General features: G+C 58.0%; 52 protein-coding genes, 1 tRNA gene and 1 pseudogene (1 of these 54 only partly in view). 21 read left to right on the forward strand and 33 right to left on the reverse strand.

Annotated elements, in window-relative coordinates:
• The coding region (locus MGEO_RS21345; protein WP_158090983.1) for a hypothetical protein at positions 1–250 on the reverse strand (250 nt) is incomplete at its 3' end.
• 98 nt (positions 251–348) lie between these two features.
• Positions 349–1,149, reverse strand: a complete 801-nt coding sequence (locus MGEO_RS07660; RefSeq protein WP_085636144.1) for an endonuclease/exonuclease/phosphatase family protein — start codon at positions 1,147–1,149, stop codon at positions 349–351.
• A gap of 887 nt (positions 1,150–2,036) precedes the next feature.
• Between MGEO_RS07660 and MGEO_RS21350 the strand changes: the two genes are divergently transcribed.
• Positions 2,037–2,699 (forward strand): Crp/Fnr family transcriptional regulator, encoded by a 663-nt coding sequence (locus tag MGEO_RS21350; RefSeq protein WP_158090984.1) that lies wholly within the window; start codon positions 2,037–2,039, stop codon positions 2,697–2,699.
• 20 nt (positions 2,700–2,719) lie between these two features.
• On the opposite strand, the gene MGEO_RS07670 is transcribed toward MGEO_RS21350, so the two are convergent.
• The 3 genes from MGEO_RS07670 to MGEO_RS07680 all read right to left on the reverse strand — a co-directional run bounded on the left by MGEO_RS07670 (position 2,720) and on the right by MGEO_RS07680 (position 7,749).
• A complete protein-coding gene (locus tag MGEO_RS07670) occupies positions 2,720–3,463 on the reverse strand; it encodes a cyclic nucleotide-binding domain-containing protein (protein WP_085636146.1) in 744 nt (247 codons plus the stop codon).
• 54 nt (positions 3,464–3,517) lie between these two features.
• On the reverse strand, positions 3,518–5,578 hold the full coding sequence (amt, locus tag MGEO_RS07675; RefSeq protein WP_085636147.1) for an ammonium transporter: 2,061 nt from the start codon (positions 5,576–5,578) through the stop codon (positions 3,518–3,520).
• A gap of 581 nt (positions 5,579–6,159) precedes the next feature.
• Complete coding sequence (locus tag MGEO_RS07680) at positions 6,160–7,749, reverse strand: GMC family oxidoreductase (RefSeq protein WP_158090987.1); 1,590 nt, start codon at positions 7,747–7,749, stop codon at positions 6,160–6,162.
• A gap of 255 nt (positions 7,750–8,004) precedes the next feature.
• Between MGEO_RS07680 and MGEO_RS07685 the strand changes: the two genes are divergently transcribed.
• Together MGEO_RS07685 and MGEO_RS07690 are read left to right on the forward strand one after the other, a co-directional pair.
• Positions 8,005–9,654: a hypothetical protein gene (locus MGEO_RS07685; protein ID WP_085636149.1), complete on the forward strand. Its 1,650-nt coding sequence runs from the start codon at positions 8,005–8,007 to the stop codon at positions 9,652–9,654.
• 690 nt (positions 9,655–10,344) lie between these two features.
• A protein-coding gene (locus MGEO_RS07690) for an IS3 family transposase (RefSeq protein ID WP_106299173.1) occupies positions 10,345–11,471 on the forward strand; the annotation gives its coding sequence in 2 pieces (ribosomal slippage) (positions 10,345–10,609 and positions 10,609–11,471; 1,128 coding nt in all).
• A 90-nt stretch (positions 11,472–11,561) separates the two neighbouring features.
• Here MGEO_RS07690 and MGEO_RS07695 read toward each other — a convergent pair.
• Positions 11,562–11,921: a hypothetical protein gene (locus MGEO_RS07695; RefSeq protein WP_143746245.1), complete on the reverse strand. Its 360-nt coding sequence runs from the start codon at positions 11,919–11,921 to the stop codon at positions 11,562–11,564.
• 438 nt (positions 11,922–12,359) lie between these two features.
• Here MGEO_RS07695 and MGEO_RS07700 point away from each other — a divergent pair, with 438 nt between their 5' ends.
• The 3 genes from MGEO_RS07700 (at position 12,360) to MGEO_RS07710 (ending at position 13,779) form a co-directional block, all read left to right on the forward strand.
• Positions 12,360–12,632 carry a hypothetical protein gene (locus tag MGEO_RS07700; protein WP_106299172.1) on the forward strand — a complete coding sequence of 91 codons (273 nt, stop codon included), beginning with the start codon at positions 12,360–12,362 and terminating at the stop codon, positions 12,630–12,632.
• Positions 12,633–12,701: 69 nt separating this feature from the next.
• Complete coding sequence (locus MGEO_RS07705) at positions 12,702–13,145, forward strand: hypothetical protein (protein ID WP_106299171.1); 444 nt, start codon at positions 12,702–12,704, stop codon at positions 13,143–13,145.
• 58 nt (positions 13,146–13,203) lie between these two features.
• On the forward strand, positions 13,204–13,779 hold the full coding sequence (locus tag MGEO_RS07710; protein ID WP_085636153.1) for a hypothetical protein: 576 nt from the start codon (positions 13,204–13,206) through the stop codon (positions 13,777–13,779).
• A gap of 10 nt (positions 13,780–13,789) precedes the next feature.
• Here MGEO_RS07710 and MGEO_RS07715 read toward each other — a convergent pair whose 3' ends face one another.
• The 3 genes from MGEO_RS07715 to MGEO_RS21925 all read right to left on the reverse strand — a co-directional run bounded on the left by MGEO_RS07715 (position 13,790) and on the right by MGEO_RS21925 (position 15,133).
• On the reverse strand, positions 13,790–14,296 hold the full coding sequence (locus MGEO_RS07715) for a hypothetical protein (RefSeq protein WP_143746246.1): 507 nt from the start codon (positions 14,294–14,296) through the stop codon (positions 13,790–13,792).
• Positions 14,297–14,339: 43 nt separating this feature from the next.
• Positions 14,340–14,762, reverse strand: a complete 423-nt coding sequence (locus MGEO_RS07720) for a DUF3592 domain-containing protein (protein WP_085636155.1) — start codon at positions 14,760–14,762, stop codon at positions 14,340–14,342.
• A 197-nt stretch (positions 14,763–14,959) separates the two neighbouring features.
• Positions 14,960–15,133 carry a pentapeptide repeat-containing protein gene (locus tag MGEO_RS21925; RefSeq protein ID WP_143746251.1) on the reverse strand — a complete coding sequence of 58 codons (174 nt, stop codon included), beginning with the start codon at positions 15,131–15,133 and terminating at the stop codon, positions 14,960–14,962.
• A 372-nt stretch (positions 15,134–15,505) separates the two neighbouring features.
• On the opposite strand from MGEO_RS21925, the gene MGEO_RS07725 reads away from it, so the two are divergent.
• The 5 genes and pseudogenes from MGEO_RS07725 (at position 15,506) to MGEO_RS07745 (ending at position 20,390) form a co-directional block, all read left to right on the forward strand.
• The gene (locus MGEO_RS07725; protein ID WP_085636156.1) at positions 15,506–16,300 is read left to right on the forward strand and encodes a hypothetical protein; all 795 of its coding nucleotides are present in this window, start codon (positions 15,506–15,508) and stop codon (positions 16,298–16,300) included.
• Between the two features lie 485 nt (positions 16,301–16,785).
• A complete protein-coding gene (locus tag MGEO_RS07730) occupies positions 16,786–17,787 on the forward strand; it encodes an IS481 family transposase (protein ID WP_085636157.1) in 1,002 nt (333 codons plus the stop codon).
• Between the two features lie 136 nt (positions 17,788–17,923).
• Positions 17,924–18,985 (forward strand): PLAT/LH2 domain-containing protein, encoded by a 1,062-nt coding sequence (locus tag MGEO_RS07735; protein ID WP_085636158.1) that lies wholly within the window; start codon positions 17,924–17,926, stop codon positions 18,983–18,985.
• A gap of 321 nt (positions 18,986–19,306) precedes the next feature.
• Positions 19,307–19,554: pseudogene (locus tag MGEO_RS21675) on the forward strand (IS5/IS1182 family transposase); the annotation flags it as partial.
• 263 nt (positions 19,555–19,817) lie between these two features.
• The gene (locus tag MGEO_RS07745) at positions 19,818–20,390 is read left to right on the forward strand and encodes a hypothetical protein (RefSeq protein ID WP_085636159.1); all 573 of its coding nucleotides are present in this window, start codon (positions 19,818–19,820) and stop codon (positions 20,388–20,390) included.
• A gap of 674 nt (positions 20,391–21,064) precedes the next feature.
• Here MGEO_RS07745 and MGEO_RS07750 read toward each other — a convergent pair.
• The 3 genes from MGEO_RS07750 to MGEO_RS07760 form a co-directional block, all read right to left on the reverse strand.
• Entirely contained in the window at positions 21,065–21,907 is an 843-nt protein-coding gene (locus MGEO_RS07750; RefSeq protein ID WP_085636160.1) for a class I SAM-dependent methyltransferase, read from the reverse strand.
• A 218-nt stretch (positions 21,908–22,125) separates the two neighbouring features.
• Positions 22,126–23,028 (reverse strand): LysR substrate-binding domain-containing protein, encoded by a 903-nt coding sequence (locus MGEO_RS07755; protein ID WP_085636161.1) that lies wholly within the window; start codon positions 23,026–23,028, stop codon positions 22,126–22,128.
• A 644-nt stretch (positions 23,029–23,672) separates the two neighbouring features.
• Positions 23,673–24,932 carry an alpha/beta fold hydrolase gene (locus MGEO_RS07760; protein ID WP_085636162.1) on the reverse strand — a complete coding sequence of 420 codons (1,260 nt, stop codon included), beginning with the start codon at positions 24,930–24,932 and terminating at the stop codon, positions 23,673–23,675.
• A 634-nt stretch (positions 24,933–25,566) separates the two neighbouring features.
• Here MGEO_RS07760 and MGEO_RS07765 point away from each other — a divergent pair.
• Positions 25,567–26,361, forward strand: coding sequence for a glycerophosphodiester phosphodiesterase family protein (locus MGEO_RS07765; protein ID WP_158090988.1), 795 nt, complete (start codon positions 25,567–25,569; stop codon positions 26,359–26,361).
• A 309-nt stretch (positions 26,362–26,670) separates the two neighbouring features.
• On the opposite strand, the gene MGEO_RS07770 is transcribed toward MGEO_RS07765, so the two are convergent.
• The 8 genes from MGEO_RS07770 to MGEO_RS07805 all read right to left on the reverse strand — a co-directional run bounded on the left by MGEO_RS07770 (position 26,671) and on the right by MGEO_RS07805 (position 34,410).
• On the reverse strand, positions 26,671–27,732 hold the full coding sequence (locus MGEO_RS07770) for an ornithine cyclodeaminase (RefSeq protein WP_085636164.1): 1,062 nt from the start codon (positions 27,730–27,732) through the stop codon (positions 26,671–26,673).
• Between the two features lie 26 nt (positions 27,733–27,758).
• Entirely contained in the window at positions 27,759–28,550 is a 792-nt protein-coding gene (locus tag MGEO_RS07775) for an amino acid ABC transporter ATP-binding protein (protein ID WP_085636165.1), read from the reverse strand.
• Positions 28,532–29,671 (reverse strand): alanine racemase, encoded by a 1,140-nt coding sequence (locus MGEO_RS07780; RefSeq protein ID WP_158090989.1) that lies wholly within the window; start codon positions 29,669–29,671, stop codon positions 28,532–28,534. Before MGEO_RS07780 ends, MGEO_RS07775 begins: the two co-directional genes overlap by 19 nt.
• Complete coding sequence (locus MGEO_RS07785; protein ID WP_198948092.1) at positions 29,664–31,133, reverse strand: M81 family metallopeptidase; 1,470 nt, start codon at positions 31,131–31,133, stop codon at positions 29,664–29,666. The genes MGEO_RS07780 and MGEO_RS07785 overlap by 8 nt, the downstream gene beginning before the upstream one ends.
• A 21-nt stretch (positions 31,134–31,154) precedes the next feature.
• Positions 31,155–32,114: an agmatinase gene (speB, locus tag MGEO_RS07790; protein WP_050931868.1), complete on the reverse strand. Its 960-nt coding sequence runs from the start codon at positions 32,112–32,114 to the stop codon at positions 31,155–31,157.
• A gap of 3 nt (positions 32,115–32,117) precedes the next feature.
• The gene (locus tag MGEO_RS07795) at positions 32,118–32,804 is read right to left on the reverse strand and encodes an ABC transporter permease (protein ID WP_050931869.1); all 687 of its coding nucleotides are present in this window, start codon (positions 32,802–32,804) and stop codon (positions 32,118–32,120) included.
• Entirely contained in the window at positions 32,805–33,515 is a 711-nt protein-coding gene (locus MGEO_RS07800; RefSeq protein WP_050931870.1) for an ABC transporter permease, read from the reverse strand.
• 106 nt (positions 33,516–33,621) lie between these two features.
• On the reverse strand, positions 33,622–34,410 hold the full coding sequence (locus tag MGEO_RS07805; RefSeq protein WP_050931871.1) for a transporter substrate-binding domain-containing protein: 789 nt from the start codon (positions 34,408–34,410) through the stop codon (positions 33,622–33,624).
• 120 nt (positions 34,411–34,530) lie between these two features.
• On the opposite strand from MGEO_RS07805, the gene MGEO_RS07810 reads away from it, so the two are divergent.
• A complete protein-coding gene (locus tag MGEO_RS07810; RefSeq protein WP_085636168.1) occupies positions 34,531–35,460 on the forward strand; it encodes a LysR family transcriptional regulator in 930 nt (309 codons plus the stop codon).
• A 504-nt stretch (positions 35,461–35,964) separates the two neighbouring features.
• On the opposite strand, the gene terL is transcribed toward MGEO_RS07810, so the two are convergent.
• Genes terL through MGEO_RS07825 form a run of 3 tightly spaced genes read right to left on the reverse strand, consistent with a single transcriptional unit; the run spans position 35,965 to position 39,069 of the window.
• Positions 35,965–37,377 (reverse strand): phage terminase large subunit, encoded by a 1,413-nt coding sequence (gene terL, locus MGEO_RS07815; protein WP_158090990.1) that lies wholly within the window; start codon positions 37,375–37,377, stop codon positions 35,965–35,967.
• Positions 37,364–37,780 carry a DUF5681 domain-containing protein gene (locus MGEO_RS07820; protein WP_085636170.1) on the reverse strand — a complete coding sequence of 139 codons (417 nt, stop codon included), beginning with the start codon at positions 37,778–37,780 and terminating at the stop codon, positions 37,364–37,366. The genes terL and MGEO_RS07820 overlap by 14 nt, the downstream gene beginning before the upstream one ends.
• Entirely contained in the window at positions 37,777–39,069 is a 1,293-nt protein-coding gene (locus MGEO_RS07825; protein ID WP_085636171.1) for a site-specific DNA-methyltransferase, read from the reverse strand. The genes MGEO_RS07820 and MGEO_RS07825 overlap by 4 nt, the downstream gene beginning before the upstream one ends.
• Before the next feature lie 459 nt (positions 39,070–39,528).
• On the opposite strand from MGEO_RS07825, the gene MGEO_RS07835 reads away from it, so the two are divergent.
• From MGEO_RS07835 to MGEO_RS07845, 3 genes are read left to right on the forward strand one after another with little or no spacing between them, the layout of a single operon-like run.
• Positions 39,529–39,774, forward strand: a complete 246-nt coding sequence (locus MGEO_RS07835) for a DUF3489 domain-containing protein (RefSeq protein ID WP_085636173.1) — start codon at positions 39,529–39,531, stop codon at positions 39,772–39,774.
• Entirely contained in the window at positions 39,771–40,175 is a 405-nt protein-coding gene (locus MGEO_RS07840; protein ID WP_085636174.1) for a DUF2924 domain-containing protein, read from the forward strand. Before MGEO_RS07835 ends, MGEO_RS07840 begins: the two co-directional genes overlap by 4 nt.
• 2 nt (positions 40,176–40,177) lie before the next feature.
• A complete protein-coding gene (locus MGEO_RS07845; protein ID WP_085636175.1) occupies positions 40,178–41,872 on the forward strand; it encodes a recombinase family protein in 1,695 nt (564 codons plus the stop codon).
• A gap of 351 nt (positions 41,873–42,223) precedes the next feature.
• Here MGEO_RS07845 and MGEO_RS07850 read toward each other — a convergent pair.
• A tRNA-Ser gene (locus MGEO_RS07850) sits at positions 42,224–42,313 on the reverse strand.
• 114 nt (positions 42,314–42,427) lie between these two features.
• Between MGEO_RS07850 and MGEO_RS07855 the strand changes: the two genes are divergently transcribed.
• A complete protein-coding gene (locus MGEO_RS07855) occupies positions 42,428–43,705 on the forward strand; it encodes an NADH:flavin oxidoreductase/NADH oxidase family protein (RefSeq protein WP_085636176.1) in 1,278 nt (425 codons plus the stop codon).
• A 25-nt stretch (positions 43,706–43,730) separates the two neighbouring features.
• On the opposite strand, the gene MGEO_RS07860 is transcribed toward MGEO_RS07855, so the two are convergent.
• Complete coding sequence (locus tag MGEO_RS07860) at positions 43,731–44,315, reverse strand: GNAT family N-acetyltransferase (RefSeq protein ID WP_158090991.1); 585 nt, start codon at positions 44,313–44,315, stop codon at positions 43,731–43,733.
• 97 nt (positions 44,316–44,412) lie between these two features.
• Between MGEO_RS07860 and MGEO_RS07865 the strand changes: the two genes are divergently transcribed.
• Positions 44,413–45,288, forward strand: a complete 876-nt coding sequence (locus MGEO_RS07865; protein ID WP_158090992.1) for a LysR family transcriptional regulator — start codon at positions 44,413–44,415, stop codon at positions 45,286–45,288.
• Positions 45,289–45,300: 12 nt separating this feature from the next.
• On the opposite strand, the gene ychF is transcribed toward MGEO_RS07865, so the two are convergent.
• From ychF to ppk2, 5 genes are all read right to left on the reverse strand, one after another.
• Positions 45,301–46,398 (reverse strand): redox-regulated ATPase YchF, encoded by a 1,098-nt coding sequence (gene ychF / locus MGEO_RS07870; RefSeq protein ID WP_085636178.1) that lies wholly within the window; start codon positions 46,396–46,398, stop codon positions 45,301–45,303.
• Positions 46,399–46,434: 36 nt separating this feature from the next.
• Positions 46,435–47,817 carry an MATE family efflux transporter gene (locus tag MGEO_RS07875; RefSeq protein WP_233139755.1) on the reverse strand — a complete coding sequence of 461 codons (1,383 nt, stop codon included), beginning with the start codon at positions 47,815–47,817 and terminating at the stop codon, positions 46,435–46,437.
• Positions 47,818–47,865: 48 nt separating this feature from the next.
• Positions 47,866–48,783: a nickel/cobalt transporter gene (locus MGEO_RS07880; RefSeq protein WP_085636179.1), complete on the reverse strand. Its 918-nt coding sequence runs from the start codon at positions 48,781–48,783 to the stop codon at positions 47,866–47,868.
• A complete protein-coding gene (locus tag MGEO_RS07885; RefSeq protein WP_085636180.1) occupies positions 48,762–49,403 on the reverse strand; it encodes a DUF1007 family protein in 642 nt (213 codons plus the stop codon). The genes MGEO_RS07880 and MGEO_RS07885 overlap by 22 nt, the downstream gene beginning before the upstream one ends.
• 75 nt (positions 49,404–49,478) lie before the next feature.
• Positions 49,479–50,429, reverse strand: a complete 951-nt coding sequence (gene ppk2 / locus MGEO_RS07890; RefSeq protein ID WP_085636181.1) for a polyphosphate kinase 2 — start codon at positions 50,427–50,429, stop codon at positions 49,479–49,481.
• 150 nt (positions 50,430–50,579) lie between these two features.
• On the opposite strand from ppk2, the gene trpA reads away from it, so the two are divergent.
• Positions 50,580–51,371: a tryptophan synthase subunit alpha gene (gene trpA / locus MGEO_RS07895; protein WP_085636182.1), complete on the forward strand. Its 792-nt coding sequence runs from the start codon at positions 50,580–50,582 to the stop codon at positions 51,369–51,371.
• A 38-nt stretch (positions 51,372–51,409) separates the two neighbouring features.
• Here the strand turns inward: trpA and MGEO_RS07900 are convergent, their stop codons facing one another.
• Both MGEO_RS07900 and MGEO_RS07905 read right to left on the reverse strand, forming a co-directional pair.
• Positions 51,410–51,871 (reverse strand): MarR family winged helix-turn-helix transcriptional regulator, encoded by a 462-nt coding sequence (locus tag MGEO_RS07900; RefSeq protein ID WP_085636183.1) that lies wholly within the window; start codon positions 51,869–51,871, stop codon positions 51,410–51,412.
• Positions 51,864–52,985, reverse strand: coding sequence for an Acg family FMN-binding oxidoreductase (locus MGEO_RS07905; protein WP_085636184.1), 1,122 nt, complete (start codon positions 52,983–52,985; stop codon positions 51,864–51,866). The genes MGEO_RS07900 and MGEO_RS07905 overlap by 8 nt, the downstream gene beginning before the upstream one ends.
• Before the next feature lie 138 nt (positions 52,986–53,123).
• Between MGEO_RS07905 and MGEO_RS07910 the strand changes: the two genes are divergently transcribed.
• The gene (locus MGEO_RS07910; RefSeq protein ID WP_085636185.1) at positions 53,124–54,290 is read left to right on the forward strand and encodes an alpha-hydroxy acid oxidase; all 1,167 of its coding nucleotides are present in this window, start codon (positions 53,124–53,126) and stop codon (positions 54,288–54,290) included.
• 359 nt (positions 54,291–54,649) lie between these two features.
• On the opposite strand, the gene MGEO_RS07915 is transcribed toward MGEO_RS07910, so the two are convergent.
• On the reverse strand, positions 54,650–55,894 hold the full coding sequence (locus tag MGEO_RS07915) for an MFS transporter (protein WP_233139756.1): 1,245 nt from the start codon (positions 55,892–55,894) through the stop codon (positions 54,650–54,652).
• A gap of 84 nt (positions 55,895–55,978) precedes the next feature.
• Here MGEO_RS07915 and MGEO_RS07920 point away from each other — a divergent pair, with 84 nt between their 5' ends.
• Positions 55,979–56,331, forward strand: the 5' portion of a protein-coding gene (locus MGEO_RS07920) for a 50S ribosomal protein L25/general stress protein Ctc (RefSeq protein WP_085636186.1). The gene runs 295 nt beyond the window's last position; only the first 353 of its 648 coding nucleotides appear in the window; it begins with the start codon at positions 55,979–55,981; its stop codon lies beyond the right edge, outside the window.

A 56,331-nucleotide genomic window follows, 5' to 3' on the forward strand; every position in this document is an offset into this window, starting at 1 on the left:
TGACCGGCAGTAGTGCCTCATGGAGCTTTCCACCCCAGCCATTAAGACACATGATTTCCATTGCCTGCTTCCTTTTCTTGGAGCGGACATTTGCTGCAACGAAGAAAAGATGCAAGTTGGGGCTCATCGCCGCCGTCGGATGCTGCGCAGCATCTGTGCTGTCGAGAGCTCGGCTGGCGACGTGTGCGGCCCAGACCTGCCGTTCAGTCCCTGCCTGATCGCCGCGGTGCAGCTTCACCAGACCGGCCATTCGTCAATCGCGCAGCATCCAAGCAGCGGCTAAGGTCGGGAAAGCGGGACCAAGCTGCCGTTCGAACCGTCAGCTCTAATGGTGGCTGTGGAATCGAGCTACACTTTCAGAACTAGCGGACAGTGATCTGAAACTTCGGGGTCATGGATCACTTCAAAGTTGTTCACCGCATCTTCACGGTCGATCAGCATGTAGTCGGCAAAACGTCCGGGTTTCTTGTATTGCGTGCTGCGTGTGCTGTCGAAACCACGACCTGTCACCAGTTCGGTCAGTCCGGCACTGCAGAGGATCGAAAGCGTTTCGCTGTCCGGCTCGACGTTGAAATCGCCGCAGATTACCGTGAGGTCGTCTGGCTCCGTGAGACTGCGCGACATGTCGAGCAGCTTGTGCGCTTGTCTCGCACGCTCTGGTGTATCCATCTTTCCATTCAAATCGCGCAGACCATGCATATGGGTGATGCTCACTGCTCGGTTGGCGTCATAGTCCCATATCCGAACACCGTGCGCGCTGCGTGAGCGCGGGTGATCGCCATAGCCAACAGGTGAATAGTCCTTGTGAACGAACCCCTGCACCTGTCCGATGATCGGAAAGGAGCGATGCACGAAGGTTGCAAGACCCCATTGCGATGGAATCGAGGTATCATCGTCCCAAAGCACGCCTTGCGCTGCCGGACAGAAGATCGCGACATGCTCCGGGAGAACGGTACTGATATCGCGAAAGAGATTGGCGCGTTGCGGCAGGATGTGATCACCGTCCTGATAAGTCAGCCAATCTTTTTCTGATTTCGGGCTGTGGATGACCTCCTGCAAGCAAAGAATATTTGGAGACGTTCGGGCAAGGTACGGCACCAGTGCCTCATGGAGTTTTCCACCCCAGCCGTTCAGACACATGATCTCCATTGCTTGCTCCCCGTTCTTGGAGCGGACATTCGCTGCAACGAAGAAAAGAAGCAAGTTTGGGCTCAGTGCCGGCCTCGGAGACAGTGCAGCATCAGAAGGATCCGGGGTTTCCTATGATCCAAGGACGGCCCAAACCGGACCTTCATCCCGACACCAAGCGCCCCGCTGCAGCTTCACCGAACCGGACATTCGTCTATCGTGCAGCATTTTCAGAAGTCGAAGGTCGGCAGAGCGGGACAGAGCGGACCATCCCTAGTTTCGGATCAGTCAGGGATGCCTGCAATCGACAGGTGCGTGAAATAATCGTCGTCGAAATGCACGGCGGTCGGTGCCAGACAGTCCCTGGGATAGCGTATTGTGACATGGGGCAATTGGTCGACCAATCGCTCCGTAGCCGACCGGGCCTCAGCGTTCCGCCCCAGCCGCACATTTGCCGCCGCCACCGTGCGCCAGGGCCGCAGCACGCTAGGATGAAGAAAAACGAAGACACTGAAACCGATCCTAGGCTGCATGGCTTCGAATCCGCCAGAGACACCGGCAGGTCGTCTGGCTCTACTTCCGGTTCCCACGGAGATGTCGTGATGTCGAGGACATACTTGTCGAACGAGCACAAAGGCGTGTTAACTATATCTGGCGAAGAGGTTCGACTGGAAATCGGACAGCTTTTTTGGGGTAGATTTCATGACCAAGTACTTGGGCGGGCTATCTCAATTAAGGTCCGAACCTTTCGAACCACTTGGAGTTCAAGAAAGTGCTTACGTTGTCGAGGCCGAGGTCCACACAATGCTGCCCCAGAGCAGTCGCAAGTAACCCTAAGCCCTGTTTACGGTGCTGTTCGATCCTCCGAGGTTCGCAGGCCAAGTATCTATCCACGTGAAGGAGGTCGAATGCCGTTTCTAGAGGTATTTGGGTGGCTGGGGGCGCTGCTGACGCTTGCCGCATATTCCATGCGCAGTATGTTTCCGCTGCGCTGCGTCGCACTGGGCGCAAACGTGGCATTCATTACGTATGGGGCGCTGACGCCAGTATACCCGATGCTCGCACTGCATTTAGGGCTCCTGCCGCTAAATGCTTACCGTCTGGCCGAGATCCTGCTTGGCTTGCGCCGGATGCGAGCTGCCAGCCGGATCGTCAATCCGGTCGACGCCCTAAGACCCTTTCTTCGCCCGACAAGGTTTTCGGATGGTGATGTCGTTTTCCGCCGCGGCGACGTGCCGGACCGTATCTACTATCTCGAACGTGGTACGGTTCTTCTGCCTGAACTGGGCGAACGGCTTTTGGAAGGGGCGATATTCGGCGAGATGGCCTATTTCTCCGATGCTGGGCAGAGAACAGCTTCGGCGATCTGCGAAGGAGATTGCTCGATCCTCTCCATCGACGAGAAAAGCTTCATGATGCTGAATCGGCAGCATCCAGAATTCGGTCATTATCTGATCCGTTTGATCGCTCAACGACTTGTAGACGGGCACCGCAAGCGACCAGAGCTCTATGAAGGTTTCATCGAACAGCCCAGCGCCGGGGCTATGAAGACGGCCGGTTCAGCAACCTGACGCTGAGGAAGGGGCTTGCTCTAGAATTCCGAGGCTGGGGACGACTCCGATGTGGAGCGGTTGTTTGCCTGCAAAAGCCTCATATTGGCATCCAATAGCTTACGGCCCACCGACGCCCTCAGCCACTGCTCCACATGAAGTCGTATCTCATCGTCGTTCTTGCAAAGCGCCATTATGTCAGTGCCGGAAAGCGTGAAAACGCGCACCGTTTCTACCACCTCCACCCGCGCAGAAGCCCGCCCGCCCGATAAGACATTGAGCTCTCCGACAAAACCGCGCCGGATCTCCGCAACGACATGACCTTTTGCGATCACCAGCGCCTCGCCCGTCAGGATGTAATACAATTCCTCGACGGGGACGCCCTCTTCTGTAAGAACCGTTCCGGCCGGAACGTCGGACCACCGCCCCAGGTTCAGCAGGCGTCGCGCCATGGGTAAAGGCATTGCGGGAAAGACATCATCTATCATCTCGCGTTCCTCCGTCGAAAAATCGTTCTTCAGGCTCAGAAAAAAGAGCCGAGCCATCCCGACGAGGCTGATGCCAATCCAGAAAACCTGAATCGTGGCAGCGGCGGGATTGAACGCATTGACGAGGCTGATGAGAACCAACGTTGCCGCAGTCAGGTTTAGCAGTGCATAGGTATAACTCGACCCTCGAATGAACCCTGATTGGAGAGCGGCGTAGGAACCCACGTAGAAGAAGACGCCAAGGTGCCCAATCCAGGCGAAGACCAAGTCTTCAGAGATGCCACCGGTTTCCATCATCGGATCATGGGCTCGGTATGCGTGGGCTGTTCAACCTGCCTTGGCGCGCTGCCACTAGCGCACATCGACTGACCTGTTGCGTTTAAAAAAACGCGACGATTTTTGCTGCATCGTCTGCCGTCGCCCCTCGACGGAATAGAGCACCGTTGGCCCGATGCCCTTAAGCCTGACGCGGCGCTGTTTCTCATAGATGAATTCGGTGCCGATCCTGTCGATCACCGCCTCGCTGACCGAGATCTTACCCGGTTGACCGGCCTCTTCGATGCGAGAGGCGAGGTTCACGGTCATGCCCCACATGTCGTAGACAAAGCGCAATTCGCCAACCACGCCGGCTACCAACGGGCCGCTGTGCACACCGATGCGCACTTGCAGGTCCCGTCCCATTGAAAGACCGTGCTGTCTCGTTTGGAACAGCAATTCCAGAGCTGCATCTATGGCGATTGCGCAATGATCAGCGTCATCATTCATCACGCCGGCGACATACATATAGCTGTCGCCCACAGTCTTGATCTTCTCAAGGTCGTAATGCTGGATCACTGTGTCGAACTTGCCGAAAAGGTCGCGGAGCAGGGCGATCGACTCCTCCGGTGGTACGCTGGCAGAATATTCGGTGAAATCTACGATATCGACGAAAACGACGGTCGCGTCCGTGACCTGATCGACGATCTGCTCGGCGCCACCGTTGATGCGAGCCGCAATTCGCTTGGGCAAAACGCTTTCCAGAAGCTCGTTTTTCTGCACCAACGCAGACTCCAGTTCAGCCTGTTGCTTTTCTGCTCGGTCAAAGGACCTTTCGAGTTCAAACAGCACCGAATTGTAAAACAGACCGATTTGACCGACTTCGGTAAAAGGGGATTGCGGCGCGCGTTCGGTAAGGTCGCGGTTGCGGGCTTGCCGTTGCATGACCTCAAAAAGTTCGTTCAGGTCGGTGTTGGCACCGTGCTCGCCGACGTTGAGCCCGATGGTCTCGACGTGTTGGGTAACCCGAAGCGGGATCACTTGATTGATTGACCAAAGTAAGCCTAGCGGCACCAGTACGGCATGGGCGATCAGCACGACGACCCCCGTCATTTGCGTTGCAAGCTGCTCGGCCACCTCAATGCCCAGCTGATCGGAACCGAAGATGGCGACCGCCGCAAGCCCCCATAGGCCGGACAGGAAATGCACCGGGACCGCTCCGACCACGTCGTCGATGTGTAGCCGTTCCAGCGCCTTGTCGCCGAAAAAGGCGATGCTCCCTCCGACCGCCCCTACGACAATCGCCTCTCGCACCGAGATCAGGTCGCAGCTTGCCGTGATCGCGACGAGCCCGGCAAGACCGCCATTCATGCCGTAGAAGACGCTCGGTTTGCGCTCCATCGCCCAGGAGATGGCGAGGCCCGTCAGAACGCCACCGGCACCGCCGACGATAGTGTTGAGCAGCAATCCCGGCACTTCATCGGTAAATCCCCCGGCGCTGCCGCCGTTGAAGCCGAACCACCCGAACCAGATAAGCAATACGCCCAGCATCGTTAACGGCAGGTTCGATCCGTTGAACCGTCGCGGCTGTCCGCTGTCCAGAAAGCGGCCCTCGCGCGGGCCAATGATAAGGATCGCGGCCAGCGCGACACCACCGCCTACGGCGTGGACCACGCCCGAGCCCGCAAAATCGTGGAAGCCCTGTCTATTGAGCCAACCGACCGGCGCGCCAGCGGCATCCTCGGCCCAAGCCCAATGGCCGAAGATCGGATAGATCAAGGTTACGGTGATCACTGTTATGAGAAGATAGGCGTGAAATGCAGAACGCTCAGCCACGGCACCAGACAGGATTGTTGCCGCCGTCCCGCAGAACATCGCTTGAAAGATGAACTGTACGTAGACGCCGCTGGCGCCCAGCTTTTCAAATGCGAAATCCGATGTGCCGATCAGACCGCCGAAGCTTGTTCCGAACATCAATCCGTAGCCGATTGCCCAGAAGAGCAGCACGGAGATCGACAGATCGCTGATGTTCTTTATCGCAACGCTGATGTTGTTCTTGCTGCGAGTTATACCTGCCTCGAGACACATGAAGCCGGCTTGCATCATGAAAATCAGCGTAGCGCAGAATATAATCCAAACCTGATCGATTTCAGTCATCAATGAAGCTTTAAACTATCTGAGTGCCTCCGCGCTGAATGGCTCGGAGGGCGGATTTCGACTTTCTTAGGTTCAAGCCTCCCGCTGTCGGTTGTCAACGAAAAGAGCATTTCAAATTCATTTTTTCCTCCATTTGAGCCGAGAAACTGCCACGGCGGCGCTGTCACGTTAACTTGCCATGTCTGTTACGGGAAAGTCGGCGACAAGATGAACGGTCCAGCAATTCTCGATCATATCAAAATGATAGAACCACCCTGCCCGGACGACCCAAGAGATCCTTTCTTGAAGCGGGGTTTGCCGAAATCCCTTGCCGATGATGTTTTAGATGGACTGCGCAAAGCAGGATTAGCTGAATGAAGTACTGCTGCGCGTGCAGCCAGGTCCGCTATCGGCTCCGAGCCGTCGTAGAGGCGCTGTTCGGCCGACGACCGCTTCCAATTGCTGAGTGTCTGCGAAACACGTCAACCGCCTGAACCCAAAGAATAACCTGCATCCTACGAACGGCTGCTTCCGAAACGCTCCTCGACCTGGCGATACTGCGCCACCGCAAGGCGGCTGTGAGCCCGAAGCGGAAGTGTTGCTTAGCAGCGAGCCATTATCATGTCCGACGCTTTTTCGGCGATCATGATGACCGGCGCGTTTGGGTGTCCTGTATTCATTCGCGGCATGACCGAGGCGTCTGCTATACTAAGGCCTTCCAGCCCATGTATCCGTAGATCAGGGGCAACCACAGAGTCGTCGTCCTGTCCCATGCGGCAGGTGCCAACCGGATGCCACGAGGTCGAAGAAACTTCTCGGATATCGGCTATGAGGTCATCGTCGCTGATCCGGTCGGGCCCTGGAGAGATTTCGCGTGGTCCGAGTTCTGCGAAGGCAGGCTGAGACACAACTTTCCGCGCCTCGCGGATACAGGCAAGCATCAGGTCCAAATCAGAGGGATCGCTGAGGTAGCCCGGATCGATAAAAGGCCGATCGAGCGGATTGTCGGACATGATCGAGACCCGACCCGTGCTGCGAGGGCGTGTTGGAAACCCCGAAATCGTGAATCCATGCCGGTCCGGCGGGCGCATCTCCGGTGCGCCAAGACTGATGTAATAGGGGATCATCAGAAGCTCGATATCCGGCGCCTCAGAGCCGGGGTTCGAACGGAGAAACGCACCGGACTCGAAGTGGTTCGTGGTCAGCGGCCCTCGGCCCTGTGCGAACTGGCGCTGTGCATCCGCACTCTCTTCGGCAGTTCGGCCGAAAAACGTTAGAGGTTTCTCAATCTCCCAACGGCTGCGGTAGTGCAGATGGTCCTGCAGGTTCTCGCCCACCCCCGGCAGGTCATGCCGAGCCTTTACGCCTACTTCTTCCAGCCGCTCTGCCGAGCCAATCCCTGAGAGCTGGAGAATTTGCGGCGATCCGACTGCCCCTGCCGCAAGGACGGTTTCCTGTGCGGTCACCCGGTGGACCTCTCCGCCGGCGATATAGTCGACCCCAAGGACGCGCTTACCGTCAAGGACGAGCCTGAGGACCGTGGCGCCTGTCGCCACGGTCAGGTTCGCCCGTCCCTGCGCCGCCTTCAGATACGTGCGCGCTGTGCTGCCTCGCGTGTTATTGTGCAAGGTGGCCGGGAAGTAGCCGCAGCCTTCGATGTCCTGCCCGTTCAAATCGTCGTTGAACGGGATACCGGCCTCCTGGCAGGCCGCAATGAAGACATCTGTCAGGGGGGATCGTTCTGCCTGTTCGGTCACCGTCAGGGGACCCGCTTCGCCATGCAGGTCGCGTTCACCCGGCACCTGCCAGTTCTCTGCCTTTCTGAAATAGGGCAGCACGTCATGCCAACCCCACCCAGTCGCACCCAGTTGTTGCCAGCCGTCATAGTCCGAGGGGTGCCCGCGGAGGTAGATCATGTAATTGATGGAGCCGGTCCCTCCGATGCACCGCCCTCGCGGATACGCGATTTGCCTGCGGGATAGGTGGTCCTGCGGCCCAGTCCGAAAACCCCAGTCGAACCGCGTATTCGGCAGGGACCCCATGGCCGCTGGCGTTGACACGCGTGGATCGTCATCGCTGCCGCCAGCCTCGAGCAGCAGCACCTTACGATTGGGATCTTCTGTTAGGCGGTTGGCGAGGACGCATCCCGCGCTCCCCGCTCCGACAATGATCGCGTCAAACGTACCTACCATATCTACCTCCTGAAGTAGCGTCGTTGGTCTCGCAAAGAAACGGTCGCTCCGGGCGAAGCACCTCTCCATGCGCCGCGAGTACGACACTTCGCAGTCTTTTGGGGTTCCTTGGTCCCTGTGCGACGCGTGTTCCTTTGCATCCAACGTACCAAGCCTCTGCAAGAGATCCGCAAAACCGCGTGGCGAATAGCCTCTGCCAGCACAAAAGCTTCGTAAAAACTTTATCGATCATCGCAAAAACGCCAAACTGCAGGGATGGCCGATACGGATGCTGACGATTCACGCCTCACATTCTCGCTTCGCGGGGCGTTCTCTGTCCGCGATGCATCGGGGCATGCGATTGACGGGTTTTCGCGACGTGGACAGGCGCTTCTTGCGTACCTGTCGTTGCAACCCGAGATGCGGGCCGAACGTACTAGAATAGCAGATCTGCTCTGGTCTGACCGTTCGGAAGAACAGGCTCGCGCGTCACTGCGGCAAGAATTGTCGGTCCTCCGACGCAATCTCCCTGAAGGCGTGCTCGAAGCCAATCGGCAGCAAGTATGGGTCAACTCATCAATGGTCACCACCAAGGTCCAAGGACAGGGCGCATTCCTCGAAGGATTTGACCTGAACTCAGAAGGTTTCGAGGAGTGGCTACGGGAAACACGACAAACCCTCGATGTTCAGTGCGACAACCCGTCAATTGCAGCCGCAACGAGCAGAACAAGAAACCGACCGAGCTTGGCGGTGCTGCCATTCGACGAAATTGGTGCAGTGGCTGGCGACATGTTCGCGGACGGGGTGGTCGAAGAGATCACGTCTGCGCTCGGACGGGTTCGAGAATTCCATGTCATTGCTCGGCAATCCGTTTTTGCTCTCCAAAGAGATCTGCTAAGCGTCCCTCAGATAGCCGAAATTCTTGGCGTGGATTACGTTGTCGAAGGGTCCGTCCAACGGGTCGGGGACCGAGTTCGGATTTCAGTGACACTGGCGGAGAGGGACGAGGGACGTACAGTATGGTCAGAACGTTTCGATGACCGGCTTGACGATCTGTTCGACCTTCAAGATCGGATAGCCGGCAGCGTCGCAGGTCGGATTCTGCCCTCGCTTCGGTCAGCCGAGATCGCGCGGGCCAGAACCACACCGCCTGAGAACCGAAGCGCCTACGAGTTGTTCCTGACCGCACTGCCGCAAATGTGGTCCCATCGAGAGGACAGCAACGTGCGCGCGCTGGAACTCTTTGACCGGGCCCTCTCAATTTCTGACGACTACGGGCCAGCCCTTGCATTCAAAGCTTGGGCGCTTGCTCAACAGTCTTCGTACATCTGGTCGGACGACCCTCTTTCCGCGAAAGCTGAGGCTTTGACACTTGCGCGCCGTGCGGCTCAATTCGTGGGTGACCACGTCCCATCAATGGTGGCGATCGGCGCGGCATTTGACCAGGCTTCGTCCGATCACGCGTTCAGCCGGTCGTTCCTTGATCGGGCACTTGCGCTTGACCCAAGCAGCGCCTGGGGCTGGATGAGAAAAGGGTGGAACCAAAGCTACTCAGGTCATAGTACGCAAGCTCTCGCAAGTTTTGATCACGCCGAGGCCCTTAGCCCACTCGATCCATTTCTTTTCAACATCGAGTTTGGTCGCGGCGCGACGTACATGCGCGAAGGTCGATTTGAGGAGGCATTGGAGCGAATAATGCATGGTATGACGCTGGCCCCTGGGGTCGCGTGGGCCTACCGCTTCATTGCAGCCCTGAACATCTACCTCGGCCGACAGGACGGCGCAAAGGAGGCATATGAAAAGCTCCTTGCCGCCTATCCTCAGATAACCGTGCAAAAACTGCGCGACTCTGTGCCTCCATCCGCCGTTGAAAACCGGCCAGAGTTCTACGATGCGATGCGACACGCAGGCATCCCTGAAGCATAGCTTCGGCGTTCATGACCCAAAACGGCCATTGGTTGTGTCGCAGCAAACATCGGCTACAAACTCGAAGTAGCTTACTGAGCTTGATGTGCCATAAGGCCCATGATGTTCAGTGCCTGCTGCACTTCGCCCGGCGGCCTCTCGGTCCACCCAATCTCGCGAACATAGTTGACCCATTTAGAGCCGACAATCTGACGAACTGAGGCAAATCACTGAGAGGAGCCAAAAAAAGCCCGCTTGCATTCGCCTCTATGGGCGCGCCTGTCGCGACCGGCCCTTACCAGCCATTCATCGTGCCAGACTGCGCCGCAGTGCAGCTTTACAAGACCGGACATTCGCTGCGGGTGCGAAATCAAACCATCAGCGAACTGGCAAAGTGCGGACATAGCCGGCCTTCATGCCGATCAGACTTAAAGCTGCCGCCGGCCTTTTCCGAACGTCTGCACCACCTCCCAGATGATGCGACGCGACCCGTCAAGGCCGTCATTATTGCTGCACACGCGCGTTCTGTCCGGTATCGGACGGATTGGCCAACGGGTTAAAAGAGCAATTCGTGTCTGATGTGAGCGTGCGTTTGATTCTTCTAATTGCGCCGCCGCGCCTGTATCCTGACCGCCGTGCAATGTTGGAATAGCCCCCTGAAAGTGGTCCACCAACTGGGATAGATTTGTCCCGCAAATTGGAGGATCAGCGATGGCTGGGAAACGAGAGAAGCCGGAAGAGATTGTATCGAAGCTTCGTCAAGTTGAAGTGCTGCAAGGGCAAGGCGTGACGATTGCTGACGCGGTGCGCCAGATCGGCGTGACACAGCAGACCTATTATCGGTGGCGCAAGCTGTATGGTGGCATGGGGCGTGAGCAACTCAAACGTCTCAAGGAGCTTGAGAAGGAGAACCTGCGGCCTCGCCGTGCGGTCTCTGATTTAACCTTGGACAAGTTGATCCTGACGGAAGCCGCGAAGGGAAACTTCTAAGCCCTTCGCGTCGTCGTAAGTGCATCGACCATGTGCGGCGGGAGCTTAGCGTATCTGAGCGCTGCGCCTGCCGCACACTCGGCCAACACCGGTCCACGCAGCGTAAGGTTCCGCAGAGCCGTGCAGATGAAGACCAGCTGACCAACGACATCATGGAACTGACGCGTCTTTACGGGCGATACGGGTATCGCATGGTCACCGGTCTGCTGAACAACGCGGGCTGGCATGTGAACCATAAACGGGTCGAACGCATTTGGCGGCGAGAAGGGCTAAAGGTCCCACAGAAACAACAGAAGAAAGGACGGCTCTGGCTGAATGACGGCTCCTGCGTCCGCCTGAGGCCGGAACGGCCCAACCATGTTTGGTCCTACGACTTCGTTCAGGATCGTACGCACGATGGTCGTGTCTACCGCACGCTCAATATTATCGACGAATACACCAGGGAGGCGCTGATGATCCGCGTCGATCGCAAGCTAAACTCAACTGACGTTCTGGATGCGCTGACGGACCTGTTCATCCTGCACGGTCCGCCAGAATACATCAGATCCGACAACGGCCCCGAGTTTATAGCCAAAAAGGTACGGGATTGGATCGCGGCTGTTGGTGCCAAGACCGCCTATATCGAGCCGGGAAGCCCTTGGGAGAACGGATACTGCGAAAGCTTTAATGCCCGGTTCCGAGATGAGCTTCTAAACGGCGAAATCTTCTACAGCTTGCGCGAAGCCAAAATCCTGATCGAACAATGGCGCGTCCACTACAACACCGTCAGGCCCCACAGCGCCCTGGGATACAGACCGCCCGCGCCAGAAAGCATCGTTCCGATGGACCAGAGACCGACGATGCACTAACAATTAAACCGGACCACTCGATGGGGGCAGACCAATACCCGGGAGCAAATCCAGGATCGTGTGCCAGTCCCTCTTTCTCAGAGCAGAGACCTATATTCGACACTTGCCGGTTTTGTCCTCAATCGGCGCATCTTGCTGCGGAAATTCAAACCCGATGTCCTCAAAGTCAATAAAAAAGCCGCCGTTTGCCCAGGCCCAGGTCCCGTAGCCGAAGAACGGACTGTAGGTCTTGCAGTCGGCCATCATCAAAAACTCATCATGGTCCCGCACAATCTCGGTGCTGGCCCCAACGCCAATGAAACGCGCCTTTGGGTAGAGGGATCGCAGCGATGTAAGATCAGCTTCAACCGAAACAGAATACTCATCACCGTTGCTAGAAATCCGGGTGTCGCCGGCGAAAACTGGTGCCGCCGTTACAAGAGCCGCTGCAAGAAACGTCACTATTCTCATCGAACAATTCCCTCTTAGACACCGTTAAGCACTATAAGAGCCGCCGCGCCCTTTGTCGATCTCGCTCCGGTTTCCAATGCGTCGTCCTGCATCTTCTTCTTCAGCGACTTGCGTTATGATGCGGAGAAGCAAGGTCCGCGAAGGCGCTTCAGGCCGAAAGCTTCGCACGCGGACAGATTTCCAACAACATAGACTTGTGAGCCCTCGATCCTCTAAGGTGCAAGCACCGGGGGGGGTGGCGAGCAAATGGCGTGCGGTCCAGTCTACTGCCACAACAGACGTTTTTGAAGAAGTGAGGGACCCGTGTATTGCTGGCTCCGAAACTTGGGAGCGGTTAGTTTGGGAATTGCATCTAAGGTAGGCTTACTTTCGGCAACCGTCATTTGGGCAAATGCTGGATGGGCGGCAGATCACTCTGCGCTCTATGGGATATGGTCCTTGCCCGGCGACAGTTGCGATGTGAATAATCCGGGCGAAAGCATCATGCTCGTCGAAGAGAAGAACATCAGGTTTCTGGAAGTTGATTGCGATATTCTGGGCACCGCCGAGCAAGTGTCGGCAGACGGATATCGGTTCAACCTGACCTGTTCCGGCATCGATAGTGGGCCATGGGAGTCTGTTCTCGTGCTGGAAGGCCGGCCCGGCAATATGCTGCTTGAGACCTTTGAGGGCGATGAAACTTCCCAACGCCTGCAGCTGTGTCCGCATTGATCCACAAACCGGGATGGCTGACCGATCCGGCGCTTGGCAAACCTGCGCAAAGAAGAGGAGGAGGACAAAATGTTCTTCAAAAAGACAACTGCGAACATGGCCTGTCTAGCGGCATGTGTTTCCATTGCGAGCATGGCGCATGCCGACACATGGTGGGAAGTGGGCGACCAGACCCTCTATTTTGAAGATGCCAAGGACGGCATGGGGGTATTCGTCTATCTTACGCCGGCCAATGTTGCCAATCCAAACTTCAAGCTGTTCTTGGATGAGATGGAAGAGGTCTATTACGGGCGTCAGGACTTCGGCCCCGCCACCTATACAGGATATATGGCCAACTATGCCGCTGAACAGGATTGCGGGCCGACGCGCTATGATGCCTACGGAGAGCCCTATTCGAACTGGAGCACGGCCCGGATGACGTTCGGTGCGGACTGGCGGTATTTCACCCTGACCCTCGATGACTGTGGCAAGGGTCAATACGTGGAAACCCTTGATGGGACGCCGGGAAAGTGAGGCTGTTGCACTCGTTAAACGGCGCGGGCGCAAAGTTTCCGTTCCGGACAGGACCATAATGGGACGGCTGGCTGATCTGACCCGTAGGCTGTCTTCAAGACGTGGTATCGCAAGTCTGACCGGGGCGTTGGGGGCGGCTGTCGTCGTTTCGGGCTGTGTCTTCGACAAGCTCAAGACGCAGGACTATGCTGGGTTTGAGACTTACAAATTCTGGCAAACGCCCGGCCTTGGGTTTTGCAGCGATCCGGAACAGGTGTTTTCGGCCGGGCTGACGCGCGGGTTAGAGGGCGGGATGCGTTTTTCGCACTCCAATCTTGTCTTGGTAAGCGACGACCCAAGCCAATGCGACAACGGCATCAGCGGGGAATTGGGGTGCTATGAGCCCGAGGCACAGCCTGACCGGCAGCTGACCCGACAGGAGGCCACGCGCGTGTCGGAGGTTTTTGCCAAGGTCGACTATTTCAAACGACCCGACCCCATTTGCAAAGATCTGGCCATCGACCCCTGCGTGATCGAACGTCATGCCTGGGACGGCGATGAATACAGCGACTACCTCTGCGGCGCGGACCGGTTAAGCGACGATGAAAGCAGCGAGATACACAAACTTCTGTCCGATCTGAAGTCTGGAAGCTGAGCTTGCCCAGTTAATGCACCTGACATGTTGCGGGTGTGGCGAACATTCCGACAACCATCACATTCGCAGTGCCCGACTGCGTATCAATGGTAATGGCAACGTCCACCTTCGATGTTGGGTCGGCTTCATTTTCCAGGGCAGTTCCGAAAAAGGACACAACAGGTCCGGCGTTGAGTGTGGCGCTCGCCAGACCTGTCCAGCAACCGGAATACGCGCACCAGCTGATATCTTTCTGATTCACTCTGATATCCATCGGGGTGTGGTCCGGGCTGGCGGTACACACGCCATCCGAACAGCTGATTTCGAACTCAGTGTTGCGGCAGTTCCATGTCTCGTCTGCATCACCCGCGAAGGCAGGGCCAGCGCCCATGAGAGACAGGGGCAAGATCAGATAAAATTTTGAACAACGCATGTGGTTCCTTCCTGTGTTGATGTCGTCGTTTTGCGGCTGCTCGCTGTCACCGCTTGGCTTGAGGCACCCAATGCCATACGCAGGCGTTTTTGCTTGTCTGCTCACCCTTTGCGGGCCGTGCGTTCAATCCTCAGATATGTGCGCAGGATCAAATGTAAATAAGCGCAGCGATCAGCGCCGGAACGCCCAGTGCAATGCAGAAGGCCGCCAGGCCGTACCCGACGACGCCTGAATCACGCACGACATCCGGCTCGTTCGGATCAACCAGCATCACCTTCTGAGCCCCAAGTTCAGGGCGTGTGGGAGTCATATCAAACGCGCGCGCCTGCACCATTTCGCCAGCCGCCGGCCTGTATTCGTAGACCGGCAGATAATCGGTTTGGGGGACGCCATCTTCAAAGGTCTCGTGTATGCCAATATCGACCACCGTCATGGAGACCCGTTTGGCGTTACCCATGAACCGGCGCGTTTTGACGAACATCCAGATGCCGACGGCGATAAAGCCCGCTGGAATGCCAAAACCTATCAGGTTGGCAACCGCATTCAACCAGTGTGGAACATCTTCGCCCATCGCGCCTCCTCCGTACCGTTGCCTAGCACGTGTTCTGATGTCCTGTCATCGGTATGTGGCGACAACATACCGAGTTGACGGATCCAGCCTCGCGACAGAAACTAGAGAGGCGACCTTGGCGGGCAAAAGGAACTCAGCGCAATCGCGGACCTTTACGTGCCAGTTATGAGCTGGCGAATGCTCCCCCGCCTGAACAGTCAGTCACACTGCTCGTACGAGTTTGGCCCGCAGATACGCCCATCAACCCAGGTCGCGCCGACAAGGGCCACAAGCCTAAAGACCACGGTCTCGAAACCAAGAGCGCCAGTCAGGTTTACGTGAGCAAGTGTGGAATCGATAAATTCTGCGCCGGACAGGTTCGCGCGTCGCAGGTCTTAATACAAAAAACCAAATGGGTCATGGTGGGCGACGACAGTACAGCCACTCCAATCAACACCCGGGCCGGGCGGGTCATCAGACGCGGCCTCAGCCGTCGATGTCATGGCGAAAGACAAACCCAGCGCCAGACAGGTGGCACGGATACTTTGACGGATCACTGTGTGGACAGACAACCCCCCTCAGTTGCGCGCGCCGTCCGTCCGGTCATGCATTTGGGGGAGAGTAGCGAGGCTTTGTGGAAATTGATACGGGCTTGCCCAGAGTCAACGCCTCGCTGCCGTTCTAACACGAAGTCAGGGAAGCTGTAGACGAACGCCGCCCAAGAATGCGAGAGTGAGGAAGCGCCCTCGGATCAGGAGCCCCGAATGAGTCATTCCATCAAGACCTTGGCAACTGGCGCATGCTTGTCCGCCTTTTGCCTCGTGCCGGCCTATGCCGACGGCGTAGACGAGATGTTCACCGCCGATGGGCACTTTCTGGGCGAACTGGAAATCGTCGGCGATGTCGTGTTGCCATCCGGGGAAGAGATGACACTCTTCGAGATGCGTGACCAGCACCTCAAGATCTACGTTCATCCCGACGCGGCCTATGTGACGATGGATCCGAACAATCCGATCTTCACACAGCAAACGCCTTTCTACGGGAAGTGGATGAGTACGGCCTCCCCCGATTACCTGGATTATCCCGTCTGCAAATGGAACATGACCGACGAGAACGGCGAGATCCAGACCGTGCATGGCAGCATCCACTGGTGGAATACCGGCATTGGCTCAGACGGCTACAGCCTTGCCTTCAACCTCGACTTTTCAACCTGCGACGATCTTCCGTCGCCATGGGCATATAGTCGCGCCGGTCTTGAATTGGCGGGGCTGGGCGGGGTGCCCCATAATGATATCCCACCACAGGATGAATACAGCATCGCGGAGGCCAACGGCGAGACCTTTTGGGTGTTGCTCACTGATGCCGGGGCACAGCTGACCTCCGATAACGGGTCAGAGCAGTTCGATATGAGCGCGGATTGCTCCGCCTCAAGCGCCAAGCGCGGCATTGGCAACTGGGGATGGGCCAATGGCGGGTTCTTCGTTGATTTCAACTCGGCCAGTTTTTCCTTCCCGCGCATGGATGCACCGGTGGAAGACGGGGGCCGCTGCCGACTGTAAGCCGCGCGTTGTTACTGAACTCCGCCGGTGATCATGATAGTTAGCTTCGTACCTGCGACGCGAGCAACGCGGAATGTAGGCACTGGGCATGCCAGCGAAATGAACTTTTTTGCTTCATTAACATTAACAAAATGGGGTGATGACGCGCTGTCGATCGCGTGTCATCGAGGTCTTTTCTTGCCGTCATCTCCAGACTTATCCACCCGCTGCGTGGGCCGACGATAACAGCATTGCCTTCTTTTATGATGGTTGTAACAGAAACCCAAGGCCCTTCTCAACGGAGGACCATGCGCGGTTTTCGTCACGATATACGATACCGCACGCGCGCCCACCGGCTCTTTGGATCATCGTCGCGAACTGCGCGTCTCTTTCGTTGACGAAAAGCCACGCCGAAGAATTTGTTAGATCAGAGAGTCCATATGGCTTAGGTGTTTAACTTCACGTTTTGATGGTGTGATCCTTTCGTTGAAATGGAAGGAAACATTATGGGCCAAGTTCGTCATGGCGGCGCCACGACCACGCACGCTGTCCGAGCAGCAATACAGCGATCGCAAGCTTCGACCTCGGAGTTAAGCCGAGAGCTTGGGATCAACCACAAGACAATTGCAAAGTGGCGTAAGCGGCAAACTGTCGAAGATCAGAAGACTGGGCCGCGGCAGCCGCGTTCAACTATTCTCAGCGAAGAAGAGGAAGCCATGGTCGTCGCATTACGAAGGCACACGTTGCTTCCGCTGGACGACTGTCTCTATGCCTTGCAGCCGACGATCCCACATCTCACACGCTCTTCCCTGCACCGGTGTTTGCAGCGTCACGATATCTCGCGCCTTCCAGACATGGATGGCGACAAGCCAAAGCGGCAAAAGTTCAAGCGCTACCCAATCGGCTTCTTCCACATCGACATTGCCGAAGTCAGGACCGAAGAGGGCAAGTTATTTCTCTATGTGGCAATCGACCGGACCAGCAAGTTTGCAGTCGCCCAACTGGTTGAGAAAGCAGATCGGAAGACGGCGTGGGAGTTCTTGGAGATGCTGCTAAAGGTCGTTCCCTACCGCATCCACACGATCCTGACCGATAATGGCATCCAGTTCGCCGAGCAGCCGAGAAACCGGAACACAGCCTATTCCCGGCCGATGCGGTTCGATATGATCTGTGAAGCCAATGGGATCGAACATCGCCTGAACAAACCCAACCACCCATGGAGTTCCGAGGGTCAGAAAACAATCCGGGGGATTGTTTTCCCTAGGGACGGTCAGGTTGAAAGGATGAACCGCACGATCAAGGCCGCCACGGTCAAACGGTATCACTACGACAGCCACAAACAACTTCTTAGCCATCGCGCGGACTTCCTAGACGCCTATAACTTTGCGCGTCGCTTGAAGACTCTCAGCGGGCTAACGCCTTACGAATACATCTACAAAATCTGGACATCAGAGCCAGATCGCTTCACCATAAATCCGATCCGCCAGATGCCGAGACTGAACACCTAACCATAACGGTGGACCAATTCAGATGGGGAGATTCAGCACGGCGCAACAAAAATATTGATAGATAAACACTTTCACCTCACACTTGAAAGGATGGGGTTCTGCTTGGGAACGCCACTTTGGAAATGGGAGAGCCTGAATGCTTAGAAGAAGAAGTCGCAACAGAAACGCGCTGAAAATTTTGTTCTTATCCGTAGCGTTTACTGTTACTTTCAGTCAAGTTACGTTTGCCAAACAGGTAGAATATCTTCTTTCGGTGCTCACCGCAGACGAAGACGGCGCAGCCACGGATCATACCGTTAAGGCAACCATCATAGGGACAAATGGTAGCACTAAGTGGTTTGCATTGGACAACCCCGGCAGCGACGATTTTCAGCGAGGGCAGTGGCGCTACTATAAATTTACAAGCCAATCTTCCACAAAATGGCGAACGGAGGATATTGGCTGGCCGACTAACCTGAAGCTCAAATTGGAACAGGACGGAACAGGTGGTGACGTCTGCATAGACCAACTGATCGTAAATTACGCTATCGATGGGAAACATATCGACAGCGTTCATTTTTTGGGTTTTGGGCCTGACGATGTAGACTCGAGAACCTGTTTAGGTGATGACGAGCCTTTTGCCGACGACAGCGGCGGTGCTAAGATGGAACGCACCTATACAACATGGAAAAAGATGCCTGACCGTGTTGCTAAGATGCTTAGTAAGGAACCTCTTCGTGAAGGCGTCAGTTGGGAATTCATTTGTGGCCCTCAAGCTGAATCATGCAAGATTAAACAAACAGAAACTGTGACCATAGGCAAAAGTGTGGCGTCGGGATGGAGTGAATCGACACAAACCTCCGTTGTTCGCACAATTGAACATACTATTTCAAACACCTTCAAAACCGGCGGTGGTAATACAGGAGCGCCTGAAAGCGAAGTCGCTACAAGTTTGAGAAATGAACTTTCTACTTCTTTCACCGCGTCAACTGCACGTACCGGTTCGGACACCGAAAATATTACAAGGACCATTTCTAGAGAACTTACCTGCGACCCACCCCAAGGAACTGGCTTAAATGTATATCAGTTTGCTTTCCTTGTTCCCTTTGGAGCCGAACAGATAAAGATGTACCAGTGCAGATTCTATTGCGGAGAGCCACCTACCCGAGCTACCACCATTTCTGCCGCGAGTACATCATGCCTGAAGCCGAATAAGTGAAATAAGTCATATCCCAAAGACTTTCGCCTATAAGCTTTCTCAATAGACCCGGGACTCTTATAGCTTTTGTTCTGGTTAACACAGTCAATTGTGGGCGGCTCCTTTTTTGCAAGGGACTTGTTCAGCGATTTTTGATCGAAGCAGGTTGCGGTCATTTGTCCGGCCTTTGTGCGCGGTGCATTTGACCGCTGGCCCTGATGAAGTCCGCGTATCGGGTCCCGATCAGAAGATCGGAATCTGAGGTCCAGACAATGCCTCGGGGTGTCCCGGTAGCGTCTACCTTCGATCATCATCACTCTCTATTGCCGTTGCATCTTGTTACGACGCTGCATTCGCCATCGTGTTTCTCCTTCGATCAATGGTCCACCAAAGCCCCTGTATAACCGTTGGAAGCGCTGGAGTGATATAGGCGTCTTTGCCCGGGGGGCTAGCTGAACAAGACCCCGACAACAAGACCATCTCAATCGACGCCACCCACCTGAAAGCACATCGTTTGGCTTCCAGCCTGCGGTAAAAGGGGGCGTGGACGCCTGATTGGGCACTATGAGATGGGCACATCGGAATTACATCGAACCAGCATCATGTTGGTAACCTAGGCGTTGACCACCGACCGAAGCGTGTACCGGAAGGACCTCAACCGAAAGCCGCAAGATAAAGCACAACAGACAAGACGAACCAAAAGCTCCGCTTTGGCGGTTTAAGTCGTTTACCTAAAATCCCTTGACTCGGACGGCACCGTTACCGAAGTCCAGACCCTAGAAATAGGTGGCTAGACAGGTTTTTGCGCTTTATAAATTTTACGATGCGGATAATCGTGTAAAGGCTAAGACAAATGAAGTGCCTCACTCTTACTATCGCCATCTACCTTGGCTTTTTCGTGGGAACAGCAAATAGTCAGTCATCTCACCTTCGCGGGGAAATGGTTTGCCGTGTTGTTTCCCAGAACCATCTTCTGCAGATAGATGGTAAAACTTATAAGCAGACTGGAGTTATTGAAGAGGTTAAATCTGGAGATACACTGATTTTTGAATATTCTTACGCTGGTGGGATGTTTAGTTCTGGTTTGGTGGATGTGAATAGAGGCTATATTTATAAATCGCTTTTATTCGACAGAGCAACTTTAAGCCAAAACAAGCAGTTCCCAAAACTTCCCCTGATTACTGATACTGATTTAGGAGTCTTTGGAGAAGATAGAATATCTCTTGGTTCACTCTACGGTGATAGTCTTGAAATGAGACGTTACCAGAAGTCGGACTGGCATGGCCTATTTTCTCGTATTGATTTTCCAATAAACCCACTGGGCTCACAGTTGATGCATGATTTAATCACACTGGACTGTCGGCATGTCGTTGGGACAAGTAGCGTTAATGAGCTGTATAAGGTATTGTTGGAGCGTGAGCAGTAATTTTTTAATTTGAGGGTCTTTTCGCGCTCAGTGGAAGGTGTTTCGAAATTAATCCGGATTGGTTGCCAAGCGACACAGATAATCGATTTTCATATTACACTCACACAATCCACTGACAAAGCTCAAGACCAGCTTTGGGCCCTCCTTGACATGGCCAATGTCAGCAACGCGTGGTTCTCACCCATTCACGTGTAGCCGAGCATCGGTAGAGTGGGCTCTCCCCCGGCATTCGCTGTACTCGACCGGAAGGTGCGCTGTCGGGAAATTGCCCAACCTTGCAAACTCCGCTTCCTGCCCTTGGTGACAGCCCCAGAATCATGGTCGTGACTTCGGTTCAATGAATGGCTGCTTTCGTTACGCTGTGGTTTGATCCTCGCACCTGCATAGAACGACCGCCATCCGCCCCTCTCGTCGGATTTCTGCGGATGCAATCATGTCTCGAAAGGGCTCACAGCTGACCTCGGATGCAGCGCGGCATTCTTATTGTCAGGGATGCCAGGCTGGGCAAGGTCGGCCCAGAGCTGCCGTCCAGCAGTAGCGCCGGCGCCGCACTGCAGCTTCCCGAGACAGGCCATTCATGCATTGTGCAGCATTATGAGAAGTCGAAGGTCGGCAGGGCGGGACAAAGCTGATGCTCAGCGTTCAATCCCGGATGACAGCTTTCAGAGACCGGTTCATCGCGAACAAGCGAACAGATTGACCACCGCCGGAACCCGCACCACACCACCTTCGTCGAAATTTCCGAAGGCGGCCCTCACCGCCCTTTCAATCGCCAACTCGTCATCCTCGGTCCCCTTGTGTGCTTTCATGATCCGAGCCGCGGGACCGACCTTGCTGGCAGCACGCGCTGCGCCGGCAACCCCATCGGGCGGTGTAAGCATAAACTCTACTGGACGCGCCTCGATATTGGAGAGGCCTGCCTGAAACATCAGGTCGGCTACTCGATCACAATCCTGAAATGCGGTTGGCCCGGGTGCGGCAGGGTCCCCTTTCGGAAGCGATCCCAGCCTCTGTTCCGCCGCACGTGCTGGAACTGAGAACCAGGGGTTCTCGGCCACCGATGCCCAGCAAACAAACACCATTCTGCCATTATCGTTCAGTGCCTGAGACAGGTTCCCAAGCGCAGCGACGGTGTCGGAAAAGAAGCTCATGCCCAATCTCGATACCAGAAGATCGAAGGGTCGGCGGGAAAAGTCATGTGTTTGGGCATCGGCCAACAGGAAAGAGGCATTCTGTATGCCTTCCTCCTTCGCCCTGCTGGCGGCGCGTGCAAGAAGTGGCTCTGAGATGTCCACCCCAAGACCTATGCCGTCCGGAACGCGTCGGGAAGCTTCAAGGGTGCTTGCTCCGGTTCCACATCCTATGTCGATGATACGGTCCGTTGATACAATGTTAGCGGTATCGAGCATCATGTCCAACATACCGGCCATCGCGGCATCCAGAGCATGCTCGTGTTCAAGCCATTTCAGGCCCGCGGGGGAAGCCCAATACTCTACCTGCACTTTGTTTGCGACCATAAAATGCTATCCCTGTTTGGGTCAGTTTAGCATTCATTCATGGATCGCGCAGAATATTGTAGAATCGGGCTCGTAGCCGTCGATCGGTGCGATGTTTATGAAGGTCCGTGTCCTTAAGAGCGGTCGCAGTCCACAGCCGCCAAATAGGTCCGGACTGCGGACTTTCCTGCCTTTTGATTTTCGATGGGTCGCTCGGTGAAAACAGTTGAATACCCTGCTCAAGTGCCCTTGGATGCTGGGTTTTTGTCGCCCAACCTTGGCCCGACGGTCTCAAGCCAACTAATAAATGCAGCGACCGCCGGACGAGGTTTCCATGGCGGCGTGACGATGAAATATCGAGACATGCTAGTGATAGCAATGGGAGCGATTTTGAGCGTTTTTGCTTCAACTTGAGATCGTACGTCGATTTCGGATTCAACCACCAGCCCCATGCCCTCTTCTGCTGCGCGGATTTCGAGAGACGGGTCGCCAATCTCCAAGGTTCTGATGGTGCTCGTGTCGATGCCAGATTCTTCTAGTGCTTCTCGTTCCCAAAGACTGTCGCTCGGAATCAGCCAAGGAACTTCATCCCAATTGGTTGCGGGGTTATCGACCAGCGAAGGTGCCGCAAAAGCCCGAGTTGGACTTTCTATCAACAACCGACAGTTTAGGTCTGGCCAGTTTCCGTCACCTGCTCGGATAGCGATATCGAAGCCTTCAGCGATAAGATCAATAGCCTCGTCAGTTGGAGCAAAAGAGACTTCGATTCCCGCAGCAGTACTCCAAAAATCCGCGATCTTGGGAAATATGACTGCCTCGGCAAAAAAGGCCGTGGTCGTCACTCGCACTGGTCGGTTCTTGTTTTTCTCTTGAAGGCTTTCGATGCCTTCCGCGATTGCGGCAAACCCATTCGCCAATGCCTTCGCAAGTTCTTGCCCATCAGACGTCAGGTTCACACCTCGCGTGGAGCGTTCGAGCAATTGCATTCCAATAAACTCTTCCAAGACGCGGACCTGTTGCCCTACTGCGGCGTGGGTTACATTGAGCGATCGAGCCGCCGCGGAAAAGCTCTTTTTCCGCGCTGTAGCCTCGAATGCCCGAAGCGCGGTTAAGGACGGTAGCTTTGTCCAGTCTAATGTCATGCTGAAAGATCACCTTTCATTGTGATAGTATTTTTGACTCTCAGATTTGCCAGAATATTACCATAATCAAATTCAAAATCACACATAGATGGAGAATTGCGATGATGGCTCCGAACACTGACCTGTTACGTGTAGTTTCAAAGTACGACACCAGCGGCCGCCCGCGCCCGGGCCATTTCCCGAGCTACAGAGTGCCATCAGAAAAGAAACGCAGGGGTTTGCGCCGTGGCTTGGTTACTCTGTTCCAATTCTTCCTGACGTGGACCCGACCTAGAAACACGCTGATGGAGACCGGTCATCGGTAACAATGTAGGGGTATTATTGCGGAGGTAGGCCAAAAATCGTAGTGGCTCCGCCAAGAGTTTCGTGAAGTGCTGCTCGCTTCGCTAACGAGAACGCTATGGGCTCACTCCTGCCCTTAGCTACGCCCGGCACTAAGGTCCGTTGAGCGGACGAAGCCGCCGTTAGCCGCAACACGGCATCGGCTGGCAGTATGAATGAGCGTTCAACAGACGAGTTACCATCCGCGAGAAGCACCTAAAGAGCAGAAATCGGCCAGTCCCACCTATGCTGTCACAACTAACCACCGCGGTTCTTTCTGAGGCGCGGATGTAGTCCTTAGCGGATCAACGAACCAGCGCGCGCTATTGCGAGTCGCAATGACTATTAAGGAAGTCGATGGTTGCACGCAGCACCTGTTCATTCGCAGGATCGCTCGAAGAGAAAAACGTGCTCGAACTGTCAACTTCAAGGAATTCTGCGTCGGCAATACCAGCTGCGACTTTCCGTCCTTCGGTAGCGGGGTGAATCGTGCACATACTGGCATGCACAACCAAAGTCGGCGCGCGCACCTTTGCCAAATCCTCTGTGACATCCAACTTGTCGATCAGATCTCGCTGAAACAACGCATCTTCGGTATTACTTGCATGCGCAAATAGCCGAATGAGTTCTGTCGTTTCTTCGAAGGACGCCATGGGCAGCACCATGGTTGCCCAAGCTCGCATAAATCCATTGTCCGGGTCGCCCCAGCCGCCGCTTTTTAATAGCGCAATAAATGGATCATGTTCTGCATGGGTTGGCGCAGATTCGCGCAAGGCTCTACCGCGTGCGTAGCCATTATGCAGAACGAGGCAGGAAATGCGTTGGGGTTCGCGCGCGGCCAAACGGATGGCAACCGCTGCTCCCTGAAGTGTGGCAATAACAGGGAAACACTCCAGGCCTGCCGCGTCCGCGACGGCGATCATGTCGTTAACATGGTCGTCCAAAGTGTCACCGGGTTTGATGGGTTCTGAGAGGCCAGCCCCCCTTACATCATAGCGGATCAGCGAATAATTCTCTGCCAGCGCCCGGAGGCCGCGGCTGAGTAGCGTGCTGGACCAGTCATGTTCGAGATGTGACAGATGATGCCAAGCGTATAGCACACTTGGGCCATGGCCAGCCTTCGAGTAGGCGATCCCTGTTCCGTCCTTCGACTTCGTGTAACGAATGGTTTGTTGTAGTCGCGCTGGAGCCTCTTTGTTAGTGGCTTCCTTTACCGAAACCTGCGCAACCATTTTAAATCCCCGGCGCATGACCGTCTGGATTATTTCCTGATCTTTGCCGTTATCGCCCACGGCCGTACGCGCCGCATTTATACGTGCACTAATCGTGGCCTCTGAGACGATGCGCCCATCCCAAACTTCCTCAATCAGGCGATCTTTAGTGACTAGGGCGCCGGAGTTTTCCGCCAGTATTCTTATGATATCAAATACTTGCGGCTCAACCGGCACGCTCAAGCCATCACGTGTGAGCGTATGGCCTCTCACATCCAACGTGTTTCCGGAAAACGAATAAATCATGGGATCAGCCTGGAAGTGACGTGCCCGTGTCAGGATTACCCATTGTCTTATCGGGAAAATTTCCATTTCCCAAGCGCTCCCTTGATGCTTGCCTAGACGTCGAGAGTTTCGGTAGCCCAAGATCTCGCAGTGCCTGTGCCGCGAATGAGCCAGCTGAGACGGGCCACACACAAGTCTATTGGCTGGTCGACAGGTTCGATGGCGATCAGGTCCCAAATGAAGCTGAAAAAGAGGCTAGAGTTAATACATGAACGTTCAACGCCTCCTTCAGGCAGGCGCCTCTTAGCCAAGGCTCGCGAGCGCGTCTCCTTCGGGCTCGAAGAAGGTCGGCTTCCCGCCCGGCTGCTTTGTTCACTCACGGCCCGAAGCTGCCGTTCAGACAACCGGCGGCGAATGACCGGAGAGAGCCCGAAGGAGACTTAGCCGTCCGGCGCCTGCTTGGCCGGGCGGAAACGCGATCCACGGGCCGCCTGCTCTTGACCCAGATCAAGGCGTAGCCGAGAACCGCTCTGCATTTTCGAAGAAACCTTTGTATGGGGCAGGTCGATTTCTTGCCGACCGGGAACTGGTTTTTTGGGAGGGGACGATGTGCAGGCGATACCTACTTGCCGCTGCTGCTCTCGCGGGACTTCTTGCGCCTCACCTCGCTTGTGCTCAGGCGGCAATCGAGGAACGGATGAGATCCGGGCAGCCGCCCTTGGTGATCGCACATCGCTATGCTCAACTAGACGGTGCACCGGAGAATTCGCTGGCTTGGCTCGGCGCCGCGATCGATCGCGGCATCGACATGGTGAAGCTCGATGCGCAGCTTACCGGCGATGACCAGTATGTGCTGATGCACGACGCAACCCTGAACCGCACGACCGATGTCGAGCATGTCTTTCCCAATGGCGCGCCGGGCGGACCGACGCGCGAGAGCCGCGGTGGCAAGGACTTTATTGGCGACTACACGCTAGGTGACCTGGAGCATCTTCGGCTCACCGACGGCACCGACGGTTTCGTTCACGCCATTCCGATGCTCGAAGACGCCCTCGACTTGGCGGAGGGGCAAATCTTGGTCCTGCTCGACCTGAAGCGGTACGATGCGGCGACCATCATCCCACTCCTGCAAGGATACGACGCTGGCAGCATGCTGCTATTCGGGATCTATTATTACGATGCGACGCTTCTTTCTGAAGTTGCATCTGCAACTGGGCTCGATACCTATATCTCGATGGAGCGCACGACAGACTGCGTAGCCGATCTCGACAAACTTGCAGTGGGTCAGAGCGGGCATTTGGCGGTCATTCGCGTCCCGGACAGGGAAATGACGACAGAGTGCCGCGCTAGGGCAGAGGAACTGGGCGTCCGGGTTGCAGGCAGCGGAGTTCATGACGGCAAGGATTCGGCGCTGGGACGCGGCGACGCGTCGGATTGGCAGGCAGCTATGGGCCCAGGCGTGTCGGCCTACATGACTGGCCAACCGGATATGCTCATGGAACTGCTGGGGCGCTAGCCGCCGGTCACCGTGGGTTCTTTCGAGTTGCGGTCTGGCCGCTCACCGGGGCGTTGAACGAAGGTTTACGTTCGGCCGGTCAGCGCTCGATCAAACGGCATCAGGGCGCAGCATTGAGGCGAACTTTAACTTCGTTCGCTGGCCTGCTGCCCGCCGCAGGCGTGGCAGACGGCTGCTATTGAAAGCAGCGGACCTTCGACAACGTTGCAGCGATAGACCGCTTGGAGCCCATTCTGTGAATTTGGTTTTCTCGCTGCGCGCGCACGCTTCTTGAGAAGTACGGTGCGGGAGCCAGATCACCCTGAATGGTCATGCAGCACTCATGCGCTCACGCTCGCGTTGTACCATGCCAAAAAGGTCGCGCGGGTCGTCAGGATCGGCGACCATGTCCAGCATATGGCAAAAACGGCCATTCGAGACCTTGTCGCGTAGCCAGCGCAGAGCGGAAAAATCTTCGATGGCAAACCCGACGCCATCAAACAGGGTAATCTGTTGCGCGTCATCCGTACGACCCGGCTTTTCGCCTGTCATCACCTGCCACAATTCAGTTATCGGAAAATCCTCGGGCATTTGCTGAATTTCACCCTCAATGCGGGTCTGTTCCGGATATTCAACAAATACGTCCGAACGCATAACGATATCGCGGTGCAGTTCGGTCTTTCCGGGGCAATCGCCTCCGATGCCGTTGATATGCACGCCCGCCCCGACCATGTTGTCGCTGAGCACCGTGGCGTTCTTCTTGTCCGCAGTGCAGGTGGTGATGATCTGTGCACCCAATATAGCCTCTTCAGGAGTGGCGCATTTTATCACCGTCATACCCGACCCCGCCAGATTGCGTGCGCATTTTTCGGTCGCCTTCGGATCGACGTCGAACAGGCGCACCTTAGAAATGCCACAGACCGTTTTCAGCGCCAGCGCCTGAAACTCGGCCTGCGCGCCGTTGCCGATCATGGCCATTGTCGTGGCTCCCTTGGGAGCAAGGTATTTCGTCGCCAGGGCCGACGTCGCCGCCGTGCGCAGAGCGGTCAGGATCGTCATTTCGGCAAACAACAGCGGATAACCAGTGTCGACCGAGGCCAGCACCCCGAAAGCTGTGACGGTTTGGAGACCGTCCTTCATGTTCTTGGGGTGCCCGTTCACATATTTAAAACCGTATTCGATACCGTCAGACGTGGGCATCAACTCAATTACACCTTCATGCGAATGCGAGGCCACGCGAGGCGTCTTGTCAAACAAAGGCCAGCGGCGGAAGTCTTCTTCCAGATAGGTTTCAATTTCCGCAATACAGGTTTCGGTCCCAATCTCGAGGATCAATCGCATCATGTTCTGGACGCTGACAAAAGGGATCAAGGCAAGGTCGGATGCCGACATGGTAATATTCCTTGGGATAGTCAGCACTAGTGGCCGATGATCTGACTGAGAAACGCCTGCGTGCGTTCGTTTTGCGGGTTGTTGAAGAAAGCACTGGGTCCGTTTTCTTCCACGATACGGCCTTGGTCCATAAAGATCACACGGTTGGCCACCGCTTGGGCAAAACCCATTTCGTGGGTAACGCAGAGCATGGTCATGCCCTCTTCGGCCAATTCGACCATGGTATCGAGCACCTCCTTGATCATCTCGGGATCCAGCGCCGATGTGGGCTCGTCAAACAGCATGATGCGCGGTTTCATGCAAAGCGCCCGCGCGATGGCCACGCGTTGCTGTTGACCCCCCGAGAGCTGGCCAGGGTATTTTCCAGCTTGATCGGGGATTTTCACCTTCTCAAGGAAGCGCATCGCCGTTGCTTCGGCTTCCTCGCGTGGGGTCTGACGCGCCAGCATTGGCGCGAGCGTACAGTTTTCTAGGATAGTCAGGTGCGGAAACAGATTGAAATGTTGAAAACACATTCCGATTTCCGAACGCACCTTGTCGATGTTCTTGAGGTCCGAGGTCAATTCCACCCCGTCGATCACAATGCGGCCCTCTTGATGCTCTTCAAGACGGTTGAGACATCGGATAAGCGTCGATTTGCCCGAACCCGAAGGCCCGCAAATCACAATCCGCTCGCCACGCCGCACTTGCAGATCAATGTCATGCAGCACTTGGAAAGCACCATAGAATTTACTCATTTTTTCGATCTCGATAACCACCTCTTCGCTAACGTGCATTTGGCTGTTGTCGATATCGCGATCTATCGCAGTGGCAGACATCGCGGTGCTCCTTCCAATGTGAATGATACGCTGTTCGCCTGAAAGGCAACTTGCGCCAAATAGGGTGAGGTCATTGCGGTCGCCAGCGCGTGATAATCAACGCGGAACCGAATTTCGTCGCCAACAGCCAGACTGGTCGAACTGGTGGTGTCGACAATCAGATGGTCGCTGGAATATCCAACGATCGAGACGCCGTTGATGAGCGGGCACAGACCGCCGATCTCACAATCAACCGCCCCAACGTTCAGCACTCCCAGTCTTCTTGGCTCTGTCAGCTCAACATCAACCTGCTGACCGAATGCATTGCGCCCACGCGCAGCGTACGGTCTGGGGGCCTTAAGTTTGTGCTCGATGATCTGTGCCACCAGATCGAAACAGTCACCGCTCATACGGGCTAGCGGATGCCCGTAGGCAGTCTCGCGCCCCAGTAGAAGGCTTTCTCCAAGGCGCAGGTGATTGATTTTGCTTGGTAACCCTTGATTCAACATTAACGAAATTGCGCTCGAGTTACCCGCAGAGACATAGCGTAAGGGGTGTCCAATCGTGGCTTCAAGCTGATTGGCCAAGGCGACAAGCTCGGCCATATTGCTCTGATCTGGCAACACCCCCAGATTACAGGCCAAATTCGTGCCGATACCAATGATATTGGCGTTTTCCGTGGCCATGACGGCACGGCCAAGACTGGGCAGGTCCTCAGGCGGAACCCCTTCGCGTAAATCACCCAGATCGACCATAAGAACGACCTGACAGCATTTTCCCAGTTCGGCTTTGGCAGTGGCAAGTGCGCGGATCGTTTCAATCTCGGAGAGCAGGAATATGTCAGCCAACCGCGCCGCTTCGGCCACTTCGACCATGGCGGGCGCGCGTAGCAACATGACCGGCACGTCAATGCCACCTGCGCGTAGCCGCGCTATGTTGTCGAGGCGTGCATCCGCCAGCGTGCGGATACCGTTGTCCAGCATGAGGCGAGCAATGTCCGGGTTGCCACCGATGGCCTTGGTCACGCCAGATACCGCAATTCCATGCGCGGCACATAACTTTGCCAAATGAGCAAAATTCTGCTGCAGAGCATCGGTGTCAAACTCGACGCGCGGTCCAGATATTGTGTTGATATCAAGCATCGATCTGATCCAACGGAAAAACTGGACGCCGCAGACGTTCATAGTGTCGACGCGTCACATCGGGGGAACACAGGCCCCCGGCATCGACGACCAGCACCTCGCTGGCGATTGGTTCAAAAGCCGCGCGGAAATGCTGCATGGATTTCACCACCAGCACGTTTTTTTCCATCGGCTCGATCCCGACACAGCGAAACTGGTTCAGATCGTGCATCTGCAAGGCGTTTGACGTTATCAACACGTCAACGCCTGCAACTCGGAAGCAAACGCTCGGCCCCATATCAGCAGCCACGCCCGCCAGCATCGGCCCCTTAAATGTTAGGGTACCGTCGGAAACCGCCCGCACTTCGCCAGTCAGTTCCAGAGGGCCACCACCGGCCGATGGATCGCTTTTGCCTCCAACGCTTAGCGTCACAACACCGCCAACACCCGCTTCGCTGAGCGTTTCGGCGGCTTGAGCATCAATCAGCGCGCCGAGGGCTGCATTCTCAATCCCCGCCTCCAGCAAGGCAGACAGGAGCGCCGTGCAATCGCCATAGCCACCACCCCCCGGATTGTCAGAAAAATCCGCAACCACAACCGGTTTGCTCGAGAGTTTGTGCCCCTTGAGTTTAGCTATCGCCTCGTCCAGAGACATCGGAAGCGTCCAGTCATCGCGAAAGCTCCAGATCAAGTCGCACAACCTGCGCGCCGTTTGCGCGGCTGCGGCTTCTGCATTGTCATGGCACACCAAAACGCTTGGCCCCGCGGCGAAAACATCGGAATCGGTAAAGCCTGCGTTGACAGAAACGTGCAAAAGCCCTGGTGCTTGAGCCTCCTCGGCAGCAGCCTCAAGTACGTGGCACATGGGGCCATCATCGGTCGTGCGCCCGTCGTCGCAACCTAGGAGCATGGGCGGGCGGTCAACTAAGAGGCTCGGCTTGATCTCCCCCCCCATCGCCCGGTGCAACAGATCGCAGGCCTCACCTGCGCGCGCAGCCATATCTACATGCGGATAGGTGCGATAACTGACCGCGATTTGCACATGTTCGGCAAACTCGTCGAAGATATTCGCGTGAAGGTCCAAAGTCGCTGCCACGGGAATATCCACGCCGATCGCAGCACGGATCTCGCGCAGGAACTGGCTCTCGCCGTCTTGATCCGTTTCCGTCACCATGGCGCCGTGCAGCGCGATGAACACCCCGTCAAGCGGACCGCACTCTGCTAGCAAACGCCGTGCTTCGTCCGTGATTTTACGTCGCGCAGTCTCACACACGGGACCACTCGGGTTGGCATGAGCGGCAAGGATCGGCACGACGTCCCAACCCATGCGCGCGGCAGCACCGATCGCACCGCCAATTTCGGAAGTCGTGTTGCGCAGTTGCTCCAGCATTTCGGCCCCGCGCACATAACGCGAATTCTGAAAATCCTGAATGCCGGTCGTTTTCACCGTGAACGTATTGCTCTCATGGGCAAACTCGATCAAAGCCACGCGAAACACCATGGGTCAGCCCCCTCTCTTGGCGGCAACTGCACAGATGTATTCGAGCATTAGGGAGGCCCCCATCAGAGCCGTCACCCCGGCAGGGTCGTAGGCAGGCGCGACCTCGACCAGATCCATCCCGACGAAACCGATCCCGCCCGAGCGCCGAAGGAAACGAATGATATCATTGGGTGCAAGCCCATCAACGACCGGCGTGCCAGTCCCAGGCGCATAGGCAGGATCAAGGCTGTCGATATCGATGGTCAGATACGCAGGGCCACGGCCGACCACTTCCTCAATGCGGGCCTGCATCTCATCGGCGGTGTGATCGTGAAGCCAATTGCGATACAGAACCGTGATATCATCTTTATCGTCATAAAAGGTTCGGATGCCGATCTGAATCGAGCGGTTTGGATCAATCAATCCCTCTTGAATCGCATGATAAACAAATGTGCCATGATCAAGGTATTCGCTTTTTTGGGTGTCGCGATGGGCATCAAACTGCACCAGGGCAAGTGGCCCGTATTTTTCCGCATTGGCCTTAAGCATCGCATAGGTGGCGCTGTGATCGCCGCCCATCATGATCGTCTGCGCCCCAGCGGCAACCACTTGGCTGGCCAGCTCAGTTGCTACTTCATACATCTGCGCCCCTTGCCCACGCCGGAAAGGCACATCGCCGCAATCCACCACCGAAAGGCGATCAAACGGGTCGAACCCCCAAGGCCAGACCTCACCCCATGCCAGTTGTGTTGAAGCCTCGCGCAGGGCCGACGGCCCATAGCGCGAGCCCGAGCGGCCCGAGGTGGTCAGATCAAACGGAATGCCCAGTACGGCCATATCGACATCCGCAAAATCCATACTCGGGCGACGCCGCATAAACGTGCGGATGCCTGAATATGGCATTTCAACGTGTGTACCGTCTGGACCGCTTGCCGTCTGAAATACTCCTTCGTTCCCGAAGAGCTGTGACTTGTCACTCGGCATCCATCAATTCCCCGTGTATTTGAGCCAGGCGTTGCGGCGCTCCAATCGCCGCCAGATCGCCTCGATGATCATTACGACGATCAGATAGTTGAGCGCCGCGATATAAAAGACAGACAAATCAAACGTCTGAGCATAGATGAACCGCGCCTGCCCCAACACATCGCGCACAGTGATGATCGAAACCAGCGACGACGCCTTGAGCAAGAGGACAAGTTCGTTGCCGAAAGCTGGCAACATCCGACCTACTGTGATGGGCATGATGATCCTGCGAAAAATCTGAAGCGTTGTCAGGCCAAGCGCTGAACCGGCCTCGATCACGCCTTTGGGAACCGCAAGAATGCCGCCGCGCAAGATTTCAGATTGGTAGGCGGCTGAATTGAGGGTGAAGGCCAGCAGCCCGCAGTTAAACGCATCGCGGAAAAACCACCAAACGCCGATCGCCTTCAGCTCTTTATGAAACTGGCCCAGCCCATAATAGATGATGAAGATCTGCACCAATAGCGGCGTGCCACGCACAATATAGACATAGCCAAAGGCTGCTTTTGACAGCAATTTATTGCTACTCAACCGGGCTGCGGCGATCGGAATTGCCACGAAAAAGCCGAAGAACACGCCCAAGGCCGTCAGCATGACCGTGTTGGTCAGGCCAATGCGCCACAGTTCAAGGTTATCTGTCAGGTGGGATAACATTTATCTGCCCCCCAGATTCGCACTGGTGCGGCGTTCCAGCACCCTCTGCACTTGGCCCGAGAGAAATGCCAGCGATACGAATATTACAGCGAGAACCGTGTAGAAGAAGAACGGCTCTTTTGTCGTGGCAATCGCCCTGTTGGCATAGCGCACAAGATCGTTGACGGCGATGATTGAAACCAGCGATGTATCTTTGAGCAGGATCAGCCACAAATTGCCGAAGGCGGGAATACAGTGCCGCCACATCTGCGGGAGAACCACGCGAAAGAAAACGTGTCGGCGTTTCAGCCCAAGCGCCATCGCTGCCTCGGACTGGCCCTTGCTGACGGCTTGGTAAGCAGAGCGAACAACCTCGCCGCCAAGCGCGCTAAACACCAATGTCAGCGCCACGACGCCAGAGACAAAGGCGTTCAGAGAGATATTGGCGTCTGCCCAGACCAACCTCGCAAGGGCATTCAGGATGATCTGTAGTTGATAGTAGATGATGATCAGGGTCAGGAGTTCCGGCAGACTACGGAAAACCGTCGTATAGCCATTGGCAAAACCGCGCAGCAACCGGCTGTTCGAGTTCTTGGCCCATGCAAGCAGAAAGGAAAGTATCAAGGCCAGCGGGGCGGTCACAAAGGCAAGTGCCAGTGTCACCATCAATCCACGCGCCAGCTCATCGCCCCAGCCCGTATCACCGAATGCAAGAAGTGACAGGAGGTCCATTTCGGCCCCTTTCCGCCTGATTGATCAAGCTTTTGAGTGTGTGCAAGGCAGATGTGGACGGGCCAAACGTGGCGGCCCGATCCATTTTTAAGACGTCGGCACCGATTTATTTGTAGAGTTCCGTGGCCGTTTTCGGAGTCGTCATGATGTCAAAGTCGAAGTATTGGCCCCGGATCTCGTCATAGGTTCCATTGGCAACGATCGCCGCAAGCGCCTTGTTCAGATTTGACAAAAGCTCAGTATCTGATTGCCGCACGGCAATACCTGTGCCCTTGTTGCCATCCGACCGCGCAGCCTCGCCGATGAATTCACAGCAGGCGCCATCATCTTTGGCCAGCCACGCCCCCAGAACGAACTGGCTGGCATAAGCTGCGTCAACACGCCCAGATTCAAGGTCCAGCAAGGCATCATCTAGTTTGGGGTACAGCTTGATTTCACTGTCAGGGAAGTACTGCTGCAGCACCTCGACCTCGAGCGTCGATTCCTGCGTGCCGATGATTTTCCCGGCCATGTCTGAAGGCAGCGCATTGCCCAGCCCTGCATCCTTGGCCGCGATAAAGCGCGCCGCGTTGAAATAGTACGGATCGGTAAAGCTCACCACCTTCAAGCGCTCGTCGGTGATCGACATGGAGGCGATGATCGTGTCGAACTTGTTTGCGTTCAATGCCGGAATGATACCATCCCAGTCGGTCGTGACCCATTCGCAGGTGACCTTCATCTCGGCGCACAGAGCATTGCCGATGTCGATGTCGAAGCCCTTAACCTGCCCGGCGGAATCAAAAAAGTTGAACGGCGGATAGTAGCCCTCGGTTCCCATCCGCACCGTGTCTTGTGCCATGGCACCCGTGGCAAATGTGGCCGCCGCTATAGTCGCAATGAGTTTCGTGAGTTTCATGGTGTTCTCCCAGTTGTCGACCGCAATGGGCCTTGTACCAAGGAGAATACGGAGTCCGCATTTTCATTGATAATTGTTATTTCTACTTGTAAGAATAAATAAAATTTATAGTTGGCGCACATGAGCGATTTTGCAAACAATCTGGATTGGAACCTTTTGCGGGTCTTCATGGTGGTCATGCAGGAAAAAAACATGACCAAGGCGGCGGCGGCGCTCTATCGCACTCAGCCCGCCGTTAGCCAGGCGATGAAGCGGCTGGAAGAAAGCGCCGGAGTGCAGTTGTTCGAACGGCGCCGGTCCGGGCTGCTGCCGACGCGCGCCGGGCAGGAGCTGCTGGAACAGATAAGGCCGATCTTTGCCTCGATCGCCCGGATGCCACAGACGTTATCACAGGCGCCGCGGGCGGTTTCGGGTAAAGTGGTATTGGCCTCAATAGATCAAGTGATAAGCCCAGAGATCGATCGCGCTATTGAACGGTTCTTCTATGATCACCCGGCGGTCGATCTGGAAATCACCATCGAAACCACGGAAAAGATATTGCGCGCAGTCACTCTGGGCACAGTTACTCTCGGCATTACCGATGGCACAATCCCAGATAGCCTGGAGGCACGTGAGCTTCTTCACGAGCGCTTTGGACTTTTCTGTGGCCGCAATCATCCTTTGAATGGGAGGCGCGACGTGTCCAACAGCGAGTTGCGCGCCGAGCCCTTCATCGGCTTCAATGCTGATGTTCTGGGCGGCAAACATATGAGCGATGTCACAGCCTACCGTGCCAAGGTGTCCATCGGCCAGCGGGTGCGAGGCCAGTCACCCTATGTCAACGAGGTCAGACGCATGATCGAACTTGGTCTTGGTATCGGCTTCCTGCCGCTACATCTTGCAGAACCTTTCGTCGCCAAAGGAAGTCTGTGGCAGCTCCCCCCCTACAGCGAGGAGCCGTCGGCCAGGATCTATCTGGTCACCAACTCAGAAATTCAGCTTTCAGAAGCGGAGGAACTGTTCTGTGACTATGTTAGTGCCCATGCAGAGCGAACTGGAGCAATATCTTGAAAGTGAATTACACCACCCAAACGTTATGACGCCGAGGTTATTCTGCAGCAACGATATCGACGGACAAGGCTGGTGAAAAACGCGTCTCGATGGTTCAATACTATCCAGCGAAGAAAAGGCTTGAAATCTGCCGAAATCGATACCGTTGAAGGTCCGGTTCGGTGAAATTCGTTGCATCACCGAAAGGATGCCGCAAGTGCGAGAAAACGCTGTGCGAGTAATAGCTGCGTCAGCGAAAGTCTGGTTAGTCCGCATCTCGGACGTCGATGCTACTCGCAGCAAACGTCGGCTTCCCGCCCTTTTTTCAATTCCTGCACCATTCGCGGATGATAAAACTTGACTCTATCGAAGGGTCCGCTGCTCTCTGACTGTACGACAGTGTTCATTATTGACGCCTCGCGCGCTTTCAGAATTTCGCCTCTCACAAAAAAACTGCAGCCTCGAAGCCGCGGCACCGGTTCATTTTGGAAAGAGCCAAAAAAACCTGTTGGTTACGTCACCGGCTCACCCATACACACCACAGATGGCTTGTTTTCTCTTTCGGTTCATCCAGTTCAGGAACTGCGAGAGACTGTCGACCTGATCGTCGTGTTTGCCATTTGGAAACAGCATGAGTTCGCGCTGGAACTCGGGCAGCCACGGCGCCTCTCTGGGGATAAGAACATGGCCTGCTTCGATGAGCGGGGTGACACTCATGAGACGCGTGGCTTTGTCTTCGGTCGGGCGTCGGCCGATGATGTTCAGACCGGTTGATCGCTTCAAATCCTGGATAAGCTGTGTTCCTGATCCGGCGTCTTCGATCAGAATAGTGCGGGCACCGTGTTGCTTTGCATGCTGAGGGATGCGTTTGCGCAAGTCGGGATACTCAAGACGCAGGCGTGTGACATCAAGCAGCCACGCAGTCTTCCCCTGAACTCTCCAGGTGGTGCAGACAGAGAAGTCATTGGCTTCCGCCGCCTTGCAGGCGGTGTCCCAAGACTGCACCACTTGCCCGCCTTCTCGACGATCTGGGGGTGCCGTGTAGGTCTCGAACCAGTTCCATTTTACGAGGCCCCCACCAATCGGGGCCGGCCGTTGCTGGTATTGTGCCGCAAACACATATGACCCCAGTTCGTCTCTATAGCTTTCCAGAAGCGAGCGAGGCAGGCGTTGCGGATCGAGGAGATCCCCCGGCGCACGGCGAATGACCCCCCGGATACCAAGGTCGATCTCCATGCTCTCCTCGGCAATCGCCGGAAGATCGAGAAGGTGCCACCCACCCTGCTCGATCAGCACGCCGGCAAGATCGCCTTCGTGCACACGTTGCTGGATCAGCACGATGGGACCACGCGCCGGATCATTCAGTCGGCTCAGCAACGTGGTCCTGTACCAGTCGATCACCTGTTGGCGCTTGGTGTCAGAAACGGCCTCCTCCGGCTTGTGCGGATCATCGAGCAGGATAATGTCCCCACCCCGACCCGTGAGTGTCCCACCGATAGAGGTCGAGAACCGGCCACCGCCTTTGGTCGTTTCAAAGTCCGCCCGGCCACCCCTGCCCTTTGCAATCCGGGTCGCCGGGAAACAGGCCCGATACCACGGAGCCTGCATCACTCTCAGGCAATCAAGGGCCAGTTTCTCCGCAAGCCCTTCAGCATAGGAAACGGCGAGGATGCGCATGCGCGGGTTGCGCCCCATCAGCCAGGCCGGAAAGGCCACTGATGCGGCAATCGACTTGAGCGACCGCGGCGGCAACGTGATGATCAGACGGCGGTTCTCCCCCTGCGCAATCCTCGCAAGCTCATACGCAATGGCATCGATGTGCCATGTGTGCTGGTAGATGGCTCCCGGCGCAACGGTGGCAAAGCTGCGCTGAATGAACGATGAGAGATCGGTACGCAAAAGGGCATTGAGAACGTCTCCTGGATCAGGACGGCCCATCTGCAGCCTCCCCTTCTCCCGATCGTTTTCTGAGGACATGCTCCGCGTAGCGCTCCAGAATGTCCTCCTCCGCATCCGACAGTGATCGTTCCGCGGCGTCTGCATCCTTCTGTCTTGCGCGCTCAGCGGCGAGAGCCAGCAAGCGATCCAATGCGCGCGTCTCTCCATTCAAAGCCTTTGATCTCAGCCTCAGGAGAGCCGCTTTCTGGCTGCTGACGGTCTTTGGCTGGCCATTTTCGCGAATGGTCATTTTTTGGGTCAGGATCTCATCGAGGTCCGTTGCAAAATTGCGGGACCCCTTGGGACGCCCTCGAGGATTGCCCGATCTGCCCTTCTTGAACCGGCCCCACTTAGGTGGACGGCCATACCCCACCGCATCATCGTCCTTGTCCGTCCCGCTCATTGCCCGGCCTCCAGATCGGCAAGGCTCCGGCCATCAGACGCCCGGACGGGCTCTTCGCCTGTCTCCGCGCGCCAGCGGCGCAAGACGACGTCCACGTAGAGCGGGTCGATCTCCAACCCACGTGCGATCCGGCCGGATCGCTCCGCAGCAATCAGCGTCGCTCCGGCTCCGAGAAAGGGATCGAGGACGATGTCGCCGCGTTTCGACACATCCAGCAATGCGTCGCGGATCATCGCAAGAGGCTTTGCGGTGGGATGTGCCTGCAGTTCCGACATCCGGTCTTTTCGGAAGGTATTCACTCCGGGATAGCTCCAGAGGTTGGTCCGATTCCGACCAAAGCGCCCAAGCTGAACATTGTTTCGGTGTCCCAATGTGCCATTGCGAAAGACAAAGACCAGCTCATGTTGGCTGCGATATAGGCTGCCCATACCGCCATTGGTCTTGGCCCAAACACAAAGATTGAGCCAGGTTCCAAATGCCGTCAGTCCGGCTGTGCGCATCTCCCCGAGATGCCTCCAGTCCATAAAGGCAAACCAGACCGCACCCTCGCGGCTGTTGCGCGCAGCAAGCTGCAGCGTTTCCGTCAGAAAGGCCGTAAACGCTTCCTCACTCATCTCACCCGAGGCCTCGGCAAACTCCCGGTGGCTGACCCTACCTTTGCCGCTGACATGGCCGGTGATTGGCACATTATATGGAGGATCCGTGAAGCCGACATCCGCCAGATCCCCCTGCATGAGGGATGCGTAATCCTCCGAACTTCGCGCAGTGCCGCAAAGCACCCGGTGCGGCCCGAGTTGCCAGAGATCACCCGGCTGGGTGACTGCAGGCAAAGTCCGATCCGGCTCCAGCGCCTCTTCGGCGACCGCCGCGTCATCGCGAGAAGCATCGATGATCAGGTCGATCTCGGCCACCTCGAACCCGGTGGTCGCGAGGTCGAACTCAAGCTCCATGGACGAGAGGTCCGCAAGCTCATCAGCGAGGATGTCCAGATCCCACCCGGCATTCAGCGCGATTTTGTTGTCCGCCAACATAAGAGCTCGTTTGGCCGGCTCTGACAGATTTGGGATCCGGATCGCTGGCACGGTCTTGAGACCAAGTGACTTTGCCGCTTCGAGCCGGCCGTGGCCGGCGATCAGCACGTCGGCCTCGTCGATGAGAAGTGGATTGGTGAACCCGAAGGTTCGGATGCTTTCAGCGATCTGGGCGATCTGCTTTGGGCTGTGGGTACGGGCATTGCGCCGAGCAGGCTGCACCGCATCAATGGCAATGTGGTCATAAGACAGACTCATGGTCAGCTCCTCTCTGAGCCCCGCGCGCAAATACGCTCGGGCTGGATTAGGCGCGTCTTCACGCGTGAGAATTTTTTTGAGAGTGTTGCGACCGCTTCATCCAAAGCGGACCGAACGTGCCCCCATCCGAGGGCGAGCCGCCACGAAGTCATCCAACTTGTGGGCTTTTGCTGGTGCAGGATGGCTATCCAGCCGAACATCTCTTCAGACCAGCACTGAAAGAGTGTTATGTCCCAACCACTATATCTAGTGCATGATTCGCCTTTTTGATCAACACCTGCTCGGCCCCCTGCGGATCACGAGCACGTGATCATCTTCATCTGCCAGTCGCCCACCTCGTGATCTCCCTCTCGACTTCCCGCCCAACATGAGCGTCACTGTTGCCATGCCCGGTCAGACCCGGGCGCATCTCGGTACCAGGGCCGGCATAACGCTGGCCCGGAGAACCGAGGAGCAAACATGTACAGAACCACATCAACACCTCCGCGCGAGACCAAGTCCGCAATCCTGCGCAAACTGCTGAGCCGCAAGGCCGGCGCGGATCTGACCACCCTGCAATCCGCCACCGGCTGGCAGCCGCATTCCGTCCGCGCCGCGTTGAGCGGTCTGAGGAAGGCCGGATACAGGATCGACCGCGCGGATCCTGCCAAACCCGGCGGCGGCGCGGTCTACCGCATCACGAGCGGCCCGGAGAGCGCGACATGAAGCTCTCCCTAGCCGAGATCGACACCATGGACCGGGCGGCGCTGATTGCCGCCTGGGACGCGGTCTTCGGTACACCCATTCCGAAGCGCCTCAGCAGCCCGTTCCTGCGCCGGTTCCTGGCCTTCGAGATTCAGGGCCGGGAATGTGGCGGATTGCCAAAAGGCTTCGTCGGCAAGCTCACGAGGGCGGTTCGCGACGACCGGGGCACCAGCAGCGCCGCACTGAAGCCCGGCGGGCGCCTAATCCGGGAATGGAATGGCGTGACCCATGTGGTCGATGTCATCGACGGTGGCTTCGTCTGGAATGGTCAGCGTTATGCGTCGCTGTCGCCAATCGCCCGGGCTATCACCGGGGCCCGATGGTCCGGTCCGCGGTTCTTCGGGCTGAAGAGGTCGCGTTGACCATGAACAAACCGCGGATCCGCTGTGCCATCTACACCCGCAAATCCTCCGACGAGGGGCTCGACCAGGACTTCAACTCGCTCGATGCGCAAGCCGAGGCCTGCGCCGCCTACATAGCCAGCCAGCGACACGAGGGCTGGGTTGCGGGCAAGACCCGCTACGATGACGGCGGCATCTCCGGCGGAACGCTCGACCGGCCTGCCCTGCAGCGTCTTCTCACCGACATCGACGCAGGTCTCGTTCAGATGGTGGTGGTCTACAAGATCGACCGCCTGACCCGTTCCCTTGCCGACTTTGCCAAGCTGGTCGAGCGCTTCGATGCCGCCGGTTGTTCCTTCGTCTCAGTCACCCAGGCCTTCAACACGGCCTCGTCGATGGGACGGCTGACTCTCAACGTGCTCTTGTCCTTTGCCCAATTTGAGCGCGAGGTTACGGCCGAACGGATCCGGGACAAGATCGCAGCCTCAAAGAAGAAGGGGCTCTGGATGGGTGGCGTGCCGCCCCTGGGCTACGATCCGCACCCTGATCCGAAGACCCGGGGCCTCGTCATCAACGCGGATGAGGCAGAGACCGTTCGGACGATCTTCGCCCTCTACGACGACCTTGGCTGCCTGAATGCCGTGATGCGCCGGGCCAATGCCCTGGGCCTGCGCTCCAAGCTGCACCGCTTCCGCTCCGGGCGGGTCCAGGGTGGCAATCCGTTCTCGCGCGGCCAGATCTATGCGCTCCTGCGCAACCCGATCTACATCGGCAAGATCCGCCACAAGGCACAGATATGGGATGGGCAACATGAGCCGATTGTGGACGAGGCCCTGTGGGACCGGGTCCAGTCCAAGCTCCAGGCCGCCAGCGTACGCCCGCGGGGTTGGAAGACTGCTGCCCGGCAACTCGTTGCCACACCTGTTGCTCCGCTCACCGGGAAACTCCGTGATGAAACCGGAGATCGATTGACCCCGACGCACACTCGGCGTCATGGACGGTACATCCGCTACTATGTCTCGAACCGGTTGATTTCCGGCGGGACGGATCCACGAGGCTGGCGATTGCCCGCGCCGGCATTGGAACAGGCTGTAGCCAACGCCATTTCACGGCATATCGGGAAGCTGGCCCACGATCATCGGATTTGCGCACGACCCGATATGCAGCGCGGCGATGCGATCTTAGCAAAAGCTCAACGACTTGTGAGTAGGCTATCAGAGGGCGCGCCGGGGCATCTGCAGAAGATCTTGGATGATGGGCAGATCACGAAGAACGGCATTGTCTTGCGGCTGAATGTGGATGGTCTAGCCGAGGCACTTGGAGTGCAACCCAACGAGATTGACCATGCGGTTCTGGCCATCAAAGCTCCCTTCGAACTGCGCCGACGGGGTGTCGAGGGAAAGATCATTGTCGGCGACCGTGAGCCACAACCGGATCGTACGCTGGTTCGCGCTCTGTCCCAAGCGCATGCGTGGTCAACCGACTTGCGCAACGGCAAGCCCCTTGGAGAGATCGCCGCCGCAACACAGCATTCCGAATCCTACATCCGCACCAGGGCGCAGCTCGCGTTCCTCGCGCCTGCCATCCAGGGCGCGATCCTCGAGGGGCGCCAGCCTGCCGACCTGACGCTCGAACGGATCATCCGCAAACCCGTGCCGCTGGACTGGGACGCGCAGGCCAGGATGTACGGGTTCGCGCAAAGCCCGCGACATCCCTGATCAGCGCGCGGCGTTCCCTGTTCCCGCAGAAAACTTCCCTGATAATCGCGAAAATGTTCCCTGTTATTTTGCATAGGGAATTTTTGTGCAACGCATTGATAAAACGTGAGGATTCAGGGCTCAAAATCAGCCAAAAGGCCCAAATCCGAAGTATTTCCCTGTATATTCCCTGTTAGCAGGGAATTTTGGCGCTAACCGAAGCGCGTGATGGTGCCTCTAGAGACACTGCGCCGAAATCGCGCCAGCTCATGGGATTACAGTCGTCTCTCCGGCAGATGGCATAGCCCAAGCGCCCGGAAAAACGGGAGAAAACAGGGAAAGAAAGACTGTCCTGACAGAGATAGGTGTGGGTGGCGGAGACGAAGGGATTCGAACCCTCGAGACGGTTTCCCGCCTACTCCCTTAGCAGGGGAGCGCCTTCGACCACTCGGCCACGTCTCCGCCGACCCGTTTAAGGAAGCGTGCAGGCGGGGACAAGGCCAAATTGACCAAGGACAGATGAAAAGACTAGCCTGACGGGCAAACGGTCTGACGCAACCGAAAGGATCACCCGTTATGCCCCCGTCCCCGCTTGCCGCGCCGCTTGATCTGCCCTGCGGCGTGCGCCTGGCGAACCGCATCGGCAAGAGCGCGATGACCGAAGCACTCGCCGGGCCGGACGATGCGCCGAACGTGGCGCATGACACGCTTTATGCGCGTTGGTCCAAGGGCGGCATGGCGGTGCAACTGACCGGGAACGTGATGATCGACCGGCGGCATCTGGAGCGCCCCGGCAACGTGGTGGTGGAGGACCGGCGCGACCTGCAAGCGCTGAAATCCTGGGCTGCGGCGGGGAAATCGGGGGGCAGCCGGATCTGGATGCAGATCAGCCATCCGGGGCGGCAATGTCCGATTGTCGTGAACATGCGCCCGCTCTCGCCTTCAGCCGAGAAGCTCCGCATCCTTGGCCTCTTCGGCAAACCGAGGGAAATGACCGAGGCCGATATCGAGGATGTGATCCAGCGCTATGCAACCACCGCGCAGATCGCGCAGGAGGCGGGGTTTGACGGCGTGCAGATCCACGCCGCGCATGGCTATCTCATCAGCCAGTTCCTGTCGCCGATCACCAACCGGCGCGGCGATCGCTGGGGTGGGTCGGTCGAAAACCGTGCGCGGTTCCTGCGACGGGTCTATTCTGCGGTGCGCGCGACTGTGGGGCCGGGTTTTCCGGTAGCCGTCAAACTGAACTCCGCCGATTTCCAGAAGGGCGGGTTCAGCCTTGAAGACAGCACCCGCGTCGCGGCGTGGCTGGAGGAGGACGGCATCGACCTGATCGAACTGTCGGGCGGCACCTATGAGCAGATGAGTTTCGTCAACGGCACCGACACGTCCGAACAGCGCGACAGCAACAGGCGGCGCGAGGCGTATTTCCTCGATTACGCGCGCGAGCTCCGCAAAGCCGTGAACGTCCCGATCATGGTCACCGGCGGCTTCCGCAGTACCGACGCAATGGAGCAGGCGCTGACCGAGGACGGGATCGACATGATCGGCCTCGCCCGGCCGCTCTGCATAGACCCGGACGCGGCAGGCAAGCTGATCGGCGGGACCAAGCGGCAGGTGGGCATCGACGAGGCCGGGTTGATGCTGGGTACGGGATCGCTGGGGGCCAACACGAAAAGTTGGTTCATCAACCTGGTCAATACCGCCTCAAGCGTCGAATATTACGTGTCGCAAATGACCCGGATGTCGCGCGGGGAGCAGCCCCAGACCATCCACCGCATCAGCACGATCGGCACCTTCCTGTGGTATCTGACGATGACGACCGTGAATGGCGTGCGCCGCAAGATCGGCTAAGAACGCGGGCACGCCCCAAACCGCGTTACAGCGTCATCTGGAAATAGCGCAGATGCGGGATCAGCTCCGGCGTGATCGTCGCCACCGCGCTGTCATACGGTTCGGCGTCGCTGAACCCGAGCCGGTGATAGAGCGAAATCATGGGAGTGTTGCCCCGAAACGTATCGGCCACCAATTCGGACACGCCAAACTCTCGGGCCGCCCCGATCCGCGCTTCAATAAGCGCCGCGCCAAGGCCGGTTCCGCGATAGGACGGATGGACGTAGAGATGCTTCATCTCCGCCACATCGTCCGACACCCGGCGCAATGACCCGGTGCCAACTGCGCCCCCTTCGGCGTCATGGGCAAGGAAGTAGGCTCCCTTCGGCGGGAGCACCGCATCGAAATTCGAAAAGAAGTATTCGACATGCTGCATCACGTCGAATTCCGGTGCACCGAGGTCGCGGAACTTGTCATAGGCCCATGTCACATGAGCTGTCAAAAGCGCCCTTGCCGCCTCCATCGGAACATCATCCGCCCTCTGATACGAGACCAGACGCGCGGCACCTATGGCGGCATCATGATGATTTGAGTTGGGTACAAACATCTCCTGAATCTCTCCACCCAGCATGATAGCCTCCAACCTTTCCTCATTTACAACTTTTGTTAACCTCAGATGGCAAAATGCCCTAATCAGGAAAAAACACTCAAATGAAAGCCAAGCTATCATGTCGCTAGACTGGCGCAGCCTCCCGTCCCTCGCCGCGCTCCGGGCCTTCGATGCAACAGCCCGCAATGGAGACTTTGCCCGCGCGGCGCGTTCGCTGAACGTGACCCATGCCGCTGTGGCGCAGCAGGTGCGCGCGCTGGAGAAGGATCTGGGGATGAGCCTCGCCGTGCGCGAAGGCCGTTCGGTGAGGTTGACCCCGCTTGGCGTGGAGCTGGCACGGTCGCTTGCCGAGGGGTTCGAGACGATCGCTGACGGCATCGACACGCTGCGCCGTCGGGAACAACGGCGGGGCATCCGGATCACTGCAACGCCGTTTCTGGTCGACCGGATCATCACGCCACGGCTGTCCGAATTCTGGGACGCGCATCCCGGCTCCGAGATTTCGATTCACCCGTCGCGGGAATATATCGACATTGCGTCAGAAGGCTTCGATCTGGCGATCCGCGCGCTCCCGAACAGCACCGAAATGACGTGGCCCGGCGTCGATGTGGCCCCGTTGGCCGAGATGCTGGTTGTGGGGATCGTGGCGCCGAAGCTGCTCGAAGATGCCTCCGCCAACCCGCAGGACCTGCCGTGGCTGGAACATGACGGCATGATGAGCAAGCTGATCATGATGCGCGATTGCGGGCTGGAGGTTGAAAAGCTGACCTTTGTCCCGATCGGCAGCCCCAACCTGTTGATGGAGGCTGTGCGACAGGGGCTTGGGGCGACGCTGTTCAGCGAACAGTTCACCCGCGAGGATCTTGCGGCGGGGCGTCTTGTGCAGGTGCCCCTGCCCAAGACGCTCTACGCACGCTATCTCGCGGTGACGCCCAAAGGGCCGCGCCACGCTCTGGTTGAACCGTTTGTTGAGTGGGTGCGCACGCTCTTCTGACGTGCGCCTTGATCAGGTGTTGAAGAGGAAGTGCAGCACGTCGCCATCCTTGACGACATAGCTCTTGCCTTCAGCCCGCATCTTGCCCGCTTCTTTGGCCGCGTTTTCGCCGCCCAGAGAGACATAGTCATCATAGGCGATGGTTTCGGCGCGGATGAAGCCCTTTTCGAAATCGCCGTGGATCACACCGGCGGCTTGCGGCGCGAGCGTGCCTTTGGAGATGGTCCAGGCGCGGGCCTCTTTCGGACCGACGGTGAAATAGGTTTCAAGCTGAAGCAACTCGTAACCCGCGCGGATCACACGGTCGAGACCGGCTTCCTCAAGGCCCATTTCGGACAGGAATTCCTGCGCCTCTTCGGCGTCGAGCTGGCTGATCTCTTCCTCGATCTGGGCCGAGATGACCACATGGCTGTTGCCCTGTGCTGCGGCCATTTCGCCCACGGCGTTCGACATGGCGTTGCCGTCTGCCGCATCCGCCTCGGATACGTTGCAGACGTAAAGCACGGGCTTGGTGGTCAGCAGTTGCAGCATATCCCACGCCTTGCGGTCTTCGTCGTCGACCGACACGGTTCGCGCGGGTTTGCCCTCTTCCAGTGCGGCCAGAGCAGCCTTCATCAGGCGCTCCTGCTGCACCGCGTCCTTGTCACCGCCGCGCACCTTGCGGACGATGTTCTGGAGGCGCTTCTCAAGGCTTTCGATATCGGCGAGCATCAGTTCGGTTTCGATGGTTTCGGCATCGGCCACCGGGTCCACCCGGCCATCCACATGCACCACATCGCCATCCTCGAAACAGCGCAGCACATGGGCAATGGCGTCAACCTCGCGGATGTTGGCAAGGAACTGGTTGCCCAGACCTTCACCCTTCGACGCGCCTTTCACGAGGCCCGCGATATCCACGAACGTGATCCGTGTCGGAATGATCTGCTTGGATTTGGCGATCGCGGCCAGCTTGTCGAGCCGCGCATCGGGCACGGCCACGTCGCCCACGTTGGGCTCGATCGTGCAGAACGGAAAGTTCGCCGCCTGCGCCGCTGCGGTCTTGGTGAGCGCGTTGAAAAGGGTCGACTTGCCCACATTCGGCAAACCCACGATTCCCACCTTGAAGCCCATGTCGATCTCTCCTGATCCTGCGAAGTTGCGCCGCTTCTATGCGCTGACCGTCGGCGCTGCAAGACGGCTGAGATCGGGCATCATGCGCCGCCAGAACCGGTGGTTGAGCAGCACCGCCGCCCCGGCCAGACCCAGCACCAGCCCGATCCAGATGCCCGTGGCGCCCCAACCCACGACAAAGCCCAGCACATAGGCCGCCGGCAGACCGATGCCGAAATAGGATACGGCGGCATAGATCATCGGAACGCGCGCATCCTGCACGCCGCGCAACAGGCCCAGCGCCACGACCTGCGCGCCGTCCACCAGTTGGAAGATCGCGGCAAGGATCAGCAGGGTGATGCCCAGCGCAATGATTTCGGCCCGCGCAGGATCGTCGGGGTCGAGGAAGGCCGCGATCAGGGGTTCCGGCAGCGCGACGAACAGAACAATGGTCAGCGCTGCAACGAAAGCCGACAGCGCCAGTGCCACAATGCCACCCCGTGCCATATGCGGCCAATCCTTGCGCCCGAACGCATTGCCCGCGCGCACGGTGGCGGCATTGGACAGGCCCAGATGCAGCATGAAGGTCATCGACGCCAGTTGCAGCGCGATGCCATGTGCGGCCAGCGGGATGGTCCCGAGCCAGCCCATCATGATGGCAGAAGAAGCAAAAAGCCCGGTCTCCGACAGCGAGGTCAGGCCAATGGGCACGCCCAGTTTGAAAACCTGAACCAACATCTCGTTGTCCGGTTTCCAGAGCCGCTGGAACAGGCTGTGTTCGGGCACGAAAACGCGGATATAAACCACGATCACCAGCATCGAAAACACATGTGTGCTGAGCGAGGCAATGGCCGCGCCCTGAAGGCCCAATTCCGGAAAGCCGAAATTGCCGAAGATCAGCGCATAGTTCGCCAGCGCGTTATAGGGCACGGCCACGGCCGTAACCCAGAACACGACCTTGGTTTTCTCCAATGCGGCCAGGTAGCTTTTCAGCACCATCGTCACCAGCGCAGGCAACAGACCGAACGCCAGCACCCGCAGGTAGACTTGTGCCTCGCTTGAGATCACCTGTGTCTGACCCAACCGTTGCAGCAACGCCTCGGACCACCACAAAAGCGGAAACATCACCACGCAGAACAGCGCCGACAGCCAAAGCCCCATACGGGTGGCGCGGCGAACCTTCTGGTCATCGCCCTCGGCCGCATAGGAGGCCACCATCGGCATCACCGCCCAGGCAAAGCCGCATCCGAACAGGAACAGCGTAAAGAACAGTGTGTTGGCCAGCGTGACCGTGGCCAGCGCCTCGGCTCCGTACCAGCCGACCATGATCGTGTCGGTCAGGCCGATGGACATCTGCGCGATATGCCCGCCAACCAGCGGCAGCCCCAAAACGAGGATGGCCCGGATATGGGCCGGATATGACATCTGATCTGTGCGCATGGCGCTGCGTTAGACCGGCCCCTTGGACGGGGCAAGGGTTTTGTCGGGTCAGATGGCGCGCAGCAGGAATTGCGCGGCAAGAATGGCGATGACCAGACCGGCGCCTGTCTCGATCGCCCCGGCGATCCGCGCGGTGTGCGGACCGCTGGCAAACCGCGCCAACGTGCCTTCACGAAAGGTCACGGACCCGATGGCAGCGGCCAGAGTAACGCTCGCGGTTCCCAGACCCATCGCAAAGGTGCCAAGGATGCCGGCAAGGTCGATCCCCATGCTGACCGACAGGATCAGCAGGAACAGCGCACCGGTGCAGGGCCGGATCGCAATCGCACCGATCAGAACCAGCGCGTCCCGCAGAGACCGGACGTTTTGCGCCTGCTCCGGTGTCGGGCCGTGGGCGTGGCCGCAGGTGCTGCACACTCCATCATCGCCGTGGTGGTGATGATCGTGATGATGGTCCGAAACAGCCGGTGTCCAGTTCGACCAGAGGCGCGCCGCACCGCGCACCGCCAGCCACGCGCCGATGCCGCAGATCGCGGCATAGCTGAAAGGGGCGAACCAGTCTTCGGCAGCGCCAACCATCTCTTCACGTCCAAGGCCCAGGATCCAGACGCCCGCATAGACCACGACAATCGCGGTCGCCGCCTGTGCGAGGCTCGACAGCACCGCCAGCAGCGACAGTCGACTGAGCGAGACACGTTCGGCCACGCCATATCCCGCAATCAGGATCTTGCCGTGCCCCGGTCCGACCGCATGGAAGAATCCATAGCCGAAACAGACCGCCATCAGCGTCAGAATCGCGCCCGGCTGTTCGGCCCGCAGCGCGCGCAGGCCCTGCGCCATGCCGCTTTGCGCCGCGCGCTGGCCTTCGGCGGCCCAGCTTTCCAGCATCCGCGCCCCGTCAAAACCCCAGAGCCAGACCGCAAGCGCGACAACGACAACAGCTGCTAGTTGGAGGGCTGTGCGCATGAGATCGTGATCGTGTCGGAGAAATGAATGCCGACGCGCATCTCGTTGAAGATGTCTTCCATGGAACCGCCGTTCAGTTCCTCCTCGACCGCCGCCTGTGCTGCCGCCTGATTGGGGTCCGTCACAGTGGCTTCGCAGGCCGTGTTGGTCAGTGAGACCCCCTGCGTCACGTCATAGGCCACGTAATAGGTCGGGTCGTATTGCAGCACTTCCAGCCCTTCGACCGGCGTCGCCGGGATATCGCGGTAATGGGTCGCGGTGATAAACCCGTTCTCCACCGAGACTCCCGTCGGACGCGGGCGTGGCATCTCGATCTTGTCGCCGTTCGAATAGACGTAGAGATCGCCCTCGAACCCTTCCGGCCATTCGATAAGATCAAACCCGAACAGCGTATCGAGCTCTGCTTCGGTCAGCCGCCCGTCGCCATCGGAGTCCAGTCCGTAATCCTCAAGGATCAGAAGGGTGAAAAAATCGTCATAGGTCCATGTCACGGTCACGCCCGTGACCTCGGACTGTTCATTCACCTCGAACCGCAGGGCGGTTTCGACAAATATGTGCGGATGCGCACCCAAAGGCGCGGCGACCAGTCCCAAAACAAGGGCGAAAGCGGCATGTCTCATGGCTATCGGAGGTAAATCCCTCCGATAGCTAAAGCAAGCTCAACTGACAGCGACCGGCGCGGATTCGCGCACCTGTCAGCTGCGCCCTTTGCGCGTGTCCGGATGCAGCGACGTGCCAAGGATGTGCTCGGAGCGATGGATCACATGCCCCGCCCCGCCAACGATCAACGGATCTGGCGGCTGCGCGATGTCGAAATCCTTGCCCGGGTAGTCCAGCGTCGACAGGAAATGCTTCATGCAGTTCAGGCGCGCGCGCTTTTTGTCGTCGGATTTGACAATGGTCCACGGCGCATCGGCGGTGTCGCTGTAGAAGAACATCGCCTCCTTCGCCTCGGTATAGTCATCCCATTTGTTCAGGCTGGCCTTGTCGATGGGGGACAGCTTCCACTGCTTGAGCGGGTCGGTCTCGCGGCTGGCGAAGCGCTTGCGCTGCTCGTCCTGGGTGACCGAGAACCAGTATTTGTAAAGCCGGATGCCCGAACGGGTCAGCATACGCTCAAGCTCGGGTGTCTGGCGCATGAATTCCAGATACTCGCCCGGTTCGCAGAAGCCCATCACCCGCTCTACACCCGCGCGGTTGTACCACGACCGGTCATAGAGAACGATCTCGCCCGAGGTCGGCAAATGTTCGATATACCGTTGGTAATACCACTGGCCGCGCTCCACATCGGTGGGTTTGTTCAGGGCAACCACACGCGCCGTGCGGGGATTGAGGTGCTCGGTAAACCGCTTGATCGTGCCACCCTTGCCCGCCGCATCACGGCCTTCGAAGATCATCACGAATTTCTGTCCGGTGTCCTGCGCCCACAGCTGCACCTTGAGCAGCTCTGCCTGCAAAGCGGCCTTTTCGGCCTCATAGGCACGGCGGGACAGCTTGTTGGAATAGGGATATTTTCCGGTCTCGAACGCCCGGCGCACCTGATCGGCGCGCGGTGCCTTGTTCTGCGGCGGCGCGATTTTCTTCTCAGCACCGTTGGCGGCGGTCTTGACGTCTGCCTCGGCGGTCATGGCGGGTGGTGTGGTCATGCAGGGCTCCCGAAATATGCGTGTGATCGGTGAGACTCTATCGCATTCGGCAAAAGGTCTCTTTGACACGCATCAAAAACAGACGCCCCGCCCCATTGATTTTCCCGCCCGGTTCCGGCAATCGGTTGCGACCACCTATTGGAGACCGCCATGACCCGTATCGACGCCAAATTCGCAGAACTGCGCAAAGAGGGCAAAAAAGCCTTCGTGTCCTACGTGATGGCGGGCGATCCGGATTTCGACACCTCGCTTGAACTGGTCAAGGGCCTGCCGGGCGCCGGAGTGGACATCATCGAACTGGGCCTGCCCTTCACCGATCCGATGGCCGATGGCGCCACGATCCAGCTTGCAGGTCAGCGCGCACTGGATGGCGGCATGACACTCGACCGCACGCTGGAAATCGCGCGCCGGTTCCGCGAAGGCGACAACACGACCCCGATCGTGATGATGGGCTACTACAACCCGATCTATTCGCGCGGTGTGGACCTGTTCCTGACACAAGCCAAAGAGGCCGGTATCGACGGTCTGATCATCGTGGATCTTCCGCCAGAGGAAGACGAAGAGCTGTGCATCCCTGCGCAGGCTGCCGGTCTGAACTTCATCCGCCTTGCCACCCCGACCACCGACGACAAGCGCCTGCCGAAGGTGCTGCAGAACACCTCCGGCTTTGTCTACTACGTGTCGATCACCGGCATCACCGGCGCAGCCGAGGCACAGGCCGCCGATGTTGGGCCCGAGGTTGCGCGCATCAAGGCCAAGACCGATCTGCCCATCATCGTTGGTTTCGGCATCAAGACACCTGATGCCTCTCAGGCGATTGCGGGTGTCGCGGATGGCTGCGTCGTGGGCTCGGCCATCGTGGCCGAACTTGCCAGCGGCAAGCCGGTCAGCGAGGTTCTGGCCTTCGTCAAGTCGCTGGCCGACGGCGCCCACCGCGCCTGACCGGATGGCGGCACGGGCGGAATAGACGCCCTTAGGGATCAGTCGCGCGCCGCGTCCATACGTTTGCGCAGGCGCGCCAGGGTCGCGATCATCTCCGCGACCTCGTCGGGCTCCAGCGCGTCCGAAATCTCCGTCACATCCGGGGCGAGGCTGGCGATGGCTTCGTCCCGGAACGTGCGTCCGGCTTCGGTCAGCCAGACCTGCTTGCTGCGCGCGTCGTCGGGATTGGCGCGCATTTCGACCAACCCGCGCTTTTCCAGCCCCGCCAGCGTGTGGGTCATGCTGGTCTTGGGAACCTGAAACGCCCGCGCCAGCTGCAACGGCGTCCGCCCGTCCTGCACCCGGATCAAATGGTTGATGACGCTGAAATGCGGCAACACCATTCCGTCCGGCAGCCGCGCCTCGAAGGACGCGCGGCTCAGTTGGCTGATGATGCCGATTTCATTGAAGAGTTCGAAATAGAGACCGGTTACGTCCGGCCCTGTCTTGGTGTCAGGCATTCTTCGGTTTTGGTCTCATCCGGGTGTCCAGCGCCCAGCGCGGAGTGCGCGGCGTCGGCGCAGCGTAGCCCAGAAGCCCCAGCATTTGAACCGTTCCGCCACCGGGCGCATAGGCGTCTTGGATCGCCGTGTAGAGATCGGCCATTTCTGGGTATTCCTGCAACGCCTGACTGACCGGGCGGAGACCCAACCCGGCCCCGGTCGCCGCAAGGTTTGCCCGCAGCCAGCGGGCCCCTGTAGCGATCTGATCCTCGCGGGTGTTGCCATCCGTGACCTGCAACACCAGCGCAGGCGCCGAGGCAATTGCGTCCACCGTTCCCTGTATCGCGCCCTGCGCCGCCATCGTCGATGGGTCAAGCGAGGCTTCATGGGTCAGCAATCCTGCCATTGCCAATGCTTCGAACAGCGGACCACCAAGGTCGATCCCGTCGGGGTTGGCGTTGATCTCGGCCTTGCCGATGCGCAGAAGGTCGATGCTTTCCTTCCACGCGTCCGGCGTCGCCGCCTCGATCAGCCAAGCCTCCGTCGCGATCTTCCGCAGCGGACCGGCCTCGGGGCCTTCTGCCAGCACGGACACATAAGGCGTCACCGCCGCCCGCGCCCGATCGTCCAGAGTTCGATCCTCGAACACCTCCTTGTGGGTTCTGCGCGCCATCACATGAGCGAAAAGCGGATCGGGCGCGGCGGCGTCCGGAACAAAGCGACAGATCGCAACCGGGCCGGTCTCGCCTTCCGGGAAAAGCGTCTGGTCAATGCCATACCCCTCCTGCGCGGCGGCCATCCGCATCAGGTCGAGGAAACACCCCATGCCGACGGTCAGTTGCCGCGCAAACGGGTCGGTCACAGGCAGATCCCGCGCCGGGTCCCGCCAGATCGCGACGGTGTCTTCCCCGATCAGTTCCGCTTCCCAGGGCTGGCGATTGTGCGGATTCGGGGCCAAAAGCGCGCAGGACAGCGCCCGCAGACGCGGGTCGTCATACCCGCCGGCCAGGTCCCACGGTGCCAGCGCTTTTGTTGGCGTTCGGGTGCCTGCAAATACGCCGATACCGCCAGTTGCGGCAACAATCGTGCCACCCCCGATAAGTCCAAGTGTCTTTCGTCGCGAAAGGGTCATGGTAATCTCCATTGGTTCGATATCGCACTATATAGTACGATATCGCACCATTCAAGCAGCGAGGTCAAAAATGCCGCGTTGCGCCCTTTGCAACTGACTGGTAAAGAAAACTAACCAATATGACCGAAAGGCCGACTCATGCCCGTGATCACTGAAATCGAAGACCTCCGCCGCATCTACAAACGCCGCGTGCCAAAGATGTTCTTCGACTACACGGAATCCGGCAGCTGGACCGAACAGACCTTCCGCGAGAACTCCTCGGATTTTGACAAAATCTACCTGCGCCAGCGCGTCGCCATCGACATGGAAGGCCGCAAGACCGCGTCGCAGATGATCGGTCAGAATGTGTCCATGCCCGTGGCCCTGGCCCCGGTGGGCCTGACGGGGATGCAGCATTTCGACGGCGAGATCAAAGCGGCCAGAGCGGCCGAGAAATTCGGCGTCCCCTATTCACTCAGCACCATGTCGATCTGTTCGATCGAGGATGTGGCCGAGAACACGTCAAAGCCGTTCTGGATGCAGGTCTACACGCTCAAGGACGACGATTTCATGCAGCGCCTGTTCGACCGCGCAAAAGATGCCAAATGCTCGGCGGCGATCATCACGGTCGACCTGCAGCTGCTGGGCCAGCGCCACAAGGACGTCAAGAACGGTCTCAGCGCCCCGCCCAAGCTGACCCCGGCTTCGGTCGCGAACATGATGACCAAAGTTCAATGGGGCCTGGGCATGCTCCAGACCAAGCGACGGTTTTTCGGGAATATCGTCGGTCATGCAAAGGGCGTGAAAGACCCGTCCTCGCTGTCGTCATGGACGGCACAGGCGTTCGACCAGTCGCTCAACTGGGACCGCATCCGCGAATTCCGCAAGATGTGGGACGGCCCGCTCATCATCAAGGGCATCATGGATCCGCGCGACGCGCTGGAGGCGCTGAACGTCGGTGCGGACGCAATCATCGTGTCAAACCACGGCGGCCGTCAGTTGGACGGCGCGCTGTCGTCGATCCGCGCTCTGGCACCGATCATGGATGCGGTGGGAGACAAGATCGAGGTGCATCTCGACAGCGGCATCCGCTCCGGTCAGGACGTGCTCAAGGCGCTCGCGATGGGGGCCAAGGGCACCTATATCGGCCGCGCCTATGTCTACGGGCTGGGCGCCAATGGAGAGCAGGGTGTCACCGACGCGCTGAACGTGATCCACAAGGAACTGGAAGTGTCGATGGGCCTGTGCGGGCGCACGGATGTAAACGCGCTCGACCGCGACATCCTGATGATCCCGAAAGGGTTTTCCGGCGACTGGGAAGAGTGACGCCACGCGTCGGTGCGATCCTCGGAAAAATCCCAGGGATCGATCTGTCATAGGGTCCTCGGGTCAAGCCCGGGGATCACATTTGAATTCGGAGAAGAAGCGGCGCCGCCCTTTGGGCCTGACGGTTCTCTCAACTGCCGGGGTTTCCCCCGTGACCTGTGCCCCTTGGGGCCTTCGTGAAACCGGTTTCTCATGGTCGCCCCTGGCGGGGAACAAGAGAGTGTCAGTTCATGGTGTCGCGGCATGGGAGTGACCCTTCCCGCTCGATGCGCATCGTGGGCGGGGGTATGCGGTGTCAGGCGTTAAGGATTTGGAAATCCTGCGTGCGGTGCCAAGACCTTTCGAAAATGCGACCCGCCTCACACCCGCCGCAAAGCGGCGCGGCTCAGCACCGGCAACAGAATCAGCGTCACGGCAAAGAGCAGCCCGCCGATCACCGCGAAAGAGGTGGAGAGCCCGAACCCTTCGGACAGGAACCCCATCAACGGCGGACCGATGAAGAACCCGGCATAACCCACCACCGAAATCCGGGAAATCGCGTGGCTGCGGTAGCGGTTGGGCACCATGCGCCCGATCCAGGCATAGGCCATGGGCGCCATCACGGATACGCCCAGCCCGAGGATCGAAAACCCGAGATAGGCCACCCAGAGCGACGGGGCCGCCGCCGCAATGGTCGCGCCAAGCCCGGCCGTGACCGACGCCCAGCGGATCACCAGTTTCTCGGACAGGCGGTTGGCGACGATCTGACCGGCCAGACGACCCACCGCCATCGTTATCCCAAGGAGCGCGGGCCCCAGGGCGCCCTGCGCCGCACCGGCTCCGAGATTGCGTTCCAGATGCAACGCCGACCAGCCTTCGGTCGCCTGTTCCGACATGAAAGCGATGAGGATGATCATCCCGCCCGGCAGAAGAAGCGTCCACGGCAGAGGTGCCGCCTCGACCTCGTCTGCGCCGAGCTCCGGGTCCGCCACCGGTGCGGCTGCGGCCTGCAGCACGAGGCATCCGATCACAACCGCAGCGCCCGTCAGAACAGCCGCCGGCCCGAATCCCACTTCGCGCGCCAGTCCGGTCGCCAGCGCGCAGGCGGCATAGGCCACGGAAAACACCGCGTGATTGAGGTTCATCAGGCTCCGCCTGACCTGCGCTTCAAGCGCGCTGACCCGGGCATTCATGGCCACGTCAAGCGTTCCGGAGGTCATCGTGACACACAGCATCGCCAGCGTGAACGTGACACCGCCCGTGGTATGCCCCGGCAAAAGCGTTGCACCGGCCAGCAGAGCTGTCAGCACCGCCAGCGCCCGCGGGCCAAGCCCGCGTTCTGCCAGAGGCGCCAGCCACATCGCCATCACCGCACCGATCGAGGTGATCAGAAGCGCCAGCCCGAACTGCCCGTCCGACAGCCCGACCTGCGGCTTGAGTACCGGCACAAGCGCGGCGAAACTGCCCCAGAACACACCGACGGCGGCGAATCCGGCGGCGGGTCCACGGCTGACATAGAGATCACGCAGAAGGCTCATATCGCTGTCCGTGCCACGGCGGCAACGCGCGGTCCAGCCCACATTTGCCCGGATATGTGCGAAAACTGCACGCTTGTCTCTTGTCATGCCGCGCAATCCGGTCTATCGCGCAGCCTTCACGCGGGGTGACAGCCTTGGAGGCACCCTGCCCTTACAATTTGGAGATATATCATGGCTGGTGAGATTCCTGATCTCGTAGCTCTGGAACGGACGGGGACAGGCAAGGGCGCCGCTCGTCAGGCACGTCGCGACGGCCTGGTTCCGGGCATTGTTTTTGGTGGCGACAACGACCCGCTGCCGATCAACCTTCCCTTCAACGAACTGCTCAAGCGCCTGAAGAAAGGCCGCTTCAAGTCGACTCTGTTCAACCTGAAGGTCGAAGGGCACGAGGACGTGCGCGTGATCTGCCGCGACGTGCAGCGCGATGTCGTCAAGGACCTGCCCACGCATGTCGATTTCATGCGCCTGCGCCGCACCACCAAGATCAACCTCTTCATCCCGGTCGAGTTCATCAACGAAGGTGG

It is taken from the genome of Marivita geojedonensis (genome assembly GCF_002115805.1).
Classification (GTDB): Bacteria; Pseudomonadota; Alphaproteobacteria; order Rhodobacterales; family Rhodobacteraceae; genus Marivita; species Marivita geojedonensis.

Excerpts from the sequence above, each read along its gene's own strand:
- MGEO_RS07660 (WP_085636144.1), bottom strand. The coding sequence starts at position 1,149 with ATGGAGATCATGTGTCTGAACGGCTGGGGTGGAAAACTCCATGAGGCA.
- MGEO_RS21350 (WP_158090984.1), top strand. The coding sequence starts at position 2,037 with ATGCCGTTTCTAGAGGTATTTGGGTGGCTGGGGGCGCTGCTGACGCTT.
- MGEO_RS07670 (WP_085636146.1), bottom strand. The coding sequence starts at position 3,463 with ATGATGGAAACCGGTGGCATCTCTGAAGACTTGGTCTTCGCCTGGATT.
- amt (WP_085636147.1), bottom strand. The coding sequence starts at position 5,578 with ATGACTGAAATCGATCAGGTTTGGATTATATTCTGCGCTACGCTGATT.
- MGEO_RS07680 (WP_158090987.1), bottom strand. The coding sequence starts at position 7,749 with ATGGTAGGTACGTTTGACGCGATCATTGTCGGAGCGGGGAGCGCGGGA.
- MGEO_RS07685 (WP_085636149.1), top strand. The coding sequence starts at position 8,005 with ATGGCCGATACGGATGCTGACGATTCACGCCTCACATTCTCGCTTCGC.
- MGEO_RS07695 (WP_143746245.1), bottom strand. The coding sequence starts at position 11,921 with ATGAGAATAGTGACGTTTCTTGCAGCGGCTCTTGTAACGGCGGCACCA.
- MGEO_RS07705 (WP_106299171.1), top strand. The coding sequence starts at position 12,702 with ATGTTCTTCAAAAAGACAACTGCGAACATGGCCTGTCTAGCGGCATGT.
- MGEO_RS07710 (WP_085636153.1), top strand. The coding sequence starts at position 13,204 with ATGGGACGGCTGGCTGATCTGACCCGTAGGCTGTCTTCAAGACGTGGT.
- MGEO_RS07720 (WP_085636155.1), bottom strand. The coding sequence starts at position 14,762 with ATGGGCGAAGATGTTCCACACTGGTTGAATGCGGTTGCCAACCTGATA.
- MGEO_RS07725 (WP_085636156.1), top strand. The coding sequence starts at position 15,506 with ATGAGTCATTCCATCAAGACCTTGGCAACTGGCGCATGCTTGTCCGCC.
- MGEO_RS07730 (WP_085636157.1), top strand. The coding sequence starts at position 16,786 with ATGGGCCAAGTTCGTCATGGCGGCGCCACGACCACGCACGCTGTCCGA.
- MGEO_RS07735 (WP_085636158.1), top strand. The coding sequence starts at position 17,924 with ATGCTTAGAAGAAGAAGTCGCAACAGAAACGCGCTGAAAATTTTGTTC.
- MGEO_RS07745 (WP_085636159.1), top strand. The coding sequence starts at position 19,818 with ATGAAGTGCCTCACTCTTACTATCGCCATCTACCTTGGCTTTTTCGTG.
- MGEO_RS07750 (WP_085636160.1), bottom strand. The coding sequence starts at position 21,907 with ATGGTCGCAAACAAAGTGCAGGTAGAGTATTGGGCTTCCCCCGCGGGC.
- MGEO_RS07755 (WP_085636161.1), bottom strand. The coding sequence starts at position 23,028 with ATGACATTAGACTGGACAAAGCTACCGTCCTTAACCGCGCTTCGGGCA.
- MGEO_RS07760 (WP_085636162.1), bottom strand. The coding sequence starts at position 24,932 with ATGGAAATTTTCCCGATAAGACAATGGGTAATCCTGACACGGGCACGT.
- MGEO_RS07770 (WP_085636164.1), bottom strand. The coding sequence starts at position 27,732 with ATGTCGGCATCCGACCTTGCCTTGATCCCTTTTGTCAGCGTCCAGAAC.
- MGEO_RS07775 (WP_085636165.1), bottom strand. The coding sequence starts at position 28,550 with ATGTCTGCCACTGCGATAGATCGCGATATCGACAACAGCCAAATGCAC.
- MGEO_RS07780 (WP_158090989.1), bottom strand. The coding sequence starts at position 29,671 with ATGCTTGATATCAACACAATATCTGGACCGCGCGTCGAGTTTGACACC.
- speB (WP_050931868.1), bottom strand. The coding sequence starts at position 32,114 with ATGCCGAGTGACAAGTCACAGCTCTTCGGGAACGAAGGAGTATTTCAG.
- MGEO_RS07795 (WP_050931869.1), bottom strand. The coding sequence starts at position 32,804 with ATGTTATCCCACCTGACAGATAACCTTGAACTGTGGCGCATTGGCCTG.
- MGEO_RS07800 (WP_050931870.1), bottom strand. The coding sequence starts at position 33,515 with ATGGACCTCCTGTCACTTCTTGCATTCGGTGATACGGGCTGGGGCGAT.
- MGEO_RS07805 (WP_050931871.1), bottom strand. The coding sequence starts at position 34,410 with ATGAAACTCACGAAACTCATTGCGACTATAGCGGCGGCCACATTTGCC.
- MGEO_RS07810 (WP_085636168.1), top strand. The coding sequence starts at position 34,531 with ATGAGCGATTTTGCAAACAATCTGGATTGGAACCTTTTGCGGGTCTTC.
- terL (WP_158090990.1), bottom strand. The coding sequence starts at position 37,377 with ATGGGCCGTCCTGATCCAGGAGACGTTCTCAATGCCCTTTTGCGTACC.
- MGEO_RS07820 (WP_085636170.1), bottom strand. The coding sequence starts at position 37,780 with ATGAGCGGGACGGACAAGGACGATGATGCGGTGGGGTATGGCCGTCCA.
- MGEO_RS07825 (WP_085636171.1), bottom strand. The coding sequence starts at position 39,069 with ATGAGTCTGTCTTATGACCACATTGCCATTGATGCGGTGCAGCCTGCT.
- MGEO_RS07835 (WP_085636173.1), top strand. The coding sequence starts at position 39,529 with ATGTACAGAACCACATCAACACCTCCGCGCGAGACCAAGTCCGCAATC.
- MGEO_RS07840 (WP_085636174.1), top strand. The coding sequence starts at position 39,771 with ATGAAGCTCTCCCTAGCCGAGATCGACACCATGGACCGGGCGGCGCTG.
- MGEO_RS07845 (WP_085636175.1), top strand. The coding sequence starts at position 40,178 with ATGAACAAACCGCGGATCCGCTGTGCCATCTACACCCGCAAATCCTCC.
- MGEO_RS07855 (WP_085636176.1), top strand. The coding sequence starts at position 42,428 with ATGCCCCCGTCCCCGCTTGCCGCGCCGCTTGATCTGCCCTGCGGCGTG.
- MGEO_RS07860 (WP_158090991.1), bottom strand. The coding sequence starts at position 44,315 with ATGCTGGGTGGAGAGATTCAGGAGATGTTTGTACCCAACTCAAATCAT.
- MGEO_RS07865 (WP_158090992.1), top strand. The coding sequence starts at position 44,413 with ATGTCGCTAGACTGGCGCAGCCTCCCGTCCCTCGCCGCGCTCCGGGCC.
- ychF (WP_085636178.1), bottom strand. The coding sequence starts at position 46,398 with ATGGGCTTCAAGGTGGGAATCGTGGGTTTGCCGAATGTGGGCAAGTCG.
- MGEO_RS07875 (WP_233139755.1), bottom strand. The coding sequence starts at position 47,817 with ATGCGCACAGATCAGATGTCATATCCGGCCCATATCCGGGCCATCCTC.
- MGEO_RS07880 (WP_085636179.1), bottom strand. The coding sequence starts at position 48,783 with ATGCGCACAGCCCTCCAACTAGCAGCTGTTGTCGTTGTCGCGCTTGCG.
- MGEO_RS07885 (WP_085636180.1), bottom strand. The coding sequence starts at position 49,403 with ATGAGACATGCCGCTTTCGCCCTTGTTTTGGGACTGGTCGCCGCGCCT.
- ppk2 (WP_085636181.1), bottom strand. The coding sequence starts at position 50,429 with ATGACCACACCACCCGCCATGACCGCCGAGGCAGACGTCAAGACCGCC.
- trpA (WP_085636182.1), top strand. The coding sequence starts at position 50,580 with ATGACCCGTATCGACGCCAAATTCGCAGAACTGCGCAAAGAGGGCAAA.
- MGEO_RS07900 (WP_085636183.1), bottom strand. The coding sequence starts at position 51,871 with ATGCCTGACACCAAGACAGGGCCGGACGTAACCGGTCTCTATTTCGAA.
- MGEO_RS07905 (WP_085636184.1), bottom strand. The coding sequence starts at position 52,985 with ATGACCCTTTCGCGACGAAAGACACTTGGACTTATCGGGGGTGGCACG.
- MGEO_RS07910 (WP_085636185.1), top strand. The coding sequence starts at position 53,124 with ATGCCCGTGATCACTGAAATCGAAGACCTCCGCCGCATCTACAAACGC.
- MGEO_RS07915 (WP_233139756.1), bottom strand. The coding sequence starts at position 55,894 with ATGACAAGAGACAAGCGTGCAGTTTTCGCACATATCCGGGCAAATGTG.